Annotated in this window: 49 protein-coding genes and 7 tRNA genes (1 of these 56 running past the window's edge); 13 read left to right on the forward strand and 43 right to left on the reverse strand. The window is 61.0% G+C overall.

Going from position 1 to position 57,671, the window contains the following annotated elements; all coding sequences use genetic code 11:
• Nucleotide 1: 1 nt before the first annotated feature.
• The 18 genes from AC1RT4_RS21700 to leuC all read right to left on the reverse strand — a co-directional run bounded on the left by AC1RT4_RS21700 (nt 2) and on the right by leuC (nt 18,480).
• Nucleotides 2–75: transfer RNA gene (locus tag AC1RT4_RS21700), tRNA-Asp, on the reverse strand.
• A 55-nt stretch (nt 76–130) separates the two neighbouring features.
• Nucleotides 131–206: transfer RNA gene (locus AC1RT4_RS21705), tRNA-Val, on the reverse strand.
• Nucleotides 207–296: 90 nt separating this feature from the next.
• Entirely contained in the window at nt 297–1,073 is a 777-nt protein-coding gene (locus tag AC1RT4_RS21710) for an SDR family oxidoreductase (protein ID WP_493087767.1), read from the reverse strand.
• Nucleotides 1,070–2,281, reverse strand: coding sequence for an O-succinylhomoserine sulfhydrylase (locus tag AC1RT4_RS21715; protein ID WP_064594841.1), 1,212 nt, complete (start codon nt 2,279–2,281; stop codon nt 1,070–1,072). Before AC1RT4_RS21715 ends, AC1RT4_RS21710 begins: the two co-directional genes overlap by 4 nt.
• An 80-nt stretch (nt 2,282–2,361) precedes the next feature.
• Nucleotides 2,362–3,867, reverse strand: a complete 1,506-nt coding sequence (purF, locus tag AC1RT4_RS21720) for an amidophosphoribosyltransferase (protein WP_493087769.1) — start codon at nt 3,865–3,867, stop codon at nt 2,362–2,364.
• Nucleotides 3,868–3,908: 41 nt separating this feature from the next.
• A complete protein-coding gene (locus AC1RT4_RS21725) occupies nt 3,909–4,469 on the reverse strand; it encodes a CvpA family protein (protein WP_007956464.1) in 561 nt (186 codons plus the stop codon).
• Between the two features lie 98 nt (nt 4,470–4,567).
• Nucleotides 4,568–5,236 carry an SPOR domain-containing protein gene (locus tag AC1RT4_RS21730; protein WP_459796958.1) on the reverse strand — a complete coding sequence of 223 codons (669 nt, stop codon included), beginning with the start codon at nt 5,234–5,236 and terminating at the stop codon, nt 4,568–4,570.
• Nucleotides 5,220–6,527 (reverse strand): bifunctional tetrahydrofolate synthase/dihydrofolate synthase, encoded by a 1,308-nt coding sequence (gene folC / locus AC1RT4_RS21735; protein WP_493087771.1) that lies wholly within the window; start codon nt 6,525–6,527, stop codon nt 5,220–5,222. The genes AC1RT4_RS21730 and folC overlap by 17 nt, the downstream gene beginning before the upstream one ends.
• Nucleotides 6,524–7,444, reverse strand: coding sequence for an acetyl-CoA carboxylase, carboxyltransferase subunit beta (accD, locus tag AC1RT4_RS21740; RefSeq protein ID WP_007956457.1), 921 nt, complete (start codon nt 7,442–7,444; stop codon nt 6,524–6,526). Before accD ends, folC begins: the two co-directional genes overlap by 4 nt.
• 192 nt (nt 7,445–7,636) lie before the next feature.
• On the reverse strand, nt 7,637–8,251 hold the full coding sequence (locus AC1RT4_RS21745) for a phosphoribosylanthranilate isomerase (protein WP_493087773.1): 615 nt from the start codon (nt 8,249–8,251) through the stop codon (nt 7,637–7,639).
• Between the two features lie 64 nt (nt 8,252–8,315).
• The gene (truA, locus tag AC1RT4_RS21750; protein WP_192564970.1) at nt 8,316–9,140 is read right to left on the reverse strand and encodes a tRNA pseudouridine(38-40) synthase TruA; all 825 of its coding nucleotides are present in this window, start codon (nt 9,138–9,140) and stop codon (nt 8,316–8,318) included.
• A gap of 150 nt (nt 9,141–9,290) precedes the next feature.
• On the reverse strand, nt 9,291–11,942 hold the full coding sequence (locus tag AC1RT4_RS21755; RefSeq protein ID WP_493087775.1) for a motility hub landmark protein FimV: 2,652 nt from the start codon (nt 11,940–11,942) through the stop codon (nt 9,291–9,293).
• Nucleotides 11,943–12,151: 209 nt separating this feature from the next.
• The gene (locus AC1RT4_RS21760; RefSeq protein WP_493087777.1) at nt 12,152–13,162 is read right to left on the reverse strand and encodes an aspartate-semialdehyde dehydrogenase; all 1,011 of its coding nucleotides are present in this window, start codon (nt 13,160–13,162) and stop codon (nt 12,152–12,154) included.
• 112 nt (nt 13,163–13,274) lie between these two features.
• Nucleotides 13,275–14,387: an aspartate-semialdehyde dehydrogenase gene (asd, locus tag AC1RT4_RS21765; RefSeq protein ID WP_007956451.1), complete on the reverse strand. Its 1,113-nt coding sequence runs from the start codon at nt 14,385–14,387 to the stop codon at nt 13,275–13,277.
• Between the two features lie 66 nt (nt 14,388–14,453).
• Nucleotides 14,454–15,536, reverse strand: a complete 1,083-nt coding sequence (leuB, locus tag AC1RT4_RS21770) for a 3-isopropylmalate dehydrogenase (RefSeq protein WP_007956449.1) — start codon at nt 15,534–15,536, stop codon at nt 14,454–14,456.
• A 69-nt stretch (nt 15,537–15,605) separates the two neighbouring features.
• Nucleotides 15,606–16,370, reverse strand: coding sequence for a class I SAM-dependent methyltransferase (locus AC1RT4_RS21775; protein ID WP_007956447.1), 765 nt, complete (start codon nt 16,368–16,370; stop codon nt 15,606–15,608).
• A gap of 35 nt (nt 16,371–16,405) precedes the next feature.
• A complete protein-coding gene (gene leuD, locus AC1RT4_RS21780; RefSeq protein WP_134826071.1) occupies nt 16,406–17,050 on the reverse strand; it encodes a 3-isopropylmalate dehydratase small subunit in 645 nt (214 codons plus the stop codon).
• An 11-nt stretch (nt 17,051–17,061) separates the two neighbouring features.
• On the reverse strand, nt 17,062–18,480 hold the full coding sequence (gene leuC / locus AC1RT4_RS21785) for a 3-isopropylmalate dehydratase large subunit (RefSeq protein ID WP_007956445.1): 1,419 nt from the start codon (nt 18,478–18,480) through the stop codon (nt 17,062–17,064).
• A 140-nt stretch (nt 18,481–18,620) separates the two neighbouring features.
• On the opposite strand from leuC, the gene AC1RT4_RS21790 reads away from it, so the two are divergent.
• Together AC1RT4_RS21790 and AC1RT4_RS21795 are read left to right on the forward strand one after the other, a co-directional pair.
• Nucleotides 18,621–19,511: a LysR family transcriptional regulator gene (locus AC1RT4_RS21790; RefSeq protein WP_493087781.1), complete on the forward strand. Its 891-nt coding sequence runs from the start codon at nt 18,621–18,623 to the stop codon at nt 19,509–19,511.
• A 68-nt stretch (nt 19,512–19,579) separates the two neighbouring features.
• Complete coding sequence (locus AC1RT4_RS21795) at nt 19,580–22,858, forward strand: bifunctional diguanylate cyclase/phosphodiesterase (protein ID WP_127797479.1); 3,279 nt, start codon at nt 19,580–19,582, stop codon at nt 22,856–22,858.
• A 46-nt stretch (nt 22,859–22,904) separates the two neighbouring features.
• Here AC1RT4_RS21795 and AC1RT4_RS21800 read toward each other — a convergent pair whose 3' ends face one another.
• The 10 genes from AC1RT4_RS21800 to gltX all read right to left on the reverse strand — a co-directional run bounded on the left by AC1RT4_RS21800 (nt 22,905) and on the right by gltX (nt 28,756).
• Nucleotides 22,905–23,348, reverse strand: a complete 444-nt coding sequence (locus AC1RT4_RS21800; RefSeq protein WP_007956437.1) for an Hsp20 family protein — start codon at nt 23,346–23,348, stop codon at nt 22,905–22,907.
• 120 nt (nt 23,349–23,468) lie between these two features.
• A complete protein-coding gene (locus AC1RT4_RS21805) occupies nt 23,469–24,428 on the reverse strand; it encodes a tRNA dihydrouridine synthase (protein ID WP_127797474.1) in 960 nt (319 codons plus the stop codon).
• 35 nt (nt 24,429–24,463) lie between these two features.
• The gene (locus AC1RT4_RS21810; protein ID WP_011333342.1) at nt 24,464–24,925 is read right to left on the reverse strand and encodes an acyl-CoA thioesterase; all 462 of its coding nucleotides are present in this window, start codon (nt 24,923–24,925) and stop codon (nt 24,464–24,466) included.
• A 47-nt stretch (nt 24,926–24,972) separates the two neighbouring features.
• A complete protein-coding gene (locus tag AC1RT4_RS21815) occupies nt 24,973–25,806 on the reverse strand; it encodes an alpha/beta fold hydrolase (protein ID WP_262157889.1) in 834 nt (277 codons plus the stop codon).
• 30 nt (nt 25,807–25,836) lie between these two features.
• Nucleotides 25,837–26,376, reverse strand: coding sequence for a TetR/AcrR family transcriptional regulator (locus tag AC1RT4_RS21820; RefSeq protein WP_011333341.1), 540 nt, complete (start codon nt 26,374–26,376; stop codon nt 25,837–25,839).
• A 183-nt stretch (nt 26,377–26,559) separates the two neighbouring features.
• A tRNA-Glu gene (locus AC1RT4_RS21825) sits at nt 26,560–26,635 on the reverse strand.
• 78 nt (nt 26,636–26,713) lie between these two features.
• A tRNA-Ala gene (locus AC1RT4_RS21830) sits at nt 26,714–26,789 on the reverse strand.
• Nucleotides 26,790–26,842: 53 nt separating this feature from the next.
• A tRNA-Glu gene (locus tag AC1RT4_RS21835) sits at nt 26,843–26,918 on the reverse strand.
• Nucleotides 26,919–26,997: 79 nt separating this feature from the next.
• Nucleotides 26,998–27,073, reverse strand: a tRNA-Ala gene (locus tag AC1RT4_RS21840).
• A 201-nt stretch (nt 27,074–27,274) separates the two neighbouring features.
• Nucleotides 27,275–28,756, reverse strand: coding sequence for a glutamate--tRNA ligase (gene gltX / locus AC1RT4_RS21845; protein ID WP_007956429.1), 1,482 nt, complete (start codon nt 28,754–28,756; stop codon nt 27,275–27,277).
• 230 nt (nt 28,757–28,986) lie between these two features.
• Here gltX and AC1RT4_RS21850 point away from each other — a divergent pair, with 230 nt between their 5' ends.
• Both AC1RT4_RS21850 and AC1RT4_RS21855 read left to right on the forward strand, forming a co-directional pair.
• Nucleotides 28,987–30,036, forward strand: coding sequence for an HlyD family secretion protein (locus tag AC1RT4_RS21850; RefSeq protein ID WP_493087785.1), 1,050 nt, complete (start codon nt 28,987–28,989; stop codon nt 30,034–30,036).
• Entirely contained in the window at nt 30,026–31,576 is a 1,551-nt protein-coding gene (locus AC1RT4_RS21855) for an MDR family MFS transporter (RefSeq protein ID WP_493087787.1), read from the forward strand. The genes AC1RT4_RS21850 and AC1RT4_RS21855 overlap by 11 nt, the downstream gene beginning before the upstream one ends.
• Before the next feature lie 60 nt (nt 31,577–31,636).
• On the opposite strand, the gene uvrB is transcribed toward AC1RT4_RS21855, so the two are convergent.
• The gene (gene uvrB, locus AC1RT4_RS21860) at nt 31,637–33,652 is read right to left on the reverse strand and encodes an excinuclease ABC subunit UvrB (protein WP_007956424.1); all 2,016 of its coding nucleotides are present in this window, start codon (nt 33,650–33,652) and stop codon (nt 31,637–31,639) included.
• A 336-nt stretch (nt 33,653–33,988) separates the two neighbouring features.
• Between uvrB and AC1RT4_RS21865 the strand changes: the two genes are divergently transcribed.
• From AC1RT4_RS21865 to AC1RT4_RS21875, 3 genes are all read left to right on the forward strand, one after another.
• Complete coding sequence (locus tag AC1RT4_RS21865) at nt 33,989–35,185, forward strand: amino acid aminotransferase (protein WP_493087789.1); 1,197 nt, start codon at nt 33,989–33,991, stop codon at nt 35,183–35,185.
• 112 nt (nt 35,186–35,297) lie between these two features.
• Nucleotides 35,298–35,498 (forward strand): hypothetical protein, encoded by a 201-nt coding sequence (locus AC1RT4_RS21870; protein ID WP_065257405.1) that lies wholly within the window; start codon nt 35,298–35,300, stop codon nt 35,496–35,498.
• Nucleotides 35,499–35,567: 69 nt separating this feature from the next.
• A tRNA-Asn gene (locus AC1RT4_RS21875) sits at nt 35,568–35,643 on the forward strand.
• 123 nt (nt 35,644–35,766) lie between these two features.
• Here AC1RT4_RS21875 and AC1RT4_RS21880 read toward each other — a convergent pair.
• Nucleotides 35,767–37,287 (reverse strand): nucleobase:cation symporter-2 family protein, encoded by a 1,521-nt coding sequence (locus AC1RT4_RS21880; RefSeq protein WP_007956419.1) that lies wholly within the window; start codon nt 37,285–37,287, stop codon nt 35,767–35,769.
• Nucleotides 37,288–37,542: 255 nt separating this feature from the next.
• Here AC1RT4_RS21880 and AC1RT4_RS21885 point away from each other — a divergent pair, with 255 nt between their 5' ends.
• Together AC1RT4_RS21885 and AC1RT4_RS21890 are read left to right on the forward strand one after the other, a co-directional pair.
• A complete protein-coding gene (locus AC1RT4_RS21885; protein ID WP_493087792.1) occupies nt 37,543–37,827 on the forward strand; it encodes a BrnT family toxin in 285 nt (94 codons plus the stop codon).
• A gap of 3 nt (nt 37,828–37,830) precedes the next feature.
• Nucleotides 37,831–38,160 (forward strand): BrnA antitoxin family protein, encoded by a 330-nt coding sequence (locus tag AC1RT4_RS21890; protein ID WP_493087795.1) that lies wholly within the window; start codon nt 37,831–37,833, stop codon nt 38,158–38,160.
• A gap of 3 nt (nt 38,161–38,163) precedes the next feature.
• Here the strand turns inward: AC1RT4_RS21890 and AC1RT4_RS21895 are convergent, their stop codons facing one another.
• Entirely contained in the window at nt 38,164–38,991 is an 828-nt protein-coding gene (locus AC1RT4_RS21895) for an arylamine N-acetyltransferase family protein (protein WP_493087800.1), read from the reverse strand.
• 101 nt (nt 38,992–39,092) lie between these two features.
• A complete protein-coding gene (locus tag AC1RT4_RS21900) occupies nt 39,093–39,887 on the reverse strand; it encodes an exodeoxyribonuclease III (protein WP_179692081.1) in 795 nt (264 codons plus the stop codon).
• A 118-nt stretch (nt 39,888–40,005) separates the two neighbouring features.
• Between AC1RT4_RS21900 and AC1RT4_RS21905 the strand changes: the two genes are divergently transcribed.
• Complete coding sequence (locus AC1RT4_RS21905; protein ID WP_493087802.1) at nt 40,006–40,593, forward strand: GNAT family N-acetyltransferase; 588 nt, start codon at nt 40,006–40,008, stop codon at nt 40,591–40,593.
• A gap of 4 nt (nt 40,594–40,597) precedes the next feature.
• Here the strand turns inward: AC1RT4_RS21905 and AC1RT4_RS21910 are convergent, their stop codons facing one another.
• From AC1RT4_RS21910 to AC1RT4_RS21925, 4 genes are all read right to left on the reverse strand, one after another.
• Nucleotides 40,598–42,040, reverse strand: coding sequence for a mechanosensitive ion channel domain-containing protein (locus AC1RT4_RS21910; protein ID WP_493087804.1), 1,443 nt, complete (start codon nt 42,038–42,040; stop codon nt 40,598–40,600).
• A gap of 150 nt (nt 42,041–42,190) precedes the next feature.
• Nucleotides 42,191–42,817 (reverse strand): isochorismate family cysteine hydrolase YcaC, encoded by a 627-nt coding sequence (gene ycaC / locus AC1RT4_RS21915; protein WP_493087807.1) that lies wholly within the window; start codon nt 42,815–42,817, stop codon nt 42,191–42,193.
• A gap of 51 nt (nt 42,818–42,868) precedes the next feature.
• Nucleotides 42,869–43,552 carry an isochorismatase family protein gene (locus tag AC1RT4_RS21920; RefSeq protein ID WP_493087809.1) on the reverse strand — a complete coding sequence of 228 codons (684 nt, stop codon included), beginning with the start codon at nt 43,550–43,552 and terminating at the stop codon, nt 42,869–42,871.
• Between the two features lie 93 nt (nt 43,553–43,645).
• Entirely contained in the window at nt 43,646–44,512 is an 867-nt protein-coding gene (locus AC1RT4_RS21925) for a pirin family protein (RefSeq protein WP_493087811.1), read from the reverse strand.
• Nucleotides 44,513–44,617: 105 nt separating this feature from the next.
• On the opposite strand from AC1RT4_RS21925, the gene AC1RT4_RS21930 reads away from it, so the two are divergent.
• Together AC1RT4_RS21930 and dkgB are read left to right on the forward strand one after the other, a co-directional pair.
• Complete coding sequence (locus tag AC1RT4_RS21930; RefSeq protein WP_493087813.1) at nt 44,618–45,526, forward strand: LysR substrate-binding domain-containing protein; 909 nt, start codon at nt 44,618–44,620, stop codon at nt 45,524–45,526.
• Nucleotides 45,527–45,642: 116 nt separating this feature from the next.
• Complete coding sequence (dkgB, locus tag AC1RT4_RS21935) at nt 45,643–46,446, forward strand: 2,5-didehydrogluconate reductase DkgB (protein ID WP_493087815.1); 804 nt, start codon at nt 45,643–45,645, stop codon at nt 46,444–46,446.
• Between the two features lie 4 nt (nt 46,447–46,450).
• Here the strand turns inward: dkgB and AC1RT4_RS21940 are convergent, their stop codons facing one another.
• The 7 genes from AC1RT4_RS21940 to AC1RT4_RS21970 form a co-directional block, all read right to left on the reverse strand.
• Entirely contained in the window at nt 46,451–49,663 is a 3,213-nt protein-coding gene (locus AC1RT4_RS21940; protein WP_493087817.1) for an ATP-binding protein, read from the reverse strand.
• Nucleotides 49,664–49,673: 10 nt separating this feature from the next.
• Nucleotides 49,674–50,300: a response regulator gene (locus AC1RT4_RS21945; RefSeq protein ID WP_493087819.1), complete on the reverse strand. Its 627-nt coding sequence runs from the start codon at nt 50,298–50,300 to the stop codon at nt 49,674–49,676.
• A 107-nt stretch (nt 50,301–50,407) separates the two neighbouring features.
• Nucleotides 50,408–50,842 (reverse strand): chemotaxis protein CheY, encoded by a 435-nt coding sequence (locus AC1RT4_RS21950; protein WP_493087821.1) that lies wholly within the window; start codon nt 50,840–50,842, stop codon nt 50,408–50,410.
• A 109-nt stretch (nt 50,843–50,951) separates the two neighbouring features.
• Nucleotides 50,952–51,668, reverse strand: coding sequence for an MgtC/SapB family protein (locus AC1RT4_RS21955; protein ID WP_085607898.1), 717 nt, complete (start codon nt 51,666–51,668; stop codon nt 50,952–50,954).
• 55 nt (nt 51,669–51,723) lie between these two features.
• Nucleotides 51,724–54,423, reverse strand: coding sequence for a magnesium-translocating P-type ATPase (gene mgtA, locus AC1RT4_RS21960; RefSeq protein ID WP_493087823.1), 2,700 nt, complete (start codon nt 54,421–54,423; stop codon nt 51,724–51,726).
• Nucleotides 54,424–54,917: 494 nt separating this feature from the next.
• Nucleotides 54,918–56,255 carry a lysine N(6)-hydroxylase/L-ornithine N(5)-oxygenase family protein gene (locus tag AC1RT4_RS21965; protein WP_493087825.1) on the reverse strand — a complete coding sequence of 446 codons (1,338 nt, stop codon included), beginning with the start codon at nt 56,253–56,255 and terminating at the stop codon, nt 54,918–54,920.
• A 113-nt stretch (nt 56,256–56,368) separates the two neighbouring features.
• The gene (locus AC1RT4_RS21970; protein ID WP_007956380.1) at nt 56,369–56,851 is read right to left on the reverse strand and encodes a sigma-70 family RNA polymerase sigma factor; all 483 of its coding nucleotides are present in this window, start codon (nt 56,849–56,851) and stop codon (nt 56,369–56,371) included.
• Between the two features lie 318 nt (nt 56,852–57,169).
• Here AC1RT4_RS21970 and AC1RT4_RS21975 point away from each other — a divergent pair, with 318 nt between their 5' ends.
• A protein-coding gene (locus AC1RT4_RS21975) for an efflux RND transporter periplasmic adaptor subunit (RefSeq protein ID WP_493087827.1) crosses the window boundary here: on the forward strand, nt 57,170–57,671 show its beginning. 671 nt of this gene lie beyond the right edge of the window; 502 of the gene's 1,173 nt are visible here — the first part of the coding sequence; the start codon lies at nt 57,170–57,172; its stop codon lies beyond the right edge, outside the window.

The raw sequence follows: 57,671 nt of genomic DNA on the forward strand, positions 1-57,671 counted from the left end.
GCGCAGCGGACGGGACTCGAACCCGCGACCCCCGGCGTGACAGGCCGGTATTCTAACCGACTGAACTACCGCTGCGCGTCGGTGCAGGCACTTTCAGCCTACGTTCTTGCTTACGCAAGTATCTCGGGAGTGGTGGGTGATGACGGGATCGAACCGCCGACATTCTGCTTGTAAGGCAGACGCTCTCCCAGCTGAGCTAATCACCCGTTTGCATCTCCGAGGCCGCGAAATTTACGCAGGTAGCGAACCTAAGTCAATAGCAGGATTGAAGTTTTTCTAAAAAAGACGAAATTGCTTCATTCCGTATAAATCATCTTCTTGGTCATGCCGCCATCGACCACGAATTCCTGCCCCGTCACAAACCCTGCATTCTTCGACAGCAACCACGCCACCATCGCCGCGACGTCCTCGACCGTCCCTACCCTGCCCGCTGGATGCTGGGCATGATCGGTATCGGTCAGCGGCTCCGCGCGACGGGCGGAAGGATCCCGCGCATCGATCCAGCCCGGACTGACCGCATTGACGCGAATCTCCGGCCCGAGGCTGATTGCCAGCGCGTGAGTCAACGCCAGCAAACCACCCTTGCTCGCCGCATAGGCTTCGGTATCCGGCTCCGACTGCGCCGCACGGGTCGAGGCCAGATTGACGATCGCCCCGTTGTGCGCACGCAGATACGGCGCGCAGTGCTTGGCCAGCAACATCGGCCCACCGAGGTTCACCGCCAGCACCCGATTCCAGTAAGCCAGGTCGAGGCTTTCCAGCGTGATGTTGTGCGGATCCGCCACGGCAGCGTTGCACACTAGTGCATCCAGGCGACCAAACTGCCCCAGCACCTCAGCGACACCCAACGCCACCTGGTTTTCGTCCGCGACGTCCATGGCGATGAACCAGGCGTTCTCGCCCAGCACCTTCGCTACTTTCGAACCCCGCGCGCGATCCAGATCCGTCAACACCACCTGCCAGCCTTCGCTGATCAGCCACGCAGCGATTCCCAGACCGATCCCGCGTGCGGCACCGGTGACCAATGCAACGCGGCCATGGGTGCCGATCTTTGGCGTAGACAACTCGATCACAACGCCGCCAGACCGCGCGACAGGTCGGCTTGCAGGTCAGCCACGTCTTCCAGACCAACCGCAATGCGGATCAGGCTGTCACGAATGCCGGCTGCCTCACGCTCCTGCGGCGCCAGACGGCCGTGAGACGTAGTGCTCGGGTGGGTGATGGTGGTTTTGCTGTCGCCCAGGTTGGCGGTGATCGAGATCAGACGGGTCGCATCGATAAAGCGCCAGGCGCCCTCTTTGCCGCCCTTCACCTCAAAGCTCACCACCGCGCCGAAGCCTTTCTGCTGACGCTGAGCCAGCTCGTGCTGCGGATGGCTCTTGAGGCCGGCGTAATGCACCTTCTCGATACCGTCCTGCTGCTCCAGCCACTCGGCCAGTTGCTGGGCGTTGGCGCAGTGCGCCTTCATCCGCAGGTTCAGGGTTTCCAGGCCTTTGAGGAAAATCCAAGCGTTGAACGGACTGAGGGTTGGCCCGGCGGTACGCAGGAAGCCAACGATTTCCTTCATCTGCTCGCTGCGACCAGCAACCACGCCGCCCATGCAACGGCCCTGGCCATCGATGAACTTGGTGGCCGAGTGCACAACGATGTCTGCGCCCAACTTCAGCGGCTGCTGCAAGGCAGGCGTGCAGAAGCAGTTGTCGACTACCAGCATCGCGCCCTTGGCGTGCGCGATTTCCGACAGCGCGGTGATATCCACCAGCTCAGCCAACGGATTGGACGGCGACTCGACGAACAGCAATTTGGTGTTGGACTTGATCGCTGCGTCCCAGGCCGACAGATCGGCCAGCGGTACGTAATCGACTTCCACGCCAAAACGCTTGAAGTACTTCTCGAACAGGCTGATGGTCGAACCGAACACGCTGCGCGACACCAGCACATGATCGCCAGCGCTGCACAGGCTCATCACCACCGCCATGATCGCGGCCATGCCGGTCGCCGTGGCCACCGCCTGCTCGGCGCTTTCCAGCGCGGCAATGCGCTCTTCGAACGCGCGAACGGTCGGGTTGGTGTAACGCGAGTAAACGTTGCCCGGCACTTCCCCGGCAAACCGCGCAGCCGCGTCAGCGGCGGTACGGAACACGTAGCTGGAAGTGAAGAACATCGGATCACCGTGCTCGCCTTCCGGCGTACGGTGCTGACCGGCACGTACGGCCAGGGTATCGAACGCTACGCCTTCGAGGTCGCTGTCCAGCCGACCGGCATCCCATTCCTGACTCATGCTGTCACTCCTTGCCCTGTTCTCGATAAATAAAAGTCTTTTGCCAGATACAAAACCGGCCCCTAAGGGCCGGTTGAAACTCAGTTGTTGTACAGATCGATGATCGCACTGACCGCCTGGGTCTTGACCTTCGAGGCATCGTTGCGTGCCTGTTCGATCTTGCTCAGATAAGCCTCGTCGACGTCACCGGTGACGTACTTGCCGTCAAACACTGCGCAATCGAAGTTTTCGATCTTGATCTTGCCGCCGCCAACCGCTTCGATCAAGTCAGGCAGGTCCTGATAGATCAGCCAGTCAGCACCGATCAGGTCAGCGACATCCTGGGTCGAACGATTGTGCGCGATCAGCTCGTGAGCGCTCGGCATGTCGATGCCGTACACGTTCGGGAAGCGCACAGCCGGAGCCGCCGAGCAGAAGTAGACGTTTTTCGCGCCGGCTTCGCGAGCCATCTGGATGATCTGCTTGCAGGTGGTGCCGCGAACGATCGAGTCGTCCACCAGCATCACGTTCTTGCCGCGGAATTCCAGCTCGATGGCGTTGAGCTTCTGGCGTACCGATTTCTTGCGCGCGGCCTGGCCGGGCATGATGAAGGTACGGCCGATGTAACGGTTCTTGACGAAGCCTTCGCGGAATTTCACGCCCAGATGGTTGGCCAGCTCCAGCGCCGCAGTGCGGCTGGTGTCCGGAATCGGGATGACCACGTCGATGTCGTGTTCTGGACGCTCGCGCAGGATCTTCTCCGCCAGCTTCTCACCCATGCGCAGACGGGCCTTGTAGACCGACACGCCATCGATGATCGAGTCCGGACGCGCCAGGTAGACGTGTTCGAAGATGCACGGGGTCAGGGACGGATTGGTCGCACACTGACGAGTGTGCAGCTTGCCGTCTTCAGTGATGTAAACCGCTTCGCCCGGTGCCAGGTCGCGGATCAGGGTGAAGCCGAGCACGTCGAGCGAAACGCTTTCGGAGGCGATCATGTACTCGACGCCTTCGTCGGTGTGACGCTGGCCGAACACGATCGGGCGGATGCCGTGCGGGTCACGGAAACCGACGATGCCGTAACCGGTCACCATCGCCACGACCGCGTAACCACCGACGCAACGGTTGTGCACGTCGGTCACGGCGGCAAACACGTCTTCTTCGGTTGGTTGCAGCTTGCCGCGCTGGGCCAGCTCGTGGGCGAACACGTTGAGCAACACTTCCGAGTCGGAACTGGTGTTGACGTGACGCAGATCGGATTCGTAGATCTCTTTGGCCAACTGTTCAACGTTGGTCAGGTTACCGTTGTGCGCCAGGGTGATGCCGTAAGGCGAGTTGACGTAGAACGGCTGAGCCTCGGCCGAGGTCGAGCTGCCGGCAGTCGGGTAACGGACGTGGCCGATACCCATGTGGCCGACCAGGCGCTGCATGTGACGCTGTTGAAACACGTCACGCACCAGGCCATTGTCCTTGCGCAAGAACAACCGGCCATCATGGCTGGTCACGATACCGGCAGCGTCCTGGCCGCGGTGCTGGAGCACGGTTAGCGCGTCATACAGCGCCTGATTGACGTTCGACTTACCGACGATACCGACGATGCCACACATGCGACGCAACCCCTACTTAATGGATCTGAACTGAACAACACTCACTGAGGCGTTTTGGCCGACGGCAAGAGTTGCTCCTTGAACGGAATATCAGCGGGTACGCTGATTCCGCTGGCAAGCCACTGACTGCTCCACCCGAGAATCAGGTTCTTGGACCAGTCTGCGACCAATAGAAACTTTGGCACGAGCTGTGATTCTTTCCACCACCCGTCCTGCTGTACCGGCCCCAGGCTCAACAGCCCGACCGCCACGACCACCAGCAACACGCCACGCGCAGCGCCGAAGGCCATGCCGAGGAATCGATCGGTCCCGGACAACCCGGTGACGCGAACCAACTCGCCGATAAGATAATTGATCATTGCGCCCACGATCAGTGTGGCGACAAACATGATGGCACAGCCCGTGATCACACGAGCCGACGGTGTTTGAATGTATCCGGCGAGGTATTCGGACAGTGAGCCACCGAACATCCAGGCAACGGCTCCTGCGATGATCCAGGTCACCAGCGACAATGCTTCTTTGACGAAGCCGCGGCTCAAACTGATCAAAGCGGAGATGGCGATGATTGCAACGATCGCCCAGTCAACCCAGGTAAATGGCACAGTGCAGCCTACAGACGGATAAGGCGGCGCATTTTAGCAGAGCGCAGGGCTGTCGGTAAGCTGCGAATGTCAGTGCATTTCAATCGGGGCGATAGATTTCAGCCACGCTCGGGCTGGAAGCGCACCACAAACCCCTTGAGGTTCTGCTGGCGGCTCAACAGATCGCGCAGACGATCAGCTTCGGCACGCTCGATCAGCGGACCGACGAACACCCGGTTCTTGCCATCGGCGGAACGGATGTAAGCGTTGTAGCCCTGGCTGCGCAGGGTTTTCTGCAGGCTTTCAGCGCTGGCACGACTCGACAGACTGGCCAGTTGCACCGACCAGCTCACCGACAGGCCATTGGCATCGACGCGGCTTTGAGTGGTATCCGGTTTCGCAGACAGCGCAGCGATCGGCTGGGCCGGGGCTGTGGTTGGCTTGACCACGGGAGCTGGAGCAGGCGCCGGTGCAACCGGTTTGGCTACCGGCGCCGGAGCCGGGGCTGGCGCGGCGGAAGCAATCGGTGCCGTTGGCGCCACCTGCTCGGCGACTTCGTCATCGCTCGGCACTGGCTCTTGCGGCAGAACCTGCGGCTCGGGCACGGCCACGGTTTCCATCTGGATCTGCGCCACAGCAGGCGCCTGCGGTGCGGCCGGCGCATCGACGGTCACCTGACGCTGCTCATCCTGACGGGAAAACAGCATCGGCAGAAAAATCACCGCCAGCGCCACCAGCACCAGGGCACCAACCATGCGCTGTTTGTACGCCTTATCCAGCAAAGCCATTTGCCGCTTCCTCCGTGGAGCGCCGAGACAGCCATTCGAGGGCCTCGGCGACACAATAAAATGATCCGAACAGCAAGATCTCGTCGTCGCTGGTGGCCACTGCACACTGCCCTTCCAGCGCAGCCGCCACACTGTCATAAGACGTGACCGATGCGCCAAGGTTCTGCAGTGCAACATTCAATTCAGCCACCGGACGCGCACGCGGCGAATCCAGCGGCGCCACCGCCCAATGCTGGACGCTGGCATTCAACTCACCAATGACGCCGTCCAGATCCTTGTCTGCCAACAGGCCGAACACCGCCAGACGCTTGCCGACCGGCGGACGCGCAGCCAGACGTCGCGCCAGATACTCCGCCGCATGCGGGTTATGGCCAACATCCAGCAGGAGGTTCAAGCGCTTGCCGTTCCATTCGAACGAGCGACGATCAAGACGACCGACTACGCGAGTCGCCTGCAACGCAGCAACAATCTGCCCGGCATCCCATGGCAAACCGAGCAGCAGATAAGCCTGCAACGCCAGCGCAGCGTTTTCCATCGGCAGATCGAGCAGCGGCAAATCGCGCAGCTCGACGACCTGACCGTCAGCATTGGTACCGCGCCACTGCCAGAATTGATCCGTGATACCCAGATCGAAATCGCGCCCGCGCAGGAAGAACGGGCAAGCGAGCTCGCGCGCCTTGTCCAGCAGGGGTTGTGGAGGATTCAGATCGCCGCACAGCGCAGGTTTGCCCTGACGGAAAATCCCGGCCTTCTCGAAGGCCACGGATTCGCGAGTGTTGCCCAGGTAGTCGGCGTGATCGACACCGATGCTGGTGACCAGCGCGATATCGGCATCGACCACGTTGACCGTATCCAGACGCCCGCCCAGCCCGACTTCCAGCACCACCGCGTCGAGCTTGGCCTGTTGAAACAGCCAGAACGCCGCCAGGGTGCCCATTTCGAAGTAAGTCAGGGAAGTGTCGCCGCGCCCCGCTTCGACCGCCGCGAAGGCTTCACACAGCTGCGCGTCAGTGGCTTCGACGCCATTGAGCTGCACCCGCTCGTTGTAACGCAGCAGGTGCGGAGAATTGTAGACACCGACGCTCAGGCCCTGCGCCCGCAGCAATGAAGCCACGAAAGCGCAGGTCGAACCCTTGCCGTTGGTGCCGGTGACCGTAATCACCCGAGGCGCCGGCTGGCCCAGTCCCATGCGGGACGCTACCTGTTGCGAACGCTCCAGCCCCATGTCGATGGCCGATGGATGCAACTGTTCAAGGTAGGCGAGCCACTCGCCAAGGGTGCGCTCGGTCATACGTTGGCAGGCACCGGCGGAACGACGATCGGCTCGATCGGCGCAGCAACGAAGGTCGGGGTCGGCTTGCCGGTCAGTTGCGCCAGCAGGTTGCCCAGACGCGGACGCAGTTCGCGACGGTCGATGATCAGGTCGATTGCACCGTGCTCCAGCAGGAACTCGCTGCGCTGGAAGCCTTCCGGCAGTTTTTCACGCACGGTCTGCTCGATCACGCGTGGACCGGCGAAGCCGATCAGCGCTTTAGGCTCGCCGACGATCACGTCGCCCAGCATTGCCAGACTGGCGGAAACGCCGCCGTAGACCGGGTCGGTCAGCACGGAGATGAACGGAATGCCTTCTTCACGCAGACGCGCCAGCACAGCCGAAGTCTTGGCCATCTGCATCAGCGAGATCAGGGCTTCCTGCATCCGCGCGCCGCCGGAGGCGGAGAAGCAGACCATCGGGCAACGGTTTTCCAGCGCGTAGTTGGCGGCGCGCACGAAGCGCTCACCGACGATGGCGCCCATGGAACCGCCCATGAAGCTGAATTCGAACGCCGAAACCACGACCGGCATGCCCAGCAGGGTGCCGCTCATGGAAACCAGTGCGTCTTTCTCGCCGGTCTGCTTCTGGGCAGCGACCAGACGGTCCTTGTACTTCTTGCCGTCGCGGAATTTCAGACGGTCAACCGGCTCCAGATCGGCGCCCAGTTCGGCACGGCCTTCGGCGTCCAGGAAGATGTCGATGCGCGCACGTGCGCCGATGCGCATGTGGTGGTTGCACTTAGGGCAAACGTCCAGGGTCTTTTCCAGCTCCGGACGATACAGCACAGCCTCGCAGGACGGGCATTTGTGCCACAGACCTTCAGGGACCGAGCTCTTCTTGACCTCGGAACGCATGATCGAAGGGATCAGCTTGTCTACCAACCAGTTGCTCATGCTTTCTTTCTCCAGTACCGGCGGCCCGAACGCTCTGGTTCGCGGCCCCGCGTATGCCCTTCAGCTAAATTCATGTGTGGCGATGATCGCCCGGGCTGCCGGGTCAGCGGAACTGACCTGCGTACACCCCGAAAAGACCCTCAGCCTCTTTTCTACAGAGCTGTGGACGGCGGCAGTCTGCCAGCCGTCACATCAGCGTACGGCGTTGATGAATGCACGAATCTTTGCGTGATCCTTGATGCCCTTGCTCGCCTCTACCCCGCCGCTGACATCCACGGCATACGGCCGCACCCGGGCGATCGCATCGGCGACGTTCTCCGGCGTCAGGCCGCCGGCCAGAATCAACGGTTTGCTCAAGCCCTGCGGAATCAATGACCAGTCGAACGCCTCGCCGGTTCCGCCGGGCACGCCTTCGACATAAGTGTCGAGCAGCACGCCGCTGGCGCTTGGGTAAGCATCGCAGGCAGCGGCAATGTCATCGCCCGCCTTGACCCGCAAGGCCTTGATGTACGGCCGGTGCCAGCCTTCACACTCGGCGGCGGTTTCGTCACCGTGGAACTGCAACAGATCCAGCGGCACGGCATCGAGGATTTCCCCGAGCTCGCAGCTGCTGGCATTGACGAACAGCCCGACCGTGGTCACGAACGGCGGCAAGGCGGCGATGATCGCCCGCGCCTGCTGCACGGTCACGGCCCGGGGACTTTTAGCGTAGAACACAAAACCGATGGCATCGGCCCCGGCCTCGACGGCTGCCAACGCATCTTCTATGCGGGTAATCCCGCAAATCTTGCTGCGAACGGCTGACATGTCGATAAAAACCCCAAGGCAAATCCGAGAAAGTCCCGGATGGTAACAAATGCGTTCGAGGGCGTCAGCCGTCAAGTTCCGAGAAACCCGTAAGGAAATGTGGCCCGATGAAACGCTCGGGCAACGGGAACTCGTCGTGGTACTCGACCTGCACCAGATACAGGCCGAACGGATGCGCCGTGACCCCGCCGGAACGCCGCTCGCGGCTCTCCAGCACTTCTTTCATCCACTCCACCGGCCGCTCGCCGGCACCGATGGTCATCAGCACACCAGCAATGTTGCGCACCATGTGGTGCAGGAACGCGTTGGCGCGGATATCCAGAACGATCATTTTGCCGTGACGGGTCACGCGCAGATGATGCATCTTCTTGATCGGCGACTTGGCCTGGCACTGGCCGGCACGGAAGGCACTGAAATCATGGGTACCGATCAGGTACTGCGCGGCCTCGGCCATGCGCTCGACGTCCAGCGGACGGTGATTCCAGGTGATTTCTTCGTTGAGATGCGCCGGGCGGATCTGATCGTTGTAGATCACGTAGCGGTAGCGCCGGGCAATCGCCTTGAATCGTGCATGGAAATGCGCCGGCATGATCTTCGCCCAACTGACGCTGATGTCGTGGGGCAGATTGATGTTGGCGCCCATGACCCAGGCTTTCAGCGAACGGTCGACCTGGGTATCGAAATGCACCACTTGCCCGCAGGCATGCACACCGGCATCGGTGCGCCCGGCACATTGCAGCGAGATCGGCGAGTCGGCGACCTTCGACAGGGCTTTTTCCAGGGTTTCCTGCACGGTGAGCACACCGGTGGACTGGCGCTGCCAGCCGCTGTAGCGCGAGCCCTTGTATTCAACGCCCAGCGCGACGCGGAAAAAGCCTTCGGGCGCCATTTCGGCGGCCGGGTTATCTATGTTTGCCAAGTCGGTACAGCCTGCTGATCTACAAAGGCGGGCATTATAAGGCGGCGGGACGGGGAAACCAGACCCAAACAAAAACGGCAGCCTCATGGGCTGCCGTTTTGTTTATCTCTCAATGCCGACTCAGGCCAGATGCGAAAGCATTTCGCTCGCTTCGCTCTTCTGCTTGTCGTTCCCCTCGCTGATGACTTCATTGAGGATGTCGCGCGCGCCGTCATTGTCGCCCATGTCGATGTAGGCCTGAGCCAGATCGAGCTTGGTCGCGGCTTCGTCGGTGCCGGACAGGAAGTCGAAGTCATCCTCGCCCAGATCATCACCCAGCGCGGCATCGGCCTCGGTGAAGCTTGGCTCGTTGATGCTGCTCGACAGACGATCCAGCTCGGCGTTGACGTCGTCCAGTTCGGCGGCGAACGCATCCGGCTCGGCAGGCGCCGCGTCCATTTCGTCGGCCAGGGACAGGTCGAAATCGGCTGGCAGCTCCAAATCGTCCTGCGGCACGTCGGCCACGGTTGGGGTGTCGACCAGCGGCAGATCCTTCACGCCTTCGTCCAGATCCAGCAGGAAATCATCGTCTGCCAGCTCGACCGGCGCAGGCGCAGGATCGGCACCGAGGTCCAGATCCAGATCGAAGTCCGACAGGTCGTCGAGGTTTTCCTTGATGTCGGTCTGCTGTTGCAGCACGGACTCGAAGCTCAGGTCGTCATCAGTCGGGAACGCGTCCAGCTCGACCGGCGCTTCCGGCTCGACAGCCGCCACAGGCTCAACCGGCGTGATGTTGTCGAGATCGTCGAGGCTCAGGTCGAAAGCGCTGTCCAGTTCGTCATCAGCCGCAGCAGGCGCTTCAGGCTCGTCGAGCAACAGCTCCTTGACGTAATCCTCGTCCAGCTCGGCGGCAAGGGCCGCTGCCGCCAAGCCGCCGGCAGCGACGACCGCCATGGCCGGGAAGCGGCTTTTCAGCTCTTCGACCTTGGCGAAGTTGTCGCCATTGGCAACCAGTTGGCGCTCCTGACCGACGAAGGCATCGCGATCACCCTGACGACCGTAGACTTCCATCAGCTTCAGACGCAGATCGCTGCGCTGCGGCTCCAGGCTCACGCCCTCCTCCAGCAACGCGGCGGCTTGATTCAGACGACCGCCGTCGATGTGCGACTGCGCCTTGTCCAGCACGTCGTCGGAACGCTCGGCGGCCGGCGCCACCAACGGCGCGGCGATCGGCTCGGCCATCACCACTGGCGCAACTACAGCAGCAGCGGCGGCAGGCGCCGGAGCTGGAGCTGGAGCTGGAGCCGGGGTCAGCTTGACGCTGGCGGCTGGCACCTCCAGACCTTCGAAGCTGCTTTCCGGCAGATCGAGGTCCTGAGAGAAGGATTGCTCCTCCAGCGCGCGGGCCATGCGCAGGTGTTTTTCAGCTTCCTGTTGCGCCTTGCGGCGGCGGGCCAGCAGCAACAGCAGGAGCAGCAGAACCACTGCACCGCCACCGACCAGACCCAGCAGGATCGGATTGGTCAGCAGTTCGTTGAAGGTTTTCTCGTCATCGGCAGCCGGTTTGGTTTCAACCACAGGCTCGACAACCGGCTCGACCGGTGCCGGAGCAGCAGCCTCAGGCGCAGGTGCGGTCGGTGCCGCCTCTGCCGGAGTAGCCGGCGGCGTGGCAGCCAGTTCCGCGGTGATCGCCGGCACCACTGGCGCAGTGGCGGAGGTCGCGGGAGCAGCGCCCGAACCTTCGGCCTGCATTTTCGCCAGTTGATTGTTTTTCAGCTCGATCAGGCGTTGCAGCTTGTCCAGCTGGCTTTGCAGATCGGACATGCGGCTTTTCAGTTCTTCGTTGTCACGACGGGTGGTGTCGAGACTTTCCTGGGTCACCGCCAGTTTGTTGCTCAGGGCCTTGGCATCGCCGGCCGGGCCCTTGCCACGCGCCTTGGCGCTTTCGGCGGACACCAGGCTCAGGTTGTCCTTGGCGTTTTGCGCAGCACCGGTATTGGCGCGACCACGATTGGTCGCATCGAGCTGCTGCTGACCGGTGCCCGGCTTGGCCACATAACGACGGCCCTGACGCCAGGCTTCGTTCTGCGCGGCCACTTCGGCAATCGCTTTGGATTGCGGCAGCGCGGTGCTTTGCACCTGATCCGGCAGACGCAGCACCTGACCGGTTTTCAGGCGGTTGATGTTGCCGCCGATGAATGCGTCCGGGTTCAGGGCCTGGATCGCCAGCATGGTCTGCTGCACCGAACCGCCGGTGCGCGCCTTGGCGGCGATTTCCCACAGGGTGTCGCGCGGCGTGGTGGTGTGGGTCGAATGCGTGGCGCCGGTGGTCGGCGCGGTGATGGTTTGCGCTGGCGCAGGCTGGGCGGCGGCATCAGCGGTCTGCGGCGAGAACTTCGACGGATCCAGCAGCACGCTGTAGTCACGCAGCAGACGGCCGTTCGGCCACATCACCTGCACGAGGAATTTCACCATCGGTTCCGACAGCGGCTTGCTCGACGTTACGCGCAGCACGCTTTTGCCGCTGGCGTTGAGCACCGGGGTGAAGGTCAGATCATTGAGGAAGGCCTGGCGATCGACGCCGGCCTTGGCGAAATCTTCCGGCGAGGCCAGGCTCGGCACCACTTCGGCAGCGGTCAGATCCTTGACATCGAGCAGCTCGATTTCCGCCACCAGCGGCTGGTTCAGGGTCGACTTCAGGGTCAGCTCCCCGAGCCCGAGGGCATGCGCCATACCGGAGGACAGCGCCGAGGCGGCCGCTATTGCTAACACCAGTTTGCGAACTTGAACCATAGCCTCTTCCTTTGTTTGAACGTTCCTCGGCCAGCGAGAAGATGTTGATTGTCGCTGCCGTAAGGCATTGCGCGCGACGACGACAGCATGCCGCGCGCGATCATTTCTTTGATGCCCCGGAAAGTCCCGGAGGGTGACACGTCATCGAGTGCTCCGGCCAAGCATAGCGCTCGCCTAGAATCAGTCGACAAATTGTTGCCAAGTATCTTTTACAGCAGGTCTTTTATCAACAACTCGGCGACCTGCACGGCGTTGAGGGCCGCACCTTTGCGTACGTTATCTGACGTCAGCCACAGATTAAGTTCCGACGGTTCGTCGACACCGGCACGCACCCGCCCGACGTAGACCACGTCCTGCCCGACCGCGTCACCGACGGCAGTCGGATAATCGCCCGCCTCTACCAGCTCGATGCCCTCGGCCTCTTCAAGCGCGGCGTTGACCTTTTCCAGGTCGACCGCGCTCGCTGACTGCAAGGTCACGCTAAAGCTATCGCCAAAAAACACCGGGGCTTGAACGCAAGTTGCGGAAATCTTTAATAAAGGCTTGGCCAGCACCTGACGCAGCTCGCGCACCAGACGTTTTTCCAGCAGCGTATGGCCTTGCGCGTCGGGCGTACCGACCTGAGCCAGCAGGTTGAAAGCCATCTGCCGGTCGAAGAAAGTCGGCTCCAGCGGACGCATGTTCAGCAGCTCGGCGGTCTGGCGCGCCAGCTCGGTCACGGCTTCGCGGCCCTGGGCGGAAACCGCCAGATTGGCGGTGACATGCACATATTGCAGCTCGATCAGATCGAGCAGCGGCGCCAGCACCACGGCCAATGTGGTGGCCGACGGGCTCGGGCTGCTGACCTGGAACGGTACTTTCAAACCGGCCAGCACCTCGGCATTGGCTTCCGGCACCACTTGCGGCGCCTGATCCGCCGGCAAAGCGCCGGACAAATCAACCAGCGAGCAACCTGCCGCATGCGCGCGGGCGGCGTAACTCAAAGTGATGGCAGGGCCGGCGGCAAAGAACGCCAGCTTGACCTTGCTGAAGTCGAACTCGTCGACTTCACGCACGCGCACGTTCTTGTTGCGAAACAGCACCGAGCTGCCGGCGGATTCGCTGCTGGCCAACAGGTGCAAGGTGCCGACCGGAAAGTCGCGCTCTTCGAGAATCTGCACGAGGGTTTCGCCGACAGTACCGGTGGCGCCGATCACGGCAATATCAAGGGTCTGGGTCATGTTGCTACCTCTGGCGAAACGGGGGGAGCGGCACTTTACCGGGTGACCGCCACGCAGGCAAAAAAAACCCGCGCCTCTTGCAAGGCACGGGTTCTTTCATTACATCAAGCGATCAACGCTCAAGCAGGATCCGCAGCATGCGACGCAGCGGTTCGGCCGCGCCCCACAGCAGTTGGTCGCCGACGGTGAAGGCACCGACGAACTGCGAACCCATGTTCAGCTTGCGCAGACGACCGACCGGTACGTTCAGCGTGCCGGTGACTTTCGTCGGGCTCAGCTCCTGCATGCTGATTTCGCGCTGGTTCGGCACCAGTTTGACCCAAGGGTTGTGCTGGCTGATCAGCCCTTCGATGTCGGCGATCGGCACATCCTTGTTCAGCTTGATGGTCAGCGCCTGGCTGTGGCAACGCATGGCGCCGATGCGCACGCAGATGCCGTCGACCGGGATCGGGCTCTTGAAGCGACCGAGGATCTTGTTGGTCTCGGCCTGAGCCTTCCACTCTTCACGGCTCTGGCCGTTCGGCAGTTCCTTGTCGATCCACGGGATCAGGCTGCCGGCCAGCGGTACGCCGAAGTTTTCGGTCGGGTACGCGTCGCTGCGCATGGCTTCGGCCACACGACGGTCGATGTCAAGGATCGCGCTGGCAGGATCGGCCAGTTGATCGGCGACAGCGGCGTGGGTCGCGCCCATCTGCTTGATCAGTTCACGCATGTTCTGCGCGCCGGCACCGGAAGCCGCCTGATAGGTCATGGCGCTCATCCACTCGACCAGACCAGCCTCGAACAGACCGCCCAGGCCCATCAGCATCAGGCTGACGGTGCAGTTGCCGCCGATGTAGTTCTTGGTGCCCGCGTCGAGCTGCTGGTCGATGACCTTGCGGTTGACCGGATCGAGGATGATGACCGCGTCATCGTTCATCCGCAGGCTCGAGGCCGCGTCGATCCAGTAACCCTGCCAGCCGGCTTCGCGCAGCTTCGGGAACACTTCGCTGGTGTAGTCGCCGCCCTGGCAGGTCAGGATCACGTCGAGGGTCTTCAGCTCTTCAATGCTGTAAGCGTCCTTGAGCGGAGCAATGTCCTTGCCCACGGACGGGCCTTGGCCACCGACATTGGAAGTGGTGAAAAACACCGGCTCGATAAGATCGAAATCCTGCTCTTCCAGCATCCGCTGCATGAGCACGGAACCGACCATGCCGCGCCAACCGATCAGACCTACACGTTTCATCGCAACTACACCTTCTTGAAAAGTGGGCCGCTGCTTTGTATTGAATTTCGCAGCGGGCCCGAGAGATTACAGATTCCGCAGCGCGGCGACTACTGCGTCACCCATTTCCTGCGTACCGACTTTAGTGCAACCGGTCGAAAAGATATCGCCGGTGCGCAGACCTTGATCCAGCACCACGCTGACCGCTTTCTCGATGGCATCGGCCGCTTCGTGCAGATTGAAGCTGTAACGCAGCATCATCGACACCGACAGAATGGTCGCCAGCGGGTTGGCGATGCCTTTGCCGGCGATGTCCGGCGCCGAACCGTGGCAAGGCTCGTACATGCCCTTGTTGTTGGCATCCAGCGAGGCCGACGGCAGCATGCCGATGGAGCCGGTGAGCATCGACGCTTCGTCGGACAGGATGTCGCCGAACATGTTGTCGGTGACGATCACGTCGAACTGCTTCGGTGCGCGCACCAGTTGCATGGCGGCGTTGTCGACGTACATGTGGCTCAACTCGACGTCCGGGTAATCCTTGGCAACCTGCTCGACCACTTCACGCCACAGTTGGCTGGACGCCAGCACGTTGGCCTTGTCCACCGAGCACAGCTTCTTGCCGCGCACGCGGGCCATGTCGAAACCGACTCGGGCGATGCGGCGGATTTCGCTTTCGCTGTACGGCAGCGTGTCGTAGGACTGGCGCTCGCCGTTTTCCAGAGTACGGGTGCCGCGCGGCGCGCCGAAGTAGATGCCGCCGGTCAGCTCACGGACGATCAGGATGTCCAGGCCGGCAACGATTTCCGGCTTCAGGCTAGAAGCATCGGCCAGTTGCGGGTACAGGATCGCCGGACGCAGGTTGCCGAACAGGCCCAGTTGCGCACGGATTTTCAGCAGGCCGCGCTCAGGGCGGATGTCACGCTCGATGGTGTCCCATTTCGGGCCGCCGACGGCGCCCAGCAGCACAGCGTCGGCTGCACGGGCACGCTCGAGGGTTTCGTCGGCCAGCGGCACGCCGTGCTTGTCGATGGCGGCGCCACCGATCACGTCATGGCTCAGCTCGAAGCCCAGGCTGTACTTGTCGTTGGCCAGCTCCAGCACCTTGACCGCTTCGGCCATGATTTCCGGACCAATACCGTCGCCTGGGAGAATCAGAATCTGCTTGCTCATGCTTTCCTCGTGTCTTCAGTCGGTGCGCCATCGACTGGCGCGCCCGGAAAAATACTTATCGTTTCAGGATTACTTTTCAGCCCAGAGCACCAGTACATCTGTACTGAACGAACCATCGGCCTCAATCTCAAAATATTCGCGCACTTCGTTGCCCATCGACTGCTGCAACTGGCGGATCGCGGCGCGCATCACTTCGGGTGTGCGCATGCGCTCGACCCAGCTGTTGTACTCCAGACGCAGGCGCTGACGCGTGGTGCTGCGGGTGTGCAGACCGGCTTCGCTGACCTGGCGCAACCACTCACCGGCCGAATAATCGCGCACATGGCTGGTGTCGCGCAGCACTTCAACGCTCTGCAAATAGGTGTCGAACAGCGGACTGCCCGGCGACAGCACATCGATGAACGCCGCCACGCCGCCCGGTTTCAGCACCCGACGCACTTCGCGCAAGGCCACGCCGAGGTCGCTCCAATGGTGCGCTGAATAACGGCTGAACACGAAGTCGAACTCGCCATCGGCAAACGGCAGACGCTCGGCGGCACCGTTGACCGTGGACACGTTGCTCAAGCCGCGATCAACGGCAGCGGCGGCGACCACGTCGAGCATCTGCTGCGACAGGTCGTACGCCACCACTTCTTTCACCAACGGGGCGACGTGAAAACTCACGTGCCCGGCGCCGCAACCCAGATCCAGCACCCGCGCCTCGCCCTGCCCCGCCAGTTCAGCCTGCAGCAGCGCAAATTCAGTGCCTTGAGCGTGAACGGCGCTGCTCAGGTAGGCGGCGGCCTGTTCACCGAATTGCTTTTGTACAACCTGACTGTGGGCGGTGCTGGTCATGGGTACGTCCTTTTCCGGGTTTCAACCTTTCAGATTCACGCGTCGCGGAACAACCACGGCTGGCTCGCGCGATGCTTGGCTTCGAACGCGGCAATCGCATCGCCGTCCTGCAGGGTCAGGCCGATGTCGTCCAGGCCGTTGAGCAGGCAGTGTTTGCGGAAAGCGTCGATCTCGAAGCGATAGACCTTGCCGCTCGGGCTGGTCACGGTCTGCTCGTGCAGATCGATCTGCAACTGATAGCCCGGCGCGGCCTCGACCTGTTTGAACAGCTCGTCAACTTCGGCATCGCTCAAGATGATCGGCAGCAAGCCGTTCTTGAAGCTGTTGTTGAAGAAGATGTCGGCGTAGCTCGGCGCGATGATGCTGCGGAAACCGTATTCTTCCAGCGCCCACGGCGCGTGTTCACGGCTGGAACCGCAACCGAAGTTCTCGCGGGCCAGCAACACGCTGGCGCCTTGATAACGCTCGGCGTTGAGCACGAATTCCTTGTTCAGCGGACGCTTGGAGTTGTCCTGATACGGCTGACCCACATCGAGGTAACGCCACTCGTCGAACAGGTTCGGGCCGAAACCGGTGCGCTTGATCGATTTCAGAAACTGCTTCGGAATGATCTGGTCGGTGTCGACGTTGGCACGATCCAGAGGCGCGACGAGACCAGTGTGCTGGGTAAAAGCTTTCATGCTGCGCTCCTTTAGATCAATTCACGAACGTCGATGAAACGACCGTTCACCGCCGCCGCAGCGGCCATGGCCGGGCTGACAAGGTGGGTACGGCCACCGGCGCCCTGACGGCCTTCGAAGTTACGGTTGGACGTCGAGGCGCAATGCTCGCCGGACTCCAAACGGTCCGGGTTCATCGCCAGACACATCGAGCAACCCGGCTCGCGCCATTCGAAACCGGCTTCGAGGAAGATCTTGTCCAGACCTTCAGCCTCGGCTTGCGCCTTCACCAGACCCGAGCCCGGCACCACGATGGCCTGCTTGATGGTCGACGCAACCTTGCGGCCCTTGGCGATCACCGCCGCAGCACGCAAGTCTTCAATACGCGAGTTGGTGCAGGAACCGATGAATACGCGGTCGAGCTGAATGTCGGTGATCGCCTGATTGGCGGTCAAACCCATGTATTTCAAGGCGCGGACGATCGAGTCGCGCTTGACCAGATCCATCTCTTTAGCCGGGTCCGGCACGTTCTGATCAACGGCCAAGACCATTTCCGGCGAGGTGCCCCAGCTGACCTGCGGCTTGATCTGCGCAGCGTCGAGCTCGACCACGGTGTCGAAATGCGCGTCGGCGTCGGACACCAGGTCTTTCCAGGACTCGACAGCCAGATCCCACTCGGCGCCTTTCGGTGCGAAAGGACGACCGTTGACGTAATCCACAGTTTTCTGGTCCGCCGCCACCAGACCCACACGGGCGCCGGCTTCGATGGACATGTTGCAGATGGTCATGCGGCCTTCGATCGACAGGTCGCGAATCGCGCTGCCGGCGAATTCGATGGCATGGCCGTTACCGCCGGCAGTGCCGATCTTGCCGATCACCGCGAGGACGATGTCCTTGGCGGTCACGCCGAACGGCAACTGGCCTTCGACGCGCACCAGCATGTTCTTCATTTTCTTGGCGACCAGGCACTGGGTGGCGAGCACGTGCTCGACCTCGGAAGTGCCGATACCGTGAGCCAGGGCGCCGAACGCGCCGTGGGTCGAGGTGTGCGAGTCGCCGCAAACCACGGTCATGCCCGGCAAGGTCGCGCCCTGCTCCGGGCTGATCACGTGAACGATGCCCTGACGCACGTCGTTCATCTTGAATTCGACGATGCCGTATTCATCGCAGTTGTCGTCGAGGGTCTGAACCTGCAAGCGCGAGACCTGGTCGGCAATGGCTTCGATGCCGCCCTTGCGCTCCGGGGTGGTCGGTACGTTGTGGTCCGGGGTGGCGATGTTGGCATCGATGCGCCACGGCTTGCGCCCGGCCAGACGCAGGCCTTCGAAGGCTTGCGGCGAGGTCACTTCGTGAATGATGTGACGATCGATATAGATCAGCGCCGAGCCATCGTCGCGCTGCTTGACCAAATGCGAATCCCAGAGCTTGTCGTAGAGCGTTTTGCCGGCCATCAGACGGTTCCTCATCAGCTTGTTTCTATGCCCTGGGCTTATCAATAACCCTTTGGCTTGTGAGGCCGATCCTATGGGGTTAGATTAAATAACTCAAATTCATATTTTTTATGCTTTGGATAACCAACTGGAATACGAACATGGACCTGGCCAACCTCAATGCTTTTATCGCGATTGCCGAGACCGGAAGCTTCTCCGGCGCCGGCGAACGGCTGCACCTGACGCAACCGGCGATCAGCAAACGTATCGCCGGGCTGGAGCAGCAATTGAATGTGCGGCTGTTCGACCGGCTCGGTCGTGAAGTGGGCCTGACCGAGGCCGGCCGGGCCCTGCTGCCTCGGGCTTATCAGATTCTCAACGTGCTGGATGACACGCGCCGCGCCCTGACCAACCTGACCGGCGAAGTCACGGGCCGCCTGACCCTGGCCACCAGTCACCACATCGGCCTGCACCGTTTGCCGCCCTTATTAAGGGAATACACCCGACGCTACCCACAGGTGGCGCTGGATATTCAGTTCCTCGATTCGGAAGTGGCCTACGAGGAAATCCTCCACGGCCGCGCAGAGCTGGCGGTCATCACCCTGGCACCGGAGCCGCATACGCTGGTCAAGGCCACGCCGGTCTGGGATGACCCGCTGGATTTCGTGGTCGCCCCGGAACACACATTGATCAGCAACGGTGCTGTCACATTGGCGGACATTGCCGGCCATCCGGCGGTTTTCCCCGGCGGCAACACCTTTACTCACCATATTGTCCAGCGTCTGTTCGAGGCTCAGGGCCTGACGCCGAACATCGCCATGAGCACCAACTACCTGGAAACCATCAAGATGATGGTGTCGATCGGCCTGGCCTGGAGCGTTTTGCCGCGCACGATGCTCGATGAACAGGTGGCGCGCATACCTTTACCGGGCATACAGCTCAGTCGCCAGCTAGGCTATATCCTGCACACTGAAAGGACGCTGTCGAATGCTGCACGGGCGTTTATGGCCCTGCTTGACGCTCAAATCGATCTGCCAGGGACTCTCGGCTAACTTGTGCTACTCCTATAGAGCTGCCGTCCCTGTGCCAAACGCCCAAATCAGCTCAAGGCTTCTCGACAATGCCGAAATCTGTTGACCGTATTCCGCCGATGCCGCGTATTCAGGCCATTGATCCACGGCGTTCCGAGCAGAGCTGGGAGAGCGCGCCGCAATTGCTCGCGGCGCTCAACGGCGCCCGCCTCGGCGCCTGGTACTGGGACATCGAGCGCGGGCAGATCAGTTGGTCGCGCGGCACTCAGGCCTTGTTCGGCTTCGATCCACGGCAACCGCTGCCGGAAGACCTGGAATACCTCGACCTGCTGCCACCGGAAGACCGGGCGAAAACCATCCGTGCCTTCCACGCCGTAATCGCCGGCGCACCGCTGGAACAGGCGATGCACCACCGCATCCGCTGGCCCGACGGCAGCCTGCACTGGCTGGAGATCAACGGCAGCCTGCTGCCGGACAAACACGGCCGGCCCCGAATGATCGGGGTGATCCGCGAAATCACCCACCAGCGGCAACGAGAACAGGCACTCAGCAGCTCCGAAAAACGTTTCGCCACGCTGTTTCACCTGTGCCCGAACATGGTGCTGCTGACCCGACAGGAAGACGGCCTGATCAGCGAGGCCAACCAGTATTTCGAAAGCCTGTTCGGCTGGCCGGTGCAGAGCGCCATCGGTCGCACCACCCTGGAACTGGGTCTGTGGGTGCATCCCGAGCAACGGGCGGAGCTGGTCAAGAAGACCAAGGCCAAGGGCGAGCTGATCAGCATGGAGGTGCAGTTCCGCGCCAGTAATGGCCAGATTCACGACGGCATCCTCAGCGCGCAAAAGGTCGAACTCGAAGGCCAGCCGTACCTGCTCAGCACCTTTCTCGACACCACCGAACGCAAAGCCGCCGAACATGCCCTGAAAGACAGCCAGGAACGCCTCGACCTGGCGCTGGATTCGGCGCAGCTCGGCACCTGGGACTGGCACATTCCCAGCGGCATGCTCTACGGCTCGGCCCGGGCTGCGCAATTGCACGGGCTGGAGCCGAAACCGTTTCATGAATCGTTCGAAGAGTTCTTCGAGGGCGTCCCCGGCGAAGAGCGCGACAGCATGCGCGACGCCTATCGCAGCCTGCGCGAAGGCCCGGCCGGCAATTATCAGCTGACTTACCGCGTACAACTGCCGGACGGCAGCTCGCGCTATCTGGAAAGCCGCGCTCGCCTCTATCGCGACGACAATGGCGTGCCGCTGCGGATGGCCGGCACCCTGCTGGACATCACCGATCAGGTTGAACGCGAGCAACGGCTGGTGGCTTCGGAAGAGAAATTCGCCACGCTGTTCCAGGTCAGCCCCGACCCGATCTGCGTGACCCGACAGGAAACCGGGGAATTCATCGAGATCAACTCCAGTTTTTCCCAGACCTTCGGCTGGAGCGCCAGCGATGTGATCGGCCACACCGCCGAAGAAATCGGCTTGTGGGACGCCTCGGCGAAAAGCCTGCAACGCATCGAACGGGTGATCCGCGAACAGGGCCTGAGCAATGTCGCGATCATCGTCCAGCACAAGGACGGTCAGTCGCTGACCTGCGTGATTTCCAGCCGCCAGATCAGCGTCGGCAACCAGCCGTGCATCGTCACCACGTTGCGCGACATCACCCAGCAACAGCGCTCGGAAGCGGCGCTCAAGGCCAGTGAAGAGAAATTCGCCAAGGCGTTCCACTCCAGCCCCGACGCGATCACCATCACCGAGCGCGATACCGGGCGCTATCTGGAGGTCAACGACGGTTTCTGCCGCCTCACCGGCTATCGTGCCGACGAAGTTGTGGGCAAAACCGTGTATCAGGTCGGCATCTGGGCCGAAGAAAAACAGCGCTCGGCACTGCTCGCCGAACTGCAGATCAAGGGCCGCGTACATCATCAGGAAATGCTCGGGCGCAACAAGCGCGGCGAGATCCTGACGGTGGAAGTCTCGGTCGAACCGATCACCCTCAATGAAACCGCGTGCCTGTTGCTTACGGCCCGGGACGTCAGCCTGCTGAAGAACGCCGAAGCGCAGATCCGCCATCTGGCCTATCACGACCCACTGACCAACCTACCCAACCGCGCGCTGTTGATGGATCGCCTGAGCCAGCAGATCGCCCTGCTCAAGCGCCACAACCTGCGCGGTGCGCTGCTGTTTCTCGATCTGGATCACTTCAAGCACATCAATGACTCGCTGGGGCACCCGGTCGGCGACACGGTGCTGAAAATCATCACCGCACGGCTTGAGGCCAGCGTGCGCATGGAAGACACCGTGGCGCGGCTCGGTGGCGACGAATTCGTGGTGTTGCTCAGCGGGCTGGAAGGCACGCGCAACGAAGTCAGCGCCCAGGTACGCGAGCTGGCCGACACCATTCGCGAACTGCTGTCGGAACCGATGTTCCTCGACGGCCAGCGCCTGCAAGTGACGCCGAGCATCGGCGTGGCGCTGATCCCCGATCACGGCTCGACCCCGACCGATCTGCTCAAACGCGCCGATATTGCGCTGTACCGGGCCAAGGACTCCGGGCGCAACACCACGCAGATGTATCACAACACCATGCAGAAAGCGGCCAGCGAACGGCTGCGCATGGAGACCGACCTGCGTCTGGCGCTGTCCCGGGGCGAATTCGACGTGCACTACCAACCGCAGATCGACGCCCAGGACAACCGCATCATCGGCGCCGAAGCGCTGGTGCGCTGGAACCACCCGGAACTCGGCGCGCAATCGCCCACCGAATTCATCAAGGTGCTGGAGGACAGCGGGCTGATTCTGGAGGTCGGCACCTGGATCCTCGATGAGGCGTGCGAAGCCTTCAAGCAACTGATCGCCGAAAAGCTGATCGATCCCCTGGCCTTCAGCCTATGCGTAAACATCAGCCCCCGGCAGTTCCGCCAGAACGACTTCGTCGAGCGCATCGAGCGCAGCATGAGCAGCCACGGCCTGCCCTGCTCCTTGCTGAAACTGGAAATCACCGAAGGCATCGTCATCCAGAACCTGGAAGACACCATCAGCAAAATGCGTCGTCTGAAAAAGCTCGGCGTGAGTTTTGCCATGGACGATTTCGGCACCGGCTATTCATCGCTGACGTATCTGAAACGATTGCCGGTGGACACGCTGAAGATCGATCAGTCATTTATCCGCGACGCCACCACCGACCCCAACGACGCCGAAATCATCCGCGCCATCGTTGCCATGGCCCGCAGCCTGGAACTGGAAGTGATCGCCGAAGGCGTGGAAACCCCGGAACAGCTGGCCTTCTTGCAGGGGTTGGGTTGCCATCTGTATCAAGGATATTTGCACAGTCGGCCGTTGCCGCTGGAGGGGTTGAAAGGATTGCTGGAATGACGGACACAAAAAAGGGCGCCTTTCGGCGCCCTTCTTCTCGGTCGGCTTATTGCAGAGCCGGCTTCTGCACCCCATTGATCGGGATGCGTTTGGCTTTCGCCTCTTCCGGGATCACGCGCAACAGGTCGATGCTCAACAGACCGTTGCTCAGGCCGGCGGCCTTGATCTCGATGTGATCGGCCAGGCGGAACGACAGCTTGAATGCACGCTGGGCGATGCCCTGGTGCAGGAAAGTGACGCCTTCATTGGCATCACGCTTGCCGCCACTGATGGTCAGCACGCCTTTCTCGACTTGCAGGTCCAGGTCTTCTTCCTGGAAACCGGCTGCCGCCACGACGATGCGGTATTGATCGTCACCGTGTTTTTCGACGTTGTAAGGCGGATAGGTGCTGCCTGGCTCGTTGCGCAGGGCGGTTTCGAACAGGTCGTTGAAACGGTCGAAACCCACCGAGGAACGGAACAGTGGAGCGAGGGAAAATGCGGTACTCATGGTTCAAATCTCCTGAAAACAATCAGCAAGGTTTTTTGTCTCCGCGACCCGAATTCGGCATCGCGTAACCCTTAGATAGGGACCTGCGTTTTATTTTCAAGAGATCGTTTGAAGATTTTTTCAGGCGGCTTCGGCGACCGGCAAACCCAGCAAACGCGAGACCTGATCCGGCTCGGTCTCCCGGCGCAGCACGGTAAACAGCTCGACGGCCTCGGGATAATTGCGGGTCAACATGGCCAGCCATTGCTTCAAACGGCCCGGCGATTGGCGTGGCGTCATCTGCGCCTTGGCTTGCAGCCAAAAGTCCTGGATCAGTGGCATCAGCTCGGCCCAGGTCATCTCGACGACTTCCTCGCCGGCACGAGCGGCAGCGATCTGCTTGGCCAGATCAGGACGCGAAACCAGACCGCGACCGAGCATGATGTCTTCCACGCCACTGATTTCCCGACAGCGGCGCCAGTCTTCGACGCTCCAGATGTCGCCGTTGGCGAACACCGGCACCTTGACCACGTCCTGCACGCGCGGGATCCACTCCCAATGCGCCGGCGGCTTGTAGCCGTCAACCTTGGTCCGGGCGTGAACCACGATGTGCTCGGCACCGCCCTCGGCCAGCGCCGTGGCGCACACCAGCGAGCCGTCCGGGCTGTCGAAACCCAGGCGCATCTTGGCGGTAACCGGAATGTGCGCGGGTACGGCGCGACGCACGTGCTCGACGATCTGGTTGAGCAGCTCCGGCTCCTTGAGCAGCACCGCGCCGCCACGGGATTTGTTGACCGTTTTTGCCGGGCAACCGAAGTTCAGATCGATCACTTCAGAACCGAGCTCGCAGGCCAGCGCCGCGTTTTCCGCCAGGCACACCGGATCGGAACCCAGCAATTGCACGCGCAGTGGCACGCCGGAAGCGGTGCGCGCACCGTTGAGCAGTTCAGGGCCGAACTTGTGGAAATAGGCCGGGGTCAGCAACTGGTCGTTGACCCGAATGAACTCGGTCACGCACCAGTCAATACCGCCGACACGGGTCAGGACATCGCGCAGGATGTCGTCGACCAACCCTTCCATCGGCGCCAGAGCAATTTGCATGGGAAACACACACTCAAGGAAAAACGTGCGGCAGTTTACTGGGTTTCGCGGGTTAAACCCATGTCCGCCGTCTGTATGGCCGGGCCGTAGCCTTCGATGAACTCGGCGGGCATACGCTTGGGCCTGCCGGTGGACAGTTCGATGCAGACGAAGGTGGTCTGGGCGCGCAGCAGCGTGGCATTGTCGCTGGGGCGAATCAGCTGGAAGTGACGGGTCATTTTCAGGCGCTGATCCCAATCGACAATCCACGTCGCCAATTGCAGCTCGTCGCCTTCATAGGCGGCTGCCAAGTAATCGATTTCGTGGCGCACAACGGCCATCGCCCGATCCAGACGCCGATACTCGACCAGATCCAGACCCAGGCGCTGCGAGTGGCGCCAGGCGCAGCGCTCGAGCCAGGTCACGTAGACCGCGTTGTTGGCGTGGCCCAGCCCGTCGATGTCCTCGGCGCCCACTTGCAGATCAATGGTAAACGGCGTTGCCCGATCCCAGCCCATGCCCTACTCCCGGTCAAATGATTCAACCGGGGCAGTGTAACGGATGACTACGCCGATTGCCGCGCCTGAAGGCTGCGCCCGGCCAGCAGTGATAACACGCCATCAATCACCCGAGGGTCAGCCAATACGCGCTGATGGCCGCCGGCTTCGAGGCGCAGCAGTCGGCTGTCGAACCAGGATTCGTGGATAAGCTGGGATTCCTTGACCGAGACGAAGGTGTCGTCTTCGGCATGCACGATCAGGCCCGGCATATCCAGTTGATAGTGGGCGACATCGAGAGTGGCGGCACGCATGCCGACGTCCTGTTCAACCTGACGAATGAACGCGGAACGAGCTCTGGGTGGCATGCCGACGTAGCGGGCAAATCCGCGCAATACCCCGAGAATCCGCGCTGGAGCGGCGATGCTCACCAAGGTTTCAGTGCGCAAGCCCAGTTGCACGGCGAGCATCGCGCTGGCACCGCCCATGGAGTGGCCGATGACCGCTTGCAACGGCGGCAATTCGGCAGCGGCTTCAAGCATCGCCCGGGCGAACAACACCACGTTGGCTTCGCGCCCCGGCGAGCGACCGTGGGCCGGGCCATCCAGTGCGACAACGGTGTAGCCCGCTTCGACCAGCGCGGTGATCAACGCGGCAAACTGGGTGGGCCGCCCTTCCCAGCCGTGCATCAGCAAAACCGTCGGGCCTTGCCCCCAACGCAGGGCCGAAAGACCGAAACGCAAGGTGATGCGCTCGGATTTGGCCAGCAGCGGCAATTCCCAGTCCCGCGGTGTATTCGCGCGCGGCGTCATGAACGCCAGCCGCATTTTGCTCGCTACCAGTTTCGGTGCGAACCAGCCCAAGGTGCCATTAACGCCGCGAACCCACTTCAACGTGCTCATCGCTCTCTCCTCGGGCTTGTAGCCTTCAAGTCAACGCACTGCCGACTTGGCAGCGCGCAGCAATCGATCGGATAAATCCCCAGGCCCCAACGCCCTCGCGAGCGCCAGGCCACCCACCATCAAGGCCACGTCGGCCAACGCTTTGTCGGTGTCTTCCGGCGTTGCGGCCAACTGCGCAATCATCAATTCCAGGTGTTCGTTCAACGCGATCCGGAACGCCTCCGGCAGACGGCCCAGCTCACCAATGGAGGCCGGAATCGGACAGGCCGAATCGCTGGAATCGCGATGCTTGCGCGACAGGTAGAACGCAGCCACCAGGGCGCGGCGCTCTTCACCGGTCAGCTCGCTGTCCATGTCGGCAATCAGGTCGCGACGGCGACCGAGCAATTGCTTGAACGCCTCAAGCATCATTGCGTCCTTGCTTTCGAAGTGGGCGTAGAAGCCACCGACGGTCAGGCCGGCCGCCCCCATCACTTCGCCCACGCTCGGTTCAGCCGGGCCGCGCTGGATCAGTGCAGCACTGGCGGCCTTGAGAATGCGTTCGCGGGTTTGAGCTTTCTTGTCGTTCATCGTCGCCTCCGAATATTACGATAGCAATATTATTCTCATAATAATAATCCGCAAGTCACAAGCGTGACCGCTGGTCTGAAGCACAGTGTTGAGGAAAAAGAGGATTTGGCCAAACGCCAGACAAACAAAAGGGCCATTCAATAATTGAATGACCCTTATAAAATCCCGCAGAGCGGGTAATCGTGGCGTCCCCTAGGGGACTCGAACCCCTGTTACCGCCGTGAAAGGGCGGTGTCCTAGGCCACTAGACGAAGGGGACACAAACCTTCTATACAACTGATCAGCGCTGAGTACTGATCGATTCAAGGCCGGTGTGGCCAGACCTTGAACTGTAAATTGGTGGAGCTAAGCGGGATCGAACCGCTGACCTCCTGCATGCCATGCAGGCGCTCTCCCAGCTGAGCTATAGCCCCGGATTTTTCGCCTCTCGGCGGAGCGACATCTTGCAACATCGCTTCTGTAAAACTGGCGTCCCCTAGGGGACTCGAACCCCTGTTACCGCCGTGAAAGGGCGGTGTCCTAGGCCACTAGACGAAGGGGACGCAAACCCTTCTATACAACTGATCAACGCTGAGTGTTGATCGCTTCGAAGCCGGTGTGGCCAGGCTTCGAAGTGTAAATTGGTGGAGCTAGACGGGATCGAACCGTCGACCTCTTGCATGCCATGCAAGCGCTCTCCCAGCTGAGCTATAGCCCCTCATCGTTGATGTCATCGCTGAGGACGGGGCGAATCTTAAGGGCGTATCGAAAGGCTGTCAAACTTATTTTTGAAAAAATTCAAAATTTTTTGTCGGCATTACAATCACTTACCGCCCTCCCCCGTAAATTCGGGGGAAAACACCGAAGGACAGGATCAAAAGATCCTGACCTTCGGCGCGTCCTGCAGAGTCAAACGCAATCAGGCGATGGCGCCCAACAGCTTTTCCCACTCTTTGTTTTCTTTCTTCGACACGCCGCCCAGCAGGTCAATCGCCTGGCGCAGACGGAAACGGGTCAGGTCCGGCCCGAGGATTTCCATCGCATCGAGCACCGACACCGAACTCGCCTGCCCCGTGATCGCGGCAAACATCAACGGCATCGCGTCACGCAGCTTCAGCTCAAGGGATTCGACCACCGCCTGAATCGTCGCGGTGATGCTGTCCTTCTCCCACTGACGCAGGCTTTCCAGCTTCCACAGGATCAGTTGCATCAACTGACGAACCTGATCGCCCGAAAGCTTTTTCGATTCGAACAGCTTGGCATCCGGATTCACGCCACCGGCGAAGAAGAACCCAGCCAGCGGTGCAACCTGACTAAAGGTTTCGACACGGCCCTGAACGTGCGGCGCGATCTTCATCATGTATTCGGAGTTGAATGCCCACTTCTGAACGCGAGCGGCGAACTCTTCCACCGGCAGATCACGCAGCCACTGGCCGTTGAGCCACGACAGTTTCTCGATATCGAAAATCGGCCCGCCCAGCGACACACGCTTGAGGTCGAAGTTGTCGACCATTTCCTGCAGCGAGAACTTCTCGCGCTCGTCCGGCATCGACCAGCCCATGCGGCCCAGGTAGTTGAGCATCGCCTCAGGCATGAACCCCATGCGCTCGTAGAACGTCACCGACGTCGGGTTCTTGCGCTTGGACAGCTTGCTCTTGTCCGGGTTACGCAGCAGCGGCATGTAGCACAGCTCCGGTTGTTCCCAGCCGAAGTACTCGTAAAGCAGGATCAGTTTCGGCGCCGACGGCAGCCATTCTTCGCCACGCAGAACGTGAGTGATGCCCATCAGGTGATCGTCGACCACGTTGGCCAGGAAGTACGTCGGCAGGCCGTCGGTCTTCATCAGCACTTGCATGTCCATGCGATCCCACGGGATCTCGACGTCGCCACGCAGCATGTCCGGCACCACGCAGACGCCTTCGCTCGGCACTTTCATGCGAATCACGTGCGGCTCGCCGGCAGCCAGGCGACGGGCGACTTCTTCCTTGGACAGCAGTAGTGCACGGCCGTCATAGCGCGGGGTTTCGCCGCGAGCCATCTGCTCGGCGCGCATCTGGTCCAGCTCTTCGGCGGTGCAGAAGCACGGGAAGGCGTGGCCCATGTCGACCAGTTGCTGGCAGTACTTCTGGTAGATGTCGCCGCGCTCGCTCTGACGGTATGGGCCGTGCGGGCCGCCGACGTCCGGGCCTTCGCTCCAGTCGATGCCCAGCCAGCGCAGGGCGTCGAAGATCTGCTGTTCGGACTCGCGGGTCGAACGCAACTGATCGGTGTCTTCGATCCGCAGGATGAACTCACCGCCGTGCTGCTTGGCAAAGCAGTAGTTGAACAGTGCGATGTAAGCGGTACCTACGTGGGGATCCCCGGTAGGCGATGGCGCGATGCGAGTGCGGACGGTGGTCATGGCATGTCTCGAAAAGAATGAAAAGCAAAGAACGATCAAGCGGCGAATGGTAACAGGCGACACCCGCCCCGCTCCAGCGGGCAGGGCATTTAAGCCAAGGTTGCGTCTGGAACGCCCGTTGGCCGTGGTGAATGGCCGAATATCAACAGACGGCATTTACCGTTCATCGGCTGTATGCCAGATTCGCCTGCTGATAACTTTCCTTACAATTCCTCGACTACAGTTTGCCCATGCCTGCCCAACTCAAGCGTCGCCTGTTCATTTTCCTGTTGCTGGTCCTGTTGATTGCCGGGGGCTTTTTCGCCCATTGGTTTTTCAAGGGACGCTTTTATGAAAGCACCGACAACGCCTATGTCCAGGGTGAAATCACCCGCGTGTCGAGCCAGTTGAGCGCGCGCATCGACGAAGTCCTGGTGCAGGACAACCAGCACGTGGAAAAAGGCCAGTTGCTGATCCGTCTCGAAGGCGATGACTTCCGCCTCGCCGTCGATCGCGCCAACGCCGCCCTCGCCACTCGCGAAGCCGAGCGCCTGCAAGCCCAGAGCAAGCTGACCCAGCAAGCCAGCCTGATTGCCGCCAGCGACGCGCAGGTCGCCACCACTCAGGCGACGCTCGGTCGCTCGCAGGTGGATTTGTCGCGGGCGGAAACCCTGCGCAAACCCGGCTACGTCTCCGAGGAGCGGGTCACCACCCTCTCCGCCGATGCCCACATCGCCCGCTCGCAAGTGGCCAAGGCCCAGGCCGATGCGCAGAGCCAGCGCCAGCAAGTCAACGCGCTGAACGCCGAAATCAAACGCCTCGATGCACAGATCGCCAACGCCCGCGCCGACCTCGCCCAGGCCGAACTGAACCTGACCCGCAGCGAAATCCACGCGCCGATCAGCGGCCTGATCGGCCAGCGCGCCGCACGCAATGGTCAAGTGGTACAGGCCGGCGCCTATCTTTTGTCGATCGTTCCGGACGAAGACATCTGGGTCCAGGCCAACTTCAAGGAAACCCAGATCGGTCACATGCAGCCAGGCCAGAAGGCCGAGCTGCTCTTCGACGCCTATGGCGATACACCGATCGAAGCCCGGGTCGACAGCCTGTTCGCTGCCTCCGGCGCGCAGTTCAGCCTGTTGCCGCCGGACAACGCCACCGGCAACTTCACCAAGGTCGTGCAGCGGATTCCGGTCAAGCTGACCTTCAAGGCCGATAACCCGCTGCACGGCAAGATCCGTCCGGGCATGTCCGTCACCGCCACCGTGAACATCAAAGACACCCCTGACAATGGCCGGTGATTCACTGATCCGCCCGGTCGGCGAACCGACCCGGCGGGACTGGATCGCGGTGATGAGCGTAATGCTCGGCGCCTTCATGGCGGTGCTCGACATCCAGATCACCAACTCCTCGCTCAAGGACATTCAGGGCGCGCTGTCGGCGACCCTGGAAGAAGGCTCGTGGATTTCCACCTCTTATCTGGTGGCGGAAATCATCATGATTCCGCTGACCGCCTGGCTGGTGCAGTTGCTGTCGGCACGCCGGCTGGCGGTGTGGGTGTCGCTGGGGTTTCTGATTTCCTCGCTGCTGTGCTCGATGGCCTGGAGCCTGGAAAGCATGATCGTGTTTCGCGCCATGCAAGGTTTTACCGGCGGCGCGCTGATCCCGCTGGCGTTCACCCTGACCCTGATCAAACTCCCTGAACATCACCGCGCCAAAGGCATGGCGATGTTTGCCATGACCGCCACTTTCGCCCCGTCCATCGGCCCGACCCTCGGCGGCTGGCTCACGGAAAACTGGGGCTGGGAGTACATCTTCTATATCAACATCCCGCCGGGACTCATCATGATCGCCGGGCTGATGTACGGGCTGGAGAAGAAAGAAGCGCATTGGGAGTTGCTGAAAAGCACCGATTACACCGGCATTCTCACGCTGGGCATCGGCCTCGGTTGTTTGCAGGTTTTTCTTGAGGAAGGCCATCGCAAGGACTGGCTGGAATCGAGCCTGATCGTGACGCTGGGCAGCATCGCCCTGCTGAGCCTGATTACCTTTGTGATCGTGCAGATTTCCAAGCCCAATCCGCTGATCAACCTCGGGATCCTGCGCAATCGCAATTTTGGGCTGTCGAGCATTTCCAGCCTTGGCATGGGCGTCGGGCTGTACGGTTCGATCTATCTGCTGCCGCTGTACCTGGCGCAGATCCAGAATTACAACGCCCTGCAGATCGGCGAAGTGATCATGTGGATGGGCGTGCCGCAGCTGTTTCTGATTCCGCTGGTGCCGAAGCTGATGAAGTTCGTCTCGCCGAAATGGCTGTGCACGATCGGTTTCGGCCTGTTCGGGCTGGCGAGTTTTTCATCCGGGGTGCTCAATCCGGATTTCGCCGGGCCGCAGTTCAATCAGATCCAGATTATCCGCGCCTTGGGTCAGCCGCTGATCATGGTGACCATTTCGCTGATCGCCACGGCGTACATCCTGCCGCAGGACGCGGGCTCGGCGTCGAGTCTGTTCAACATTTTGCGCAACCTCGGTGGAGCCATCGGCATCGCCCTGCTCGCGACGCTCCTGGATGCGCGCACCAAGACCTACTTCGATTACCTGCGGGAAGCGGTGGTGCCGACCAATCCACAGGTGGCCGAACGTTTGGCGTCGATGACCGATCGGTTCGGCAGTGACACGGCGGCGTTGGGCAAGTTGAGCGAGATCGTTCATCAGCAGGCGCTGATCATGGCCTACAACGATGCGTTTCATTTTGTCGGGATTGCGCTGGGGGTCAGCATGCTGGCGATTTTGCTGACCAAGAAACTGCCCGCCGGACTGAAGGCCGGCGAGGCACATTAACCTTGAGCGGACGCAGAGCGTCCAGGGCTGCATTCCCACGCCGAGCGTGGGAACGATCAGTCAGACGGCCAAAAGCCGCTCACGCAACTTGGCGATTTCGTCGCGCATCTGCGCGGCCGCTTCGAACTCCAGGTCGCGGGCCAGCTGGTACATCTTCTCTTCCAGTTGGCGGATGCGCTTGGTGATCTCGCTCGGCGAGCGCAGTTCGGCTTCGTACTTGGCGTTCTCTTCGGCGGCCTTGGCCATGCCTTTGCGCTTCTTGCTGCGCGAACCGGGCACGGTGGCGCCTTCCATGATGTCGGCGACGTCCTTGAACACGCCCTTCGGCGTGATGCCGTTGGCCAGGTTGAAGGCGATCTGCTTGTCGCGACGGCGCTCGGTCTCGCCAATCGCCCGCTCCATCGAACCGGTGATGCGATCCGCGTAGAGAATCGCCCGGCCATTGAGATTACGCGCCGCGCGGCCGATGGTCTGGATCAGCGAACGCTCGGAACGCAGGAAACCCTCCTTGTCCGCATCGAGAATCGCCACCAGCGACACCTCCGGCATGTCCAGGCCTTCACGCAGCAGGTTGATCCCCACCAGCACATCGAACGTGCCCAAACGCAGGTCGCGGATGATCTCCACCCGCTCGACGGTGTCGATGTCCGAGTGCAGATAACGCACGCGCACGCCGTGATCGGCCAGGTAATCGGTCAAGTCTTCCGCCATGCGTTTGGTCAGCGTGGTGACCAGCACTCGCTCCTCCACCGCCACACGCTTGGTGATTTCCGACAATAGATCGTCGACCTGGGTCAGCGCCGGGCGCACTTCAACCTGCGGGTCGACCAGACCGGTCGGGCGCACCACTTGCTCGATCACCCGTCCTGCGTGCTCCGCTTCGTAGTTGCCGGGCGTGGCCGAGACGAAAATGGTCTGCGGACTCACCCCTTCCCACTCGTCGAAGCGCATCGGCCGGTTATCCAGCGCCGATGGCAAGCGGAAGCCGTACTCCACGAGTGTTTCCTTGCGCGAACGGTCGCCCTTATACATCGCGCCGACTTGCGGCACGCTGACGTGGGATTCGTCGATCACCAGCAAGGCGTCGGCCGGCAGGTAATCGTAGAGCGTCGGCGGCGCCGCGCCAGCCGGACGACCCGACAGGTAGCGCGAGTAGTTTTCGATGCCGTTGCAGTAGCCGAGCTCGAGGATCATCTCCAGGTCGAACCGGGTGCGCTGCTCCAGACGCTGGGCTTCCACCAGTTTGTTGTTGTTGCGCAGGTATTCGAGGCGCTCCTGCAACTCGACCTTGATCCCCTCGATGGCGTCGAGCAGGGTTTCCCGGGGCGTCACGTAGTGGCTCTTCGGGTAGAACGTGAAGCGCGGCAGCTTGCGGATGACCTCACCGGTCAGCGGGTCGAACGCGGAAATACTTTCCACCTCGTCATCGAACAACTCGATGCGGATCGCTTCGAGGTCGGATTCCGCCGGGTAGATGTCGATCACGTCGCCGCGCACCCGGAAGGTCGCACGGGCGAAATCCATGTCGTTGCGGGTGTATTGCAGGTCGGCCAGGCGCCGCACCAGCGCACGCTGGTCGAGCTTGTCGCCGCGATCGACGTGCAAGACCATTTTCAAATAGGTTTCCGGGCTGCCCAGACCGTAGATGCACGACACCGTGGTGACGATGATCGCGTCCTTGCGCTCAAGCAATGCCTTGGTCGCCGACAGGCGCATCTGTTCGATATGGTCGTTGATCGACGCATCCTTCTCGATGAAGGTGTCGGACGACGGCACGTAGGCTTCGGGCTGGTAGTAGTCGTAGTAGGAAACGAAGTACTCGACGGCGTTGTTCGGGAAGAACGACTTGAACTCGCCGTACAACTGCGCAGCCAGGGTCTTGTTCGGTGCCAGCACCAGCGTCGGACGCTGCACCTGGGCGATCACGTTGGCGATGCTGAAGGTCTTGCCCGACCCGGTCACCCCGAGCAGCGTCTGGTGCGCCAGCCCGGCTTCGATGCCTTCGACCATCTGGCGAATGGCTTCGGGTTGATCGCCGGCGGGGTCGAAACGGGTGACGAGCTGGAATTCAGACATAAACACCTCTGGAATCGCGCCGCTGCGGGCAAACCGCAGCACCACGAGAAAGACCGCAAACGACCGATGTCGCGCAAGGAAAAACGAAGATTGTGCTGAATGTGGAGCCGATTGCCTCGCCTTTCAAGGCAAACGTCCTACATCCGGTAAAGTCTCCGACAGATCCATTCGACTAACGGTCGAGAAATAATCGGAAAAACTTACCTTAAAAGCCGATTCGCCTGTCGCCATTGATCGATGATGGCCTCTATACTAGCTCCCCGTTTGTGCACCGCTCTAGTGCATTCGGCTGGAGCGCCACACGTCCCTCCACTCTCCAATAGAGCTGCCGTAAAAATGAGCCTGTTCTCCGCTGTCGAAATGGCACCCCGCGATCCAATCCTGGGCCTCAACGAAGCATTCAACGCCGATACCCGGACCAATAAGGTCAACCTCGGGGTGGGTGTGTACTGCAACGAAGAGGGGCGAATTCCACTCCTGCGCGCCGTCATCGAAGCCGAAACCATTCGCGCCGCTCAGCACGCCTCGCGCGGCTACCTGCCAATCGACGGCATCGCGGCCTACGACCAGGCCGTGCAAAAGCTGCTGTTCGGCAATGATTCGCCACTGCTGGCAGCTGGCCGCGTTGTCACCACTCAGGCCGTCGGCGGGACCGGCGCACTGAAAATCGGTGCCGACTTCCTCAAGCAACTGCTGCCCAATGCCGTCGTGGCGATCAGCGACCCGAGCTGGGAAAACCACCGCGCGCTGTTCGAAACCGCCGGTTTCCCGGTGCAGAACTACCGTTACTACGACGCCGCCACCCACGACGTGAACCGTGCCGGCCTGCTCGAAGACCTGAACGCCCTGCCGAACGGCTCGATCATCGTGCTGCACGCCTGCTGCCACAACCCGACCGGCGTCGACCTGAGCCCGGCGGACTGGAACAACGTGCTGGAAGCGGTCAAGGCCAAAGGTCACGTGCCTTTCCTCGACATGGCTTACCAGGGTTTCGGTGACGGCATCGCCGAAGATGCCGCTGCCGTGCGTCTGTTCGCCGAATCCGGTCTGACTTTCTTCGTGTCGAGCTCGTTCTCCAAGTCGTTCTCGCTGTACGGCGAACGTGTCGGTGCCCTGTCGATCATCAGCGAATCGAAAGAGGAAAGCGCCCGCGTCCTGTCGCAAGTCAAACGCGTGATCCGTACCAACTACTCCAACCCGCCAACCCACGGTGCAAGCATCGTCGCCGCTGTGCTGAACAGCCCGGAACTGCGCGCCCAGTGGGAAGCCGAACTGGCTGAAATGCGCCTGCGCATCCGTGGCATGCGCGAGCAGATGGTTGCCCTGCTGGCCAAGAAAGCCCCGCAGCGTGACTTCAGCTTCGTCGGTCGTCAGCGCGGCATGTTCTCCTACTCCGGCCTGACCACCGAACAGGTTCACCGCCTGCGCAACGAGTTCGGCATCTACGCCCTGGACACCGGCCGCATCTGCGTCGCCGCGCTGAACCAGAGCAACATCGAAGCCGTGACGGACGCCATCGTTCAGGTCATCTGATCCGGCGCCGCACTGAAAACGGGAAGCCTTCGGGCTTCCCGTTTTTTATTTGTCTGAAGAAAAGCCGCTACACCCTCTAGACTGCACACAGACGATATTTCAGAGAGACGACATGAAAAACGATGACCTGCGCGCCGACCGCGATGAGCTGGACTACTATCCACCCCGCACTTCGGGCAAACGCGAAAAGAGCCTGGTGCTGCAAGTGGCGGCCGGGGTGTTTCTCGGCGGACTGGCCCTGTGGCTGGTGCAACTGGCGGCCACGGCGCTGTACGCAAAACTGCTGATGGGCACCTTTACATTCGGTGGCTGAAAGCCGTTCGGCAAAAAAATTTCGGCAAAGCTTGACTAGTCTTTTTAAATCAGTAACATACGCACCAATTCCGCAATAGCTCAGTTGGTAGAGCAAGTGACTGTTAATCACTGGGTCCCTGGTTCGAGTCCAGGTTGTGGAGCCAAATACAGAGCCCCTGAATCGAAAGATTCAGGGGCTTTTTTGTGGGCGCTGAAAAAAGCGGCACCATAGAAAAAGGGCCGATCAGTTTCGCAACTGATCGGCCCTTTTCATTCAACTACAACGGTCAGACGTGTTCGCTGCTCTTGGCATGCGCCTTCGGCGCGCCATGACCGTGATCCGCATCCGGATCGATCACCGGCACTTCGTTGCCGTCGCAGTCATGCAGCTTGCCGTCGCTGAAGTAGTCGCCTTCACGCAGCGCGGCCAGATCGCGATAACGCAGGGTCCGCTCTTCTGCCGCCGCAAACACCGACTGCTGATCCGAGTTACCCGCCGTGAAGTGGTTGAACGCCAGGTTCAGCAGGATCGCCATGATCGCCGACGAGCTGATGCCCGAGTGGAAAATGGTCGCGAACCAGCTCGGGAAGTGATCGTAGAAGTTCGGCGCGGCAATCGGGATCATGCCGAAGCCGATCGAGGTGGCGACGATGATCAGGTTAACGTTGTTGCGGTAATCGACCTTGGACAGCGTGCGGATCCCGCTCGCTGCCACGGTGCCGAACAGCACGATACCGGCACCGCCGAGTACCGAGGTCGGCACGGCTGCGATGACCCGGCCCATGAACGGCAACAGGCCGAGGATCACCAGGAAGATACCGCCGGTCGCCACCACATAGCGGCTCTTGATCCCGGTCACCGCCACCAACCCGACGTTCTGGGCGAAGGCGCTTTGGGTGAACGAGCCGAAGATCGGCGCAAACATGCTCGACAGCATGTCCGCCCGCAGGCCGTTGCCCAGACGCTTGGAGTCAACCTTGGTGCCGATGATTTCACCGACCGCCAGGATGTCCGCCGAGGTTTCCACCAGGGTCACCATGACCACGATGCACATCGACAGGATCGCCGCGAAGTGGAAGGTCGGCATGCCGAAATGGAACGGCGTCGGGAAGCCGAACATCGGGCCCTGGGTGACGTTGGAGAAGTCCGCCATGCCGAGGAACACCGCCAGCACCGTGCCGATCACCATGGCCAACAGGATCGACAGACGCGAGATGGTGGAACTGCCGACCTTGCTCAGCAGCAACACCAGCACCAGCGTGACCGCCGCCAGACCGATGTTTTGCATGCTGCCAAAGTCAGGCGCGTGGCTGTTGCCGCCCATGGCCCAGCGTGCGGCCACTGGCATCAGCGTCAGGCCGATGGTGGTGATCACGATGCCGGTAACGAGCGGAGGGAAAAACTTGGTGATTCGCGAGAACACCGGCGTGATCAGCAAGCCGATCAGCGACGCCGCAATCACCGCGCCGAGCACCGACTGGAAGCCGCCCTCCCCGCCACTGCTGACAATCGCCACCATCGTGGCAACGCCGGAGAACGACACGCCCTGTACCAGCGGCAACTGACAGCCGAAAAACGGTAAACCCAGGGTTTGCAGCAACGTGGCCAGCCCCCCCGCAAACAATGAAGCAGCAATCAACAGACCGATGTCCGCCGGCGAAAGCCCGGCGGCCTGACCGATGATCAGTGGCACCGCGACGATACCGCCATACATGGTCAGAACGTGTTGCAGGCCGTAAGCCATATTCGCGCCGACCCCGAGATTCTCGTCCTCGGGCCGTTGGTGTGAAACATGGGGCGTTTTCATGGTGGGGGAGTTCCCTGGTTTTTGTTATGCGCACACTGTATGCAAGAGTCAGGACAAATGTCCATAGACTTGTATACAACTTATCAGTCACATAATGGTTAGCTAGCCACCCAACCTTCTATCCCGCTGCTTTCATCCCCCACAAATCCGGCAACACATCCCCAATCGAGTGCACGCGTTATCCGCCTAGGCTGAAGTGTTCACGGCGACCGACGGCGCGGCCGCTCTCTTTTTTATACATATAAAGTATGCATAATGAAGTCATTCAAGATTCAGTTCGACAAAAGCAAGAATGCTGCCAACAAACTCAAGCACAGAGGGATCAGCCTCGCCGAGGCCGAACCGGTCTTCTACGACGACCGAGCACTGACCATTGAAGACAACGACCACGACGAGCAACGCTGGATTACCCTCGGCAACGACGGCAAAGGACGTTTGCTGGTTGTTGCGTACAGTTACCGCGAACCGAATTTCGTTCGAATCATTTCCGCACGCGTCGCTACACCGAGCGAACGTCGCGAATATTTTCTGGAGGCATGACCCATGAAAGACGAGTACGACTTCTCTCAGGGAAAACGCGGCGCATTGGCGCCCAACAAGGGTAAAACGCGCATCACCATCATGCTTGATGATGCAGTTATCGAAGCGGCACGTACGGTCGCCGAAGAGGAAGGGTTTGGCTATCAGACGGTAATCAACAACACCCTGCGCCACGCATTGCTTAACAGCCGTGGCGCAACCGAGGAACTTGAGCATTCCAGCGGGCAATTCAAGCAAGGCATCACCGCCACCGACCTCAAGAGCCTCGAGAAAAAACTGTCGGCGGCCGTGAACGAGATCCGGCGGGTGCTGGAGCCGGAGGCAAAACCTTAGGCTTCAGACCGGCTGAATCAGGCGCGCCAGCGCCAGACGTGCACCGGGCTGGTGCGGCAAGCGCAGGCCGAATTCCCGTTCCAGTAATTCGATCAGTTCACCGACATCTGTCACTTCACGCCGCTCGCTCTCGGCGCCGATGCGGTGGATCGCGAAACTGCCGTTGTTCAGCGTGCGCCGCCAGCCGTCGCCGGTACGCGCGACCATCAGGCGCTGGGCAAATGGCGAGTCCGGGTGAGTCGAGACGTACCAGTTGCCGAGGGTGTAATCGATGTCTTCCTGGCGTTGCAGGTCGAACAGGTACATCGGCCGCCATTCGCCGGCGACTTTGGCCTGCAGCATGTAGCCATCGGCCTGCACTTCGATCCGATACGGCTCGTGCGGGGTGGATTGCTCGGCTTCGGTATCGAGTACCAGCGGCGCAGTCGGCACCATGCCACCGAAGCCGACGTCGGTGATGTAGCGCACGTCGTCAATGGTCACCAGGCTCAGGCGGTGGGTACGCGCCGTCCAGCTGCCTTCGGGTTGATTCATGATCACTCGCCCGCTGATGCCCCGCGCATCGAACCCCAGCTCCAGCAGCAAAGCCAGAAACAGATTGTTCAGCTCGTAGCAGTAACCGCCACGGGCGCCGTTCAAGACTTTGCGTTCGATGGACGGCAGATCGATCAGGACGGGCTCGCCACTGAGCGTCGACAGGTTTTCAAAAGGAAAGGCGCCGGTATGGCGCAGTTGCAACAGGCGCAGGGTTTCAAGGGTCGGTGCCGGGGGCGCATCGAATCCCAGGCGTTGCAGGTACTGTTTCAGATTCGTCAGGCGTTGCTCGCTCATGGCTGGGTCCTTTTGCATGGGGGCGCGGATCGTTCCGCCGATGGTCGCCATGTATACGGGATCTAGGCATCGAATCGACAATTGAATTAACCAATCACCTGCTAGCGTCTTTTACGCGAATCGATGCGAATCCACGTCGGCGCGTGGTCGCTGGCATGCGGTTCGTTGCGCACCCAGGCATCCACACCGGCCTCGTGCAGATAAGGGCTCAGCGTCGGATTGAGCAGCAGATGGTCGATCCGCAGCCCGGAGTTCTTCTGCCAGTGCTGGCGGAAGTAATCCCAGAAGGTGTAGAGCCGATCTTCGGGATACAGATGCCGCAGCGAATCGGTCCAGCCCTGATCCAGCAGACGCTGGTAGCACTCGCGGCTTTGCGGTTGCAACAACGCATCCTTGAGCCAGGAACGGGTGTTGTAGATATCCAGATCGGTGGGCACCACGTTGTAATCGCCGGCCAGCACCACCGGGTGATCGCTGCTTTGCAGATCCCGGGCGTATTTGATCAGGCGCTCGAACCAGGCCAGTTTGTAGTCGAACTTCGGCCCCGGCTGCGGATTGCCATTGGGCAGGTACAGGCACCCCACCAACACCCCGTGCACCGCCGCTTCGAGGTAGCGGCTGTGTTTATCGTCGGGATCGCCGGGCAGACCGCGCCGGCTCTCCAGCGGTTGCGCATCGCGGGCAAGAATCGCCACGCCGTTCCATGACGCCTGGCCGTGCCAGATGGCGCCATAACCGGCGGCCTCCAGATCGGCGGCAGGAAACGCGCTGTCCACCAGTTTCAGCTCTTGCAAACAGACGATGTCCGGCTGCTCGCGCCTCAGCCATTCCAGCAGATTCGGCAATCGGGCCCGCAGGCCGTTGACGTTGAACGTGGCAATGCGCATTTTTTTCATCGTCCGAATTCCTGCCATTGACCGATAAAAACTGTGACATCCGCCCACTGCGACGGTTGCGTCGGGTCCTTCCCGTACGGCGTAATAGCTCCTCGCCCGATCCGCCGAGAGCCCCCTCATGCAAACCACGCTGCAAGGCCAGGGAATCATCCTGCGCCCGCTTCAATACACCGACGCCGATGCCCTGCTCCACGCTGCCGCCGACGGTGAACTGTGGAATCTGACGGTCACCGTTGTGCCGTCGGCCACCACCGTCGACGCTTATCTCAAAAAGGCCCTCGACGGCCGTGAGGCGGGCACGGTCATGCCGTTTGTCATCGTGCTGAAGGAAACCGGCGAAGTGATCGGCTCGACCCGGTTCTGGAAGATCGACCCGCTCAATCGCAAGCTGGAGATCGGCAGCAGCTGGATTTCGGCACGCCTTCAGAAGACCTTCGTCAACACCGAGGCCAAGTACCTGATGCTGCGCCACGCGTTCGAGGTGCTCGATTGCGTGCGCGTGCAGTTCACCACCGACGAGAACAACCAGAAGTCGCGCAATGCGATCCTGCGGCTCGGCGCGCAGCAGGAAGGCATCGTCCGCCACGAACGCATCATGCCGGACGGCCGCAAGCGCAACTCGGTGCGCTTCAGCATCATCGATGACGAATGGCCGCAGGTGCGCCTGAACCTGGAGCGCAAACTGGCGGATTACGGTCTGCGCTGAACGGTCAGACGCGGTTGCGCAGCCATTGCAGGAAACCTTTCTTCGGCGCCGCCACCGGCGTTTCTTCCGTCAGGGATTGCGCCTTGTGCAGGCGGAAATCGAGCAGCGCCTGCATCGCGTCGTTGATGTCGTGACGGGCGTCCAGGCACGGCTTGAGATAAGACTTCTCGATGCGGTACAGCGCGCAGAAGGTCTTGGCGGAAAAGTCGGCCGGCAGTGAGGTGTCGGACAGAATCCCCGCCTCGCCGATCACCTCACCCGGCCCCATCCGTCCGGATTCGAACGGCGTGCCGTGGCGCTTGAGCGTCACCGAAACCACGCCGGACTCGATGATGAACAAGTGATCGCTGACCTCGCCGCCCGCGAGAATCATCTCGCCGGCTCGGAAGGTTTGCAGGGTCATGTTCTGGCTGAAGGTTTCTTTCTCCTCCTGACGCAGGGTGGAGAAAATCGGCGAGCTGTCGAGCAACGCCCGCGGTCGCGAGAGATTGCTCAGCATGCCCGGCTCATCGCTCGACAGCAGATTGACCCCGGACGCTTGCAGGTGCCGGAACGCCAGGTCAAACAGCTGATTGCGCACCACGCGCTTTTCGCTCATCGAGGCGACAAACCCGCTGATTTCATATTCGGCGCCGGCACTGCTGGAGTTCTTCAGCGCAACACTCGGCGCGGGGCTCTCCAGCAATTGGCGACAGCCCTGCATCGCCCGTTCCAGGGCATCGATCACCGAGCTGGGCCGCGCATGGGGGCTGACCTGCACGCTGACGGCCACCCCGAACATATTGCTCGGCCGACTGAAGTTGATGATCTTGGCCTTCGCCGCCAGCGAATTGGGAATCACCGCCATGCTGCCCTGACTGGTTTGCAGGCGCGTGGCGCGCCAGTCGATGTCGGTGACCCGGCCTTCGGTGCCGTCGATGGAAATCCAGTCATCCAGTTGATAAGGCTTGGTGGTGTTGAGCACGATCCCGGAAAACACGTCGCTCAAAGTGCTCTGCAACGCCAGACCGACGATGATCGCCAACGCCCCGGACGTCGCCAGTACGCCTTTGACCGGCAGATCCAGCACGTAGGCCAGCGCCGCGATGATCGCAATCAGGAAGATCACCGCGCCCAGCAGATCCTGCAACAACCGCCCGGTGTGCCCGACCCGCTGCATCATCACCGCGCCGATCAGCACCGTCAGGGTGCGCGCGCCGAACAGCCACCAACCGATCTGCAACCCGGTCGCCGCCAGGTGCAACGGCACGTTGTCGGCCCACGGCGCAGGCTCCATCGGGTTGAGCCCTTCGTTGAACAGCAGGATGCTGAACAGGGCAAAAATCAGCACCCGCACCAACAGTTTCCACGCGCTGCCGTGGGAGCTGATCAGACGCCACAGACCGAGATCGATCAGGATCAGGATCAAGGCGCAAAACAACGGATGATCGGTGAGCAGAGACAGCATCAAACAACTCCGACAGGGGCCAGTCGCGAGAAGATCGCACAGATTGGGCTCAGTGTAGGAGTAATTGATTTGGCGGGATGAATGCGCTTGAGCGGACAACAAAAAAACCCTGCAGCAGCGGGTTGCTCCTACAGGGTTCGGATGAATCTGTTACTTGCCGCTGGTCAGCGTGCTGTAGCTGGTCATCAGGTTGCGGTAATCCGGAATGTGGTTGGAGAACAATGTGCCCAACCCCTCGATGTCGTTACGCCAGTCGCGGTGCAGTTCGCACGCCAGGCCGAACCACGTCATCAACTGCGCACCGGCACTGGACATGCGGTTCCACGCCGATTCGCGGGTCAGTTCATTGAACGTGCCGGAGGCATCGGTCACCACAAACACGTCGAATCCCTCTTCCAGCGCCGACAGCGCCGGGAACGCCACGCACACTTCAGTGACGACACCGGCAATGATCAACTGCTTCTTGCCAGTGGCCTTGATCGCCTTGACGAAATCTTCGTTGTCCCACGCATTGATCTGGCCGGGACGAGCAATGTACGGCGCGTCGGGGAACAGTGCCTTGAGCTCGGGCACCAGCGGGCCGTTGGGGCCGGTTTCGAAACTGGTGGTCAGGATCGTCGGCAACTTGAAATATTTCGCCAGGTCGGCCAGCGCCAGCACGTTGTTCTTGAAGCGGTCGGGCTCGATGTCGCGTACCAGCGACAGCAGCCCGGCCTGGTGATCGACCAGCAGAACGGCGGCGTTGTTCTTGTCCAGTCGTTTGTATTGAGTAGTCATTGCAGTCATCCTCGCGTGTGGTCGACATCGGTTGAATGTCGACGTTTCAGGTCAGCGTTGGGAATCCAGCGCTTCGTGTTCGTTCGCGACTTGCTGAGCCTTGAGGTAGCTCTCGATCAGCAATTGATAATGCGGCATGGCCTGGGCGTAGACGGCCGCCCACTGCTCGGCATCGGGACGGTTCCACGAGCCTTGCAGCTCGGAGAGCGTCGCCATGATGTCGATCGGCACCACGCCGGCCTGGGCCAGACGGGCAACGGTCAGATCAGTGGCCAGTTTCGAGTGGTTGCCGGAGGCATCGACCACCGCAAATACCTTGTAGCCTTCATGCACCGCGGCGATGGACGGGAACGCCAGGCAGACGCTGGTCAGGGTCCCGGCGATCACCAGGGTTTTCTTGCCGGTGGCTCTGACGGCCGCGTGGAACTCAGGGTTGTCCCAGGCATTGATCTCACCCTTGCGCGCCACGTATTGCGCATGAGGCGCGGCTTCGTGAATTTCCGGAATCAGCGGCCCGTTCGGCCCCTGCGGAACAGACGCCGTGGTGATGACCGGCATCTTCAACAGGGTCGCGGCCTTGGCCAGGGCAATGGCATTGGCGCGCAGTTGCGGTACATCCATGTCCTTGACGATCTGGAACAGACCGCTCTGGTGATCGATCAACAGCATGGCGCTGTCGTTGGGGTCGATGGTCGGTTTCTGGCCATTGAAATTGGCCGCGTTGACGGTGTTCATGGGCGTTTCCTCTTTCTTTTGGGCGACAGCCATCCCTGGCCTGCAAACCGGCCTACGCGTCCTGTGTAGAGCGGGGTGTGGAACGGCGGTGGATCAGCCGTGCATGCGGCCGAAGCGGCCGGACTGGAAGTCGGCGAATGCCTGGTGGATTTCCTGCTCGGTGTTCATCACGAACGGGCCGTGGCCGACGATCGGTTCGTCGATCGGCTCGCCGCTGAGCAGCAACACCACTGCATCTTCGCTGGCCTCAAGCGTCAGTTGCCGGCCATCACGTTCGAACAGCGCCAACTGCCCTTCGCGCACCGACGCCAGACCGTTGACCTGCACCGAACCTTTCAACACCACCAGCGCGGTGTTGCGGCCCTCATGCAGATCCAGCGTGAGCAACTTCCCGGCGTTCAGGCGCAGATCCCACACGTCGATCGGCGTGAAGGTGCGGGATGGGCCCCGGTGACCGTCGAATTCGCCGGCGATCAGACGCAGGCTGCCGGCACCGTCCTTGAGCGCGATGTTCGGGATGTCACGATCCAGAATGGTCTGGTAACCGGGCGCGGCCATTTTGTCCTTGGCCGGCAGGTTGACCCACAGTTGCACCATTTCCAGATTGCCACCGGTTCGGGCGAAGTTTTCCGAGTGAAATTCCTCGTGCAGGATCCCGGACGCAGCGGTCATCCACTGCACATCGCCCGGACCGATGGTGCCGCCGGCGCCGGTGGAGTCGCGGTGCTGCACTTCGCCTTCGTAAACGATAGTCACGGTTTCGAACCCACGGTGCGGATGCTGACCAACGCCACGTTGCTCGGTCGTCGGGGGGAATTGCGCAGGCCCGGCGTGATCCAGCAGCAGGAACGGGCTGATGTGTTTACCCAGGTTGTCGTAGGAAAACAGCGTGCGAACCGGGAAACCATCGCCGACCCAATGGCCGCGAGGGCTGGTGTAGATACCGATGATGTTTTTCATGGTTTGCCTCCAATCGGGTGAATGACGCGATGGATAAAGCTTAAATCCATGACCTTTGATGGACTAGACTGCAAAAATCAGCTTTAGCGTTCCATATGGAGAACGATGGTGGAAGACCTCAACACCCTCTATTACTTCACCCAAGTGGTGGAGCATCACGGTTTCGCCGCCGCAGGGCGGGCACTGGACATACCCAAATCAAAACTCAGCCGGCGCATCTCGCAGCTCGAAGAACGCCTCGGCGTGCGCCTGCTGCACCGCACCAGCCGGCACTGTTCACTCACCGAAATCGGCCAGGCCTACTATCAGCGCTGTCTGGCGATGCGGGTCGAGGCCGAGAGCGCCGCCGAACTGATCGAGCGCAACCGCTCCGAACCTCAGGGTCTGATCCGTCTCAGTTGCCCGACGGCGCTGCTCAACTCCTGGGTCGGGCCGATGCTCACCCGCTACATGCTCAAGTATCCGCTGGTCGAAGTGTTCATCGAGAGCACCAACCGCCGCGTCGATCTGTTGCATGAAGGTTTCGATATCGCCTTGCGCGTGCGCTTCCCGCCGCTGGAAAACACCGACATGGTGATGAAGGTGCTGGGCAACAGTACCCAGTCGGTGGTGGGCAGCCCGATGTTTGCCGAACGCTTGTCGTCCCCGCCCTCGCCTGCCGATCTCAATGGTTTGCCGAGCCTGCATTGGGGCGCGGCACAACGTGAGTATCAGTGGGAACTGCTCGGACCGAACGGCGCTTCAGCGCAGATCCGCCATACGCCAAGGCTGGTTACCGATGACCTGATTGCCCTGCGTCAGGCGGTGATTGCCGGAGTCGGCGTTGCGCATCTGCCGAGCGTTGTCGTACGCGAAGACATCGCGGCAGGACGCGTGGTGGAGTTGATTCCGGGTTGGGCACCGAAATGCGGGATCGTGCATGCGATCTTTCCATCGCGCCGGGGGTTGCTGCCGTCGGTGCGCACGCTGATCGATTTTCTGGGTGAGGAATTTGCTCACAGCGATATCGCGTGAAACTCGAGACTGATTCGTGCCTTTTGATCAACAGTACTTTGCCCCGACAGCGGTTTTTCCCGAGGAATCAGACGCGGATACTCCTGCCCATTCCCACTGCAACCCTGGAGTCCTGCATGTCTGTTCCCGCTTTCGGTCTTGGTACGTTTCGCCTGCAAGGTCAGGTGGTCATCGATTCGGTGAGCACTGCCCTTGAACTCGGTTACCGGGTCATCGACACCGCGCAGATCTACGAAAACGAAGCTGACGTTGGCGAGGCCATCGCTGCCAGCGGCATCGCCCGCGACGAACTGTTCATCACCAGCAAGATCTGGATCGCCAACTTCGCCAAGGACCGGCTGATCGAAAGCCTCAAGGAGAGCCTGCAAAAGTTGCAGACCGACTATCTCGACCTGACGCTGATCCACTGGCCGTCGCCGGAAGATCAGGTGCCGGTCGAAGAATTCATGGGCGCGCTGCTGGAAGCCAAACGCCTGGGCCTGACCCGAAAGATCGGCGTGTCCAACTTCACCATCGACCTGATGAAACAGGCGATTGCGGCGGTCGGCGCAGAAAATATCGCCACCAACCAGATCGAACTGCACCCGTACCTGCAAAACCGCAAGGTCGTGGAATTCGCGCAAAGTCAGGGCATCCAGATCACGTCGTACATGACCCTGGCCTATGGCGAAGTGTTGAAGGATCCGTTGATCGTGCAGATCGCCGAGCGACTGCAAGCCACCCCGGCGCAGGTCACCCTGGCGTGGGCGATGCAGTCGGGTTACGCGGTGATTCCGTCGTCGACCAAGCGCGCCAACCTGCAAGGCAACCTCGGCGCCACGGCGCTGACCTTGAGCGACGCCGACATGGCGCTGATTGCCACACTGGATCGCGGCCATCGCCTGACCAGCCCCAAAGACATCGCGCCGCAGTGGGACTGACCAATCAGGCCTGAAGCTGCTGCGCGAGGTCGTGCATGGCCACGCGCAGCAACTCGATGGCGGCCGTCAATGCCGCTTCAGGCTCATCGTCCCGGCAGGCCTGCTCGAGTACCCGACACGCCGAGACCACGCGCTCGGCACCGATCATGTGCGCCCCGCCCGTGACATGATGCGCCAGATCACGCAAGACTTCGCGATCACGGCCTGATGCGTCCAGACGCTTCAGGTCGATGCGCAGACTGCTCAGCACCTCCTCACGCAATTGCCCGATCAGCGGGTTGTCCGTGCCTGCCAGTTGCAACAGTGCACTCAGATCGAACTCGTCCACTGGCAGATCGTCCACGCTGTCGACCTGCACTCCCCCGGGTACGGCGGCCATCAGCGCCTGACTCAATTCGCGCAACAGCACCGGCTTGAACAGACAATCGTCCATCCCGGCTGCCCGGCATCGCTGCTTTTCTTCCATTTGCGCATTGGCGGTAAATCCGAGGATCAGACAGGGCGCCCTGCCCGTCGCGGCCTCTTCCTGACGCACCGCGCGCGTCAGTTCATATCCGTTGAGCCCCGGCATGTTGCAGTCGGTGATCAGCGCATCGAAAGATTGCTCGCGCCACAACGCCAGCCCATCCTCACCGCCACCGGAGTCAACGGGGCGATGCCCGAGTTCACTCAACTGCCGACACAACAGCAGGCGATTCACCGGATGGTCATCCACCACCAGCACGTTCAGCGAGTTCGCCGTCGTTGCCGCTGGCACCGCTACAGCCTCTTGCACAAGCGGCGCCAGCACCGGCAGCTCCATTCGCAGCATGACTTGAGTGCCGCGGTTCAACTCGCTGCTCATCCACAAATCACCGCCCATCATCCGGCACAGATTGCGGCTGATCACCAGCCCCAGGCCAGAACCGCCCTGCGTCACAGACTGATGATCGCCGACCTGCACAAACGGGCGGAACAACCGCTGCTGATCCTCGGTGCTGATCCCCCGGCCACTGTCTTCGACGATCACGCCCGCTTCAATCAACCCATCGTGCTCGCTGAATACGCGCAAACGCAGGCTCACCTCGCCGTCATCGGTGAACTTGATTGCATTGCTCAACAGGTTCGACAGCACCTGTTTGAAACGCAGGGGATCGAGCATCACCTCGACGTTGCTGCGCTCATCCAACTCTACGTGCCACAACAGCTGTTTCTGCCGGGCCAGGCCTTCGAAAATCCGACACACCGACGCCACTACTTCGCGCAGATTGGCGCGCTCGGGAACGAGCGACAAATGCCCGGACTCAATGCGTGCGATGTCGAGAATATCGCCGATCAATGCCAGCAGTTGCTGGCCGGCGCTGGACGCCACCTCGATCGCCTGGCGATCGGTCACGCCTTCATCGGCACGCTTGAGGGCCAGCTCAAGCATGCCGATCAGGGCGTTCATCGGTGTGCGGATTTCATGGCTCATGGTCGCCAGAAACGTGCTCTTGGCGCGGTTGGCTTCATCGGCCGCGTCCTTGGCCTCCTGCAACTGCTGAACCCATTGCTGGCGCTGGCGGATCTGCCAACGCTGAAAGCCGATCCAGCCCAATGCCAGCAACAGCAATCCGGCGGCAACGGCAAACCCGCGCAGTATTTGCTCGCGATGACGCAGCCAATAGCTGTCTCGCACCACCACGTTACGACTCAAGCCCGCCACCAGTCCGTCGATTTCCTGAGGGGCGATGCCCAGCAGTGCCTTGTTCAGAATCGATTGCAGTTGCGGAGCATCCGGCGCCGTGGCCATGGCGATCCTGGCCGGTAGATCGCCCAGCGTGGAAACAATGCGCAAGCGATCGCGGTATTGGTGATCGATCTGGTAACGCGCCACCAGCAACGAACTCAATGTTGCATCGGCCCGACCGTCGAGCAGCGCGCGTGTGCCGTCCGCCGGACTCGGCAACTCGATCAGGCGGATCTGCGGTACGTTCTCCAGCAGATAATCGCGCAACGGATTGCCGCGATAGAGCGCCAGACGTTTGCCCGCCATTTCTTCAAGGCTGCGCGGCGCCTGAACCTTCGAATCGCCGATCAAGACAAAGGGGCTGTTGGCGTACGAGCGGGTGAACAACATTTGCGTTTCGCGCTCGCGGCTCGGTGTCAGCACCGGCAACAGATCCAGCTCACCGTTTCTGAGCTGCTCGACCTGACGATCCAGAGACTGACCGCGCACCACCTCGAACCTCAGGCCACTGCGCTGACTGATCAGGTTGAGCAGTTGCGCAGCCAGGCCACTGAAGCGGCCATCAGCGTCAAAGAATGTCAGCGGTGCTAAATCATTGATAGCGCCGACCCGCACCACCGGGTGCTGATCCAGCCATAGTTGCTCGCTGTCGCTCAGGCTCACCCGCGACTGCGCCGCCCTGTCGGCGCGCCCGGCGCTCCAGCGCAGTTCCATCGCCAGGCGCTGCTCCATGGGAATCGCCAGCAGGGCCTTGTTGACCAGGCGTTCCAATCGGGTGTTGCTGCGGGCCAGGGCAAAGCCGAAGGGGCTGGCGTCGAGGCCCGCGGGCCCGGCCAGTTGCAGGTCGTTTTGAAAATGGGTGTTGATCAGGTAGCTGGCGCTGATGAAGTCGCCGAGGTACAGATCATCCCGGCCGAACGCCACGGCGCCGAGGGCATCGAGAATCGATCGATAACGCTGCAGGGAAGCTTGCGGGTAAGCCTCTTCGATGGTCGAGGCTGGCAGATAGTCGTCCACCATGGCAATGCGTTTGCCGGTGAGATCATCCGGTAACGCCTCATTGAGCCGGGTCACCCACATCGGTTGATCCTCGGCGTAGGCGCGTGACAGCATCAGCCCGGGATCGGCGATTTCGAAGTTGTTCGACGTGCCCAACAGATCAAGATCGCCAGCCTTGAGTGCGGCCATGGCGCTTGCGCGGTCGGGATAGCACCAGACTTCGACGCCGATGTTCAGCACCTGGGCGATCGCGTCGGCGTAATCGGCTGTGAGGCCTTCCAGCTCGTGGCGCTTGCGGGTCAGTTCAAAGGGCGGGTAATCCGGCCAGGAGGCACCGATGCGCAATACCGGGTGCGCGCTCAGCCACTGTTTATCCTGGTCATCAAGGCGAACCTGCACGCCTTCCAGGCGGGTGCGGGAGACTATTTCCAGCCTTTGTGCCTCGGTCGCACTCACTGCGCTTGCAAGCATCAGTATCGAAAGGAGAAGGAACCGCAGAGGACATTTCATGGGCAGCCTGTCAAAACAGGCCGTTGCGTTTGACAAACTCTCGCAAGACCACCAGCGAGCTCACTCCAAGTTTCAGCATCAGGCGGGTCTTGTAGGTGCTGATGGTCTTGTGACTGAGGTTCATCGCCAGAGCAATCTGCTTGTTGGACTCGCCTCCGGCCAGCTTCAGCATGATCTCCATTTCGCGGGTGGACAGAAGTTTAATCAACTCTCGCTCATCGCGATGTGCTTCGGATTGCCCGGCATTGACCACGGGCATTTCGGGAAAGTAGCTATAACCCGAACGGACGGCCTTGATAGCATTTTGCAAATGCTGCATCGAGGCGGACTTGGCGACAAAAGCCATCGCCCCCGCGCGTCGGCAGCGCATCAGATAGTGTTCAGGGTCGGCCGAAGTGAAAATCACCACCTTGCAGACCAGTCCGATGGCTCTGATGCGCTCCAACACCTCCAGGCCACCGAATCCGTTGAGCTTCAGGTCGAGCACGACCAGTTCCGGCGCGTGTTCACGGAGCATTGGCACCACATCGACACCGCTGGAAGTCACATGAATCGGTTTGTAACCCGCAGACTCCAGAACCAGTCGAAGGGCACCCACCACCACTGGATGATCATCAACAATCAAGGCTGAACCCATGACCACTCCCGGGGCGAATACCTGACATGACGCCACCGATCTTGCATGAACGGGACTATTGGTAGCGGCGCTACAACTGTTGCACGGTGTACACGCTGAATCACCTGTCAGATCTGACAGTTGTGCGATAGACCGATCTGTGATCGAACACGCGATGGGCACCCAAATGAAGCCTCGACCGAGGTCATCAACTGTTCGATGGCGCAAATAGAGGGCAAAGGTGCAGGGCTGGTGAGGATCTTTGCGCCAAAATGCCCGGAAACTCCTGAGGCATTTGCCGGCTCACCATAGACCAGCGCCCGCCGGATTTGCGGATGATCAAACAGAAAACCGCTCAGATCCTCGATCCCGGCCGCCAGTTCGGCGTTGATCACCAGGACATCGAACGGCTGACCGCCGTAATCGACCAGCGTCAGCAGTTCGGCAAGGTTTTGCACCGGTGCAATGCGGTAGTAATCCAGGCCATTGAACAGGCGCTCGATCTTCATCCGGTGAAAATGCTGCAAGTCGGCGATCAGGATGCGCAGGGTTTTGTCGGTCAATGTGAAAGTCCGGGTAGTCGCTTCAAGTGGCGGCAAGACTACCCAAGCATCGGGATGCGCTCTGTAGGACTTTTCCGAAAAAAACCGTCACTCATCCGGATTAAAGAAGTTACTCCGTCGTGCTCGGACTCCAGAACGCCTGCACTACCAGGCTTGAAGTGGAAATCCGCTTCACCAGTGCATCCAGCTCATCGCCATCCACCGACGTGGTTGCGAGCGTGGCTTCTATCTCGATTTCGTCGGCCCCGAAGGCGTGCACATCGACGTCACTGGCCGGGTAGTTGCTGCGTTCGAGCTCGGCTTCAAGCAAGGCGAACACGGCGGTCTGCTGCGAACGCCTAGCGATGACGTAGACGATGTTGGTGACTTCCGCCGAGACCACGTCCAGCGGCTGACGGTTGATGTTGTTGACGATCGGCCGCAGCAAGGTATTGGCGGCGAGCACGAACAAGGTGCCCAGCACCGCTTCGGCCAGCAGGTCGGCACCGGCGCAGGCGCCGACGGCCGCCGAGGTCCAGAGCGTGGCGGCGGTGTTGAGCCCGCGCACGTTGCCTTCCTCGCGCATGATCACCCCGGCACCGAGAAAACCGATGCCGGAGACCACATACGCGACCACCCGCACCGCGCCTTCGGCACCGGCAAGACGGTTGGCCATGTCGACGAAAATCGCCGCCCCGACCGCCACCAGCACATTGGTGCGCAAGCCCGCCGTGCGTTGCCGGTACTGGCGTTCGAAGCCGATCAGGCCGCCGAGGATGAACGCCGCGCTGAGGCTGACCAGGGTGTCGAGCAATGAGGTGAGGTTGAGATTGTTGATCGCTTGCATGTCGAACTCCTTGAAACCGCCCCCCTTGCTCCCACAAGGGGGGAATTCTTGCCTGTTACTGCCAGCCGAAGCGTCGGATGTAGAAACCTTTGACGGCCTGGGTCAGCGCCATGTACGCCAGCAGGATCACCGGCAGGAACACGAAGTACATCGATGGCAGCGCCTGCAATTTGAAGTAGTGCGCCAGCGGCCCCATCGGCAGGAAGATGCCCACGGCCATGATGATTCCGGTCATCACCAGCAACGGCATGGCCGCGCGGCTTTGCAGGAACGGAATCTTCGGCGTGCGGATCATGTGCACGATCAGCGTCTGGGTCAGCAGCCCCACCACGAACCAGCCGGACTGAAACAGGGTCTGGTGATCCGGGGTGTTGGCATCGAACACGTACCACATCAAGGCGAACGTTGTGATGTCGAAGATCGAACTGATCGGGCCGAAGAACAGCATGAAGCGCCCGACGTCCCCTGGCTGCCAGCGTTGTGGCTGTTTCAGCATCTCGTCGTCGACGTTGTCGAACGGGATCGCGATCTGCGAAATGTCATACAGCAGGTTCTGCACCAGCAGGTGCATCGGCAGCATCGGCAGGAACGGAATGAACGCACTGGCCACCAGCACCGAGAACACGTTGCCGAAGTTCGAACTGGCGGTCATCTTGATGTACTTGAGCATGTTGGCGAAGGTTCGGCGCCCTTCCAGCACACCCTCCTCCAGCACCATCAGGCTCTTCTCCAGCAGGATGATGTCGGCCGCTTCCTTGGCGATGTCCACCGCGCTGTCCACGGAAATCCCGATGTCTGCGGTGCGCAGCGCCGGGGCGTCGTTGATGCCGTCGCCCATGAACCCGACCACGTGGCCGTTGCCCTTGAGGATGCGCACGATGCGTTCCTTGTGCGACGGCGTCAGCTTGGCGAACACGTTGGTGGTTTCCACCGCCATGGCCAGTTCCGCGTCGCTCATACGCTCGATGTCGTTGCCCATCAACAGGCCTTGCTGGGCCAGGCCCACTTCGCGGCAGATCTTGGCGGTCACCAGTTCGTTGTCGCCGGTCAGCACTTTCACCGCCACGCCGTGTTCGGCCAGGGCCTTGAGTGCCGGGGCGGTGCTTTCCTTCGGTGGATCGAGGAACGCCACGTAACCGATCAGCGTCAGTTCCTGCTCGTCGCCCAGGCTGTAAGTGTCGCGACCTTCAGGCATCGACCGGGCCGCCACTGCTACCACACGCAAGCCTTCAGCGTTGAATGCTGCTGTTACCTGACGGATTTTCGCCAGCAATTCATCGCTCAAGGCCTCGTCGACTTCACCGTGACGAACCCGGCTGCACACCGACAGAACCTCTTCCACCGCGCCTTTGCAAATCAGTTGATGCGGCTGGCCGCGCCCTTCGACCACCACCGACATGCGCCGACGGTTGAAGTCGAACGGGATCTCGTCGACCTTGCGAAACGCCGTGCCGACCTTCAGCTCACGGTGGATTTCCACGTGTTCCAGCACCGCCACATCCAGCAGGTTTTTCAGGCCGGTCTGGTAGTAGCTGTTGAGGTAGGCCATTTCCAGCACGTCATCGGAGTCTTCGCCCCAGACGTCGACATTGCGTGCCAGGAAGATCTTGTCCTGGGTCAGCGTGCCGGTCTTGTCGGTGCACAACACGTCCATGGCGCCGAAGTTCTGGATTGCATCCAGGCGCTTGACGATGACTTTCTTGCGCGACAGGAACACCGCGCCCTTGGCCAGCGTCGAGGTGACGATCATCGGCAGCATTTCCGGGGTCAGGCCCACGGCGATCGACAACGCGAACAGCAATGCTTCGGTCCAGTCGCCCTTGGTGAAACCGTTGATGAACAACACCAGCGGCGCCATGACGAACATGAAGCGGATCAATAGCCAGCTGACTTTGTTCACGCCTTGCTGGAACGAAGTCACCGCGCGATCAGTCGCCCCGACCCGCTGCGCCAGCGCACCGAAATAGGTGCTGTTGCCGGTGGTGAGAATCACCGCCACCGCCGTGCCGGACACCACGTTGGTGCCCATGAACAGGATGTTGTCGAGTTCCAGCGGATTGCGCGTGTCGCGATCGGCCTGACGCGGGAATTTTTCCACCGGCATCGATTCGCCGGTCATCGCCGCCTGGCTGACGAACAGATCCTTGGCGCTGAGCACTCGGCAATCGGCAGGAATCATGTCGCCGGCCGAGAGCACGATCAGATCGCCGGGCACCAGTTGCTTGATCGGCAGTTCAGCGCGCGGCGCATCCCGGCGCAGCACCGTGGCGGTGTTGCTGACCATCGCCTTGAGCGCGTCGGCGGCCTGGTTGGATTTGCTCTCCTGCCAGAAGCGCAGCAGCGTCGACAGCACCACCATCGAGAAAATCACGATGGCGGCCTTGAGGTCTTCGGTCAGCCACGAGATCACCGCCAACAGGGTCAGCAGCAGGTTGAAAGGATTTTTGTAGCAGTGCCACAGGTGGGTCCACCACGGCAGCGGTTGCTCGTGTTCGACTTCATTGAGGCCGTGCTGCGCGCGCAGTACATCGACTTCGAAATCGGTGAGGCCGTCGGTGTGGGTACCGAGGTTCGACAGCAGCACGCCGCTGTCGCAATGGGCGGCGTCCACCAGTGTATTGGCGAGAGTCGGCGGCACTTCACGGCTGACCGTGGTGTCGCTGAGGGTTTCCAGCAAGGCCAGGCGACGGAAGTGCCGGGCGATGTGGCGGGTCCGCAGGAAGCCTGCGAAAAATTCCTTGAGCGTAAGTTTCATGGCTGTTGCCCCTATGGTCAGCCGGGAAACCGTCGAGCAGGTACGTCCTCGTCCTGGGCACCGGGAAACCGGCACGGCAAGGCGTGGCGCGCCGGTCAGAAAAGACAGGCGTGTCGATAGGGCTGCAATGACGACGATGAAGTCGACTTCACAGGCTTTTCAGTGTCGATGAGAAGGACGTCGGGACATGACCGGGACCGGTCATGATCGGGATGCCGCTGCTCGCTGTTCGGCGAGACAACGGCACAAAGGAATGCGCGTTATCTTGCCGAGAATCCGCCGGTTACAAGGACCGGCCGACAACTGTCACTCGAACAAGTACCCACTGTGGGTCTCCGCTATTGATGAAAACGCGCGAAGCTTACGCCCCGATGTCTGGAGAGTAAACCCGCAAAAGGAAGTGTGTCGGGGAATGTGGCGGGTGTTCAGGAAGGGTTCAGGATTGGCACCGGGATCGTTCCCACTGCGTGGGAACGATCTGGTCGAGAGGATACTTAGCTGGCAGTCGCCAGCAACAGATCCATCACCGAACGGCTGTGCCCACGGTTCTTGCCATGCTCATACAGCGAGCCGGCAATCTCGTCCGCGCGGATCGGCAGGATCGACAGCAGCGTATCGCTCAGACCGTGGCTGGCCTGGCAGAAGCCCTGCATGTACAGACCGGCCTTGCAGCGCTCGTCGGTGATCAGTTTGTAGTTGCGATCGACTTCGAAGTCGCCCAGGTACTCCTCCAGCGGCGCCAGCAGTTTGCGGTGCATCTGGCGCTCGTAACCGGTGGCCAGCACAACCGCGTCGTAGGCACGTACAGTGACTTCGCCGGTGGCGTTGTTGCGCACGGTCAGTTCAATGCCGTGTTCGGTGGCAGTGGCTTTCTCGACAGTGGTCAGGGTACGGAACGCGTGGCGTGCCACGCCCGAGACTTTCTGGCGATAGAAGATGCCGTAGATACGCTCGATCAGGTCGATGTCGACCACCGAGTAGTTGGTGTTGTGGTACTCGTTGACCAGACGCTCACGCTCACTGCTCTTCTGCTGGAAGATCAGGTCGGTGAACTCCGGCGAGAACACTTCGTTGACGAACGGGCTGTCGTCCGCCGGCTTCAGGGCCGAGCCGCGCAGGATCATGTCGACCTGCACCGACGGGAACGAATCGTTCAGGTCGATGAAGGCTTCCGCCGCGCTCTGCCCGCCGCCGATGATCGCGATGCTCATCGGCTGGTTGTTGACGCACGGTTGTTTGGCCATTTCCGCCAGGTACTGTGAGTGATGGAACACCCGACCGTCGCCCTTCAGCGCCTTGAACGCTTCGGGAATGCGTGGCGTGCCGCCGGCGCTGACCACCACCGAACGCGCGGTGCGCACGAATTGCTGGCCGTCCGTCCCCCGGGAAATCACCCGCAGGGCTTCGACCTGATGGTTGTGCAGCACCGGCTCGATGGTCAGCACTTCTTCGCCATAACGGCTCTGCTCGGTGAACTGTGCAGCGACCCAACGCAGGTAGTCGTTGTACTCCATGCGGCACGGATAGAAGGTGCCGAGGTTGATGAAGTCCACCAGACGGCCGTGGTGCTTGAGGTAGTTGACGAACGAATACGGGCTGGTCGGATTGCGCAGGGTCACCAGATCCTTGAGGAAGGAAATCTGCAACTCGCTCTGGGTCGAGAGCGTATTGCCGTGCCAGCTGTAGGTCGGTTGTTTGTCGAGAAACAGCACATCCAGTTCGCCCTGGGTCGGGCCGCGCTCTTGCAGAGCGATGGCCAGCGCCAGGTTCGAAGGGCCGAAACCGACGCCGATCAGGTCGTGAACGATGGGCGATGCAATTGCCTGTGTCATTTCCAGTGTCCTCTGGACGAAAAGCCTGAGTGACCTGACCGGCCTTGAGCAGGACAGCAGATCGTCTGTTGAGTAGGAACGAGGACAGTGAAATAAAATTTAACGACGACGGCTCAATGGGCGTCCCATTGTTTGATGCGCAGGCGGCAATGCTTCATGGCGTTGACGATGTGCTTTTCCACCAGAGCCTTGGAAATCCCTAGGTGTTCGGCAATCTCGGGGTGCGACAGACCTTCGATCTTTCGCAACAGAAAACTTTCGCGGCACAGCGGCGAAAGTTCAGCCAGGGCACGCTGGAGCATCTCCAGTCGCTGGCCGTGATCGAAGGTGTTGTGGGGGGACGGGGTGAAGTAGCGCTCTTCGCTGTCGAGCACTTCCAGCGATTCGACCTGACGCAGGGCATTGCGCCGATGGTCGTCGATCACCAGGTTAAGGGCTGTGCGATAGAGAAATGCCCGAGGCTGCTCGATCGGCGTTTCGCTGGATCGCTCCAGCACCCGCAGATAAGCGTCATGCACCACGTCTTCGGCCACCTGACGGTTGCCGAGCCTGGCGTTCAGGAAACACACCAACTCGCGATAGTAGTTTTCCAACATGATTCCCCGCCGCAGCGTGCGGTTTCGATCCTTGAGCCAGATCCGCGACTGTCGAAACGGGCAGTGGCACGGTAGTGGCAATTTCAGGTGCGTAATTTATAGTAATTCTCATATAGATTTAAAGTGCTGTTTCCATTTGCCCGACAAATTGTTGCCAGCTATACCTGTTACCGCGTTTTTCAGCGCTTAAATTCCCCACCCCGTCTTTCGTTTAAAGGACAGCCCCCGTGTCTGTCGCGCCCTGCGACAGCGTTCGATCGTGGCCCGTTCACGGTGCCCGCTGAACGACGGGCCTATTTCCACTGGCCGGAACCCTGCATGAAACGTCCCCGCCCCGCCCGACGCGCCCTGCTCATCGCCCTTTGCCTTATCCCCGTTATTGCTGTTGCCACCTGGCAGGTGTTGCCGCCCGGTCGGGACAAATTCGCCACCGTGCAAGTCTCCCGTGGCGATATAGAAAGCAGCGTGACCGCACTCGGCACCCTCCAGCCTCGCCGTTACGTAGATGTCGGCGCCCAGGCGTCGGGGCAGATTCGCAAGATCCACGTGGAAGTCGGCGACGTGGTCAAGGAGGGTCAGTTGCTGGTGGAGATCGACCCCGCGACGCAAAAGGCCAAACTCGACGCCAGCCAGTTTTCCATCGAGAACCTGAAGGCGCAGTTGCAGGAACAACAGGCTCAACATGAACTGGCGCGTCAGAAGTATCAGCGCCAGCAGAACCTGGCTGCCGGCGGCGCCACCCGTGAAGAAGACGTGCAAACCGCACGCGCCGAACTGAAAGCCACGCAGGCCCGCATCGACATGTTTCAGGCGCAGATCC

Source organism: Pseudomonas sp. GW821-FHT11D10 (genome assembly GCF_058808435.1).

Coding starts and splice junctions, on each gene's coding strand:
- AC1RT4_RS21715 (WP_064594841.1), bottom strand. CDS start 2,281: ATGAGTCAGGAATGGGATGCCGGTCGGCTGGACAGCGACCTCGAAGGC.
- purF (WP_493087769.1), bottom strand. CDS start 3,867: ATGTGTGGCATCGTCGGTATCGTCGGTAAGTCGAACGTCAATCAGGCG.
- AC1RT4_RS21730 (WP_459796958.1), bottom strand. CDS start 5,236: ATGGCTTTGCTGGATAAGGCGTACAAACAGCGCATGGTTGGTGCCCTG.
- folC (WP_493087771.1), bottom strand. CDS start 6,527: ATGACCGAGCGCACCCTTGGCGAGTGGCTCGCCTACCTTGAACAGTTG.
- accD (WP_007956457.1), bottom strand. CDS start 7,444: ATGAGCAACTGGTTGGTAGACAAGCTGATCCCTTCGATCATGCGTTCC.
- AC1RT4_RS21745 (WP_493087773.1), bottom strand. CDS start 8,251: ATGTCAGCCGTTCGCAGCAAGATTTGCGGGATTACCCGCATAGAAGAT.
- truA (WP_192564970.1), bottom strand. CDS start 9,140: ATGGCGCCCGAAGGCTTTTTCCGCGTCGCGCTGGGCGTTGAATACAAG.
- AC1RT4_RS21755 (WP_493087775.1), bottom strand. CDS start 11,942: ATGGTTCAAGTTCGCAAACTGGTGTTAGCAATAGCGGCCGCCTCGGCG.
- AC1RT4_RS21760 (WP_493087777.1), bottom strand. CDS start 13,162: ATGACCCAGACCCTTGATATTGCCGTGATCGGCGCCACCGGTACTGTC.
- asd (WP_007956451.1), bottom strand. CDS start 14,387: ATGAAACGTGTAGGTCTGATCGGTTGGCGCGGCATGGTCGGTTCCGTG.
- leuB (WP_007956449.1), bottom strand. CDS start 15,536: ATGAGCAAGCAGATTCTGATTCTCCCAGGCGACGGTATTGGTCCGGAA.
- AC1RT4_RS21775 (WP_007956447.1), bottom strand. CDS start 16,370: ATGACCAGCACCGCCCACAGTCAGGTTGTACAAAAGCAATTCGGTGAA.
- leuD (WP_134826071.1), bottom strand. CDS start 17,050: ATGAAAGCTTTTACCCAGCACACTGGTCTCGTCGCGCCTCTGGATCGT.
- leuC (WP_007956445.1), bottom strand. CDS start 18,480: ATGGCCGGCAAAACGCTCTACGACAAGCTCTGGGATTCGCATTTGGTC.
- AC1RT4_RS21790 (WP_493087781.1), top strand. CDS start 18,621: ATGGACCTGGCCAACCTCAATGCTTTTATCGCGATTGCCGAGACCGGA.
- AC1RT4_RS21795 (WP_127797479.1), top strand. CDS start 19,580: ATGCCGAAATCTGTTGACCGTATTCCGCCGATGCCGCGTATTCAGGCC.
- AC1RT4_RS21800 (WP_007956437.1), bottom strand. CDS start 23,348: ATGAGTACCGCATTTTCCCTCGCTCCACTGTTCCGTTCCTCGGTGGGT.
- AC1RT4_RS21805 (WP_127797474.1), bottom strand. CDS start 24,428: ATGCAAATTGCTCTGGCGCCGATGGAAGGGTTGGTCGACGACATCCTG.
- AC1RT4_RS21810 (WP_011333342.1), bottom strand. CDS start 24,925: ATGGGCTGGGATCGGGCAACGCCGTTTACCATTGATCTGCAAGTGGGC.
- AC1RT4_RS21815 (WP_262157889.1), bottom strand. CDS start 25,806: ATGAGCACGTTGAAGTGGGTTCGCGGCGTTAATGGCACCTTGGGCTGG.
- AC1RT4_RS21820 (WP_011333341.1), bottom strand. CDS start 26,376: ATGAACGACAAGAAAGCTCAAACCCGCGAACGCATTCTCAAGGCCGCC.
- gltX (WP_007956429.1), bottom strand. CDS start 28,756: ATGACCACCGTCCGCACTCGCATCGCGCCATCGCCTACCGGGGATCCC.
- AC1RT4_RS21850 (WP_493087785.1), top strand. CDS start 28,987: ATGCCTGCCCAACTCAAGCGTCGCCTGTTCATTTTCCTGTTGCTGGTC.
- AC1RT4_RS21855 (WP_493087787.1), top strand. CDS start 30,026: ATGGCCGGTGATTCACTGATCCGCCCGGTCGGCGAACCGACCCGGCGG.
- uvrB (WP_007956424.1), bottom strand. CDS start 33,652: ATGTCTGAATTCCAGCTCGTCACCCGTTTCGACCCCGCCGGCGATCAA.
- AC1RT4_RS21865 (WP_493087789.1), top strand. CDS start 33,989: ATGAGCCTGTTCTCCGCTGTCGAAATGGCACCCCGCGATCCAATCCTG.
- AC1RT4_RS21870 (WP_065257405.1), top strand. CDS start 35,298: ATGAAAAACGATGACCTGCGCGCCGACCGCGATGAGCTGGACTACTAT.
- AC1RT4_RS21880 (WP_007956419.1), bottom strand. CDS start 37,287: ATGAAAACGCCCCATGTTTCACACCAACGGCCCGAGGACGAGAATCTC.
- AC1RT4_RS21885 (WP_493087792.1), top strand. CDS start 37,543: ATGAAGTCATTCAAGATTCAGTTCGACAAAAGCAAGAATGCTGCCAAC.
- AC1RT4_RS21890 (WP_493087795.1), top strand. CDS start 37,831: ATGAAAGACGAGTACGACTTCTCTCAGGGAAAACGCGGCGCATTGGCG.
- AC1RT4_RS21895 (WP_493087800.1), bottom strand. CDS start 38,991: ATGAGCGAGCAACGCCTGACGAATCTGAAACAGTACCTGCAACGCCTG.
- AC1RT4_RS21900 (WP_179692081.1), bottom strand. CDS start 39,887: ATGAAAAAAATGCGCATTGCCACGTTCAACGTCAACGGCCTGCGGGCC.
- AC1RT4_RS21905 (WP_493087802.1), top strand. CDS start 40,006: ATGCAAACCACGCTGCAAGGCCAGGGAATCATCCTGCGCCCGCTTCAA.
- AC1RT4_RS21910 (WP_493087804.1), bottom strand. CDS start 42,040: ATGCTGTCTCTGCTCACCGATCATCCGTTGTTTTGCGCCTTGATCCTG.
- ycaC (WP_493087807.1), bottom strand. CDS start 42,817: ATGACTACTCAATACAAACGACTGGACAAGAACAACGCCGCCGTTCTG.
- AC1RT4_RS21920 (WP_493087809.1), bottom strand. CDS start 43,552: ATGAACACCGTCAACGCGGCCAATTTCAATGGCCAGAAACCGACCATC.
- AC1RT4_RS21925 (WP_493087811.1), bottom strand. CDS start 44,512: ATGAAAAACATCATCGGTATCTACACCAGCCCTCGCGGCCATTGGGTC.
- AC1RT4_RS21930 (WP_493087813.1), top strand. CDS start 44,618: ATGGTGGAAGACCTCAACACCCTCTATTACTTCACCCAAGTGGTGGAG.
- dkgB (WP_493087815.1), top strand. CDS start 45,643: ATGTCTGTTCCCGCTTTCGGTCTTGGTACGTTTCGCCTGCAAGGTCAG.
- AC1RT4_RS21940 (WP_493087817.1), bottom strand. CDS start 49,663: ATGAAATGTCCTCTGCGGTTCCTTCTCCTTTCGATACTGATGCTTGCA.
- AC1RT4_RS21945 (WP_493087819.1), bottom strand. CDS start 50,300: ATGGGTTCAGCCTTGATTGTTGATGATCATCCAGTGGTGGTGGGTGCC.
- AC1RT4_RS21955 (WP_085607898.1), bottom strand. CDS start 51,668: ATGCAAGCGATCAACAATCTCAACCTCACCTCATTGCTCGACACCCTG.
- mgtA (WP_493087823.1), bottom strand. CDS start 54,423: ATGAAACTTACGCTCAAGGAATTTTTCGCAGGCTTCCTGCGGACCCGC.
- AC1RT4_RS21965 (WP_493087825.1), bottom strand. CDS start 56,255: ATGACACAGGCAATTGCATCGCCCATCGTTCACGACCTGATCGGCGTC.
- AC1RT4_RS21970 (WP_007956380.1), bottom strand. CDS start 56,851: ATGTTGGAAAACTACTATCGCGAGTTGGTGTGTTTCCTGAACGCCAGG.